The organism is Candidatus Zixiibacteriota bacterium (genome assembly GCA_019038695.1).
Classification (GTDB): domain Bacteria; phylum Zixibacteria; class MSB-5A5; order GN15; family FEB-12; genus B120-G9.
On sequence record JAHOYZ010000052.1, the window covers coordinates 1 to 57,671 of the forward strand.

Consider the following 57,671-nt stretch of genomic DNA (forward strand, 5'->3'; position numbering starts at 1 on the left):
CAAATAGGACATTTCTACTTTGCTAAAAATAGGACATTTCTACTTTGCCTTGACATTGCTGCTTGAGACACTTGAAAACCGGATGTAATTGTCTTACCTTTCTCCGCAATGAATACGAATATCATTGGTGAACACAAGAGTGCCGGTCTTCCGGAAAAGCTCTTGTGCTTGCAAGGAGAATTACATTATGCACTTCAAGTTACTAAGTGACCGAGACACCAGAGCCATCGACGCCCTGATCGATTCCTATGGCGGAGCAAAAGCGATCGGTGAGAAAATCACCGCCGCGCGGGATTACGAAACCAGAAAGAAAATCGCTGCCGAAAAGGGCTTCGGCGATATGCTCCAGAAGGCGGAGCAGCAAGCCGCTACTTTCCCAAAGATTGAGGACTTCATTGCAAAAGAGGGAATCAAGTTCGGCAAGCCAGGAATCTGTACTACCCAGGTATCCGGATTCCAGGGTGCCTATGTTACCGCCGACTGTATCCGACGCTTGGCCGAGAACGGCACGGTGCTTTTTCCCACTGAAATGATTTCGGTGGTGGCGCTTACCGATCACTACATCTATAGCGGCGATCTGATGACTACGCTGGCGATGGCGGAGAATATCCTCGGAGCCAGTAAGTTCTGCTCTACCAATCTTGTCTCCACCCCATTGCCAGAGGAACGCTTTGCCCGGCTGGAAAAAGTCACCGGTGAGAAATTTGACCGCCGTGATCTTGGTGATGGAATCAGTCAGTTGATCCTCAAGAATATGGGCACCCCGTTCGGCAACTTAGGCGGCGTCGAAATCGGGGATAACAACCATCTGGTCTACCTTGATGGTGTTGTCAGAGCAGCTACTGAGACGGGTAATGATTTTTTCCTCAATCCCAGTTGGTCGACAATTGTTGCGGCGTGCTATTTCGGTCGCGAGATACCGGAAATCAGCTTCAAGATATCGATGCTGCTGTCTACCCAGAACGCGATTCTCTTCCGAATGCTGATGAATATCTTCAAGGAATACTTACGTGATGATGGCACCACTCCGGTCTATGAGATCAACATCGGGAACGCTGCCAGTCCAGATACTTTTGTCCAGTGTTTCGAGGAACTCAAAGCCTCCTCTCTACCGGAGATTTCTCTGGCCGCTCACCTGCGTATCAATCCCGATCTTGGAATAGAAGGCTTCGACTGGACTGAAAACGCCCATAATGTGTTCGATGCTGGTGCCAATCTGACCATCAAGTACGAAAGTGACGGCACGGCGCGACCGTATGATACAATGGAGGCCTATTTCCTTTCCGATGAAGAACGAGATGAAAAAGCTAAACTGATCGGAGACGTCATTTATCATAAATGTATTCGTTGTGACCAGGATGCTAAGGAAATAATGCGCCGCGGCCACGAGACCAGATTTGCGGCCATCTCCACAAAATGATGGAATAGAATTATGCAAGAACTAATGAAGAAATGGGAAGGAACTGCCTTCCCGGAGATGATCCGTGATCTCCCGGAAGTTGAGCTTCCCTTTGAAGGTGTTCGCGGCTGGTTGCTTCAGGGAGGTAGGCAGCAGGTTGTTTTCTTTGACATTGAGCCATCCGGGGAAGTTCCTCCGCATTCGCACTGTGCCCAATGGGGCATAATGCTCGAAGGCGAGATGTCACTGACTATTGGCGATAAAACCCAGACCGTTCGCAAGGGTGACTGGTATTTCATTCCCGAAGGCGTGGTGCACTCGGCCAAATTCCATTCGCGGGTCAATGTTATTGACATGTTCGATACTCCGGATCGGTACAAGGTGAAGGGCTGACTTCGCGAGTATTGCCGGTGTGTACAAATAGAAAAAGAAACAAACAATGAACCTGGAGGTTTAGATTCATGCGATTACTGCTGATTGGTTTTGGAACGGTTGGCCAGGGACTAGCCGAACTACTTCTGGAAAAAGAGAAGAGCTTGTTTGACGATTACGGTCTGAAGACGCAGGTGGTCGGTATTTCCGATATGCTCAAAGGTAGTTTGTATAATACGGATGGCATCGACTTGACCGCTGCTCTGGAGAAGGCAAAATCCGGCGGCAAGATTTCTGACTTGTCGGATAAATACGACGGTGACGCGCTAAGCCTGATCGCTGCGGCTGATGCGGACATGATTGTCGAAGCGACCTACACCGACATCAAGACCGCGGAACCTGCTACTTCTCATATCAGGGCTGCTCTGGAAAAAGGCATGCACGTCACAACTACCAACAAAGGACCGACAGCTCTCTTTTTCCACGATATGGCTAAACTTGCCAAGGACAAAGGCGTGGAGTTTCTCTATGAAGGAACGGTGATAAGCGGCACGCCGTTACTGAACCTTATTCGTGAGACACTGGCCGGATGCGCTATTTCTGAAGTTAAAGGAATACTCAACGGCACCACCAACTATATCCTCTCAGAGATGGAAGCGGGGCTTGCTTACGAGGATGTTTTGAAAACTGCACAAGAACTCGGTTATGCCGAAGCGGTACCTGATGCCGATGTGTTGGGTTGGGATGCGCTGGCCAAGGTGACAATCATCGCCAACGCTGTCTTTGGCGCTTCGTGTAAACCGGACGATTTCTCCTGCAAAGGTATCACCGATATTACCAGCGATGCCATTGCCGATGCCAAGAAACGTGGCAAGCGATTCAAATTGATCGGCAAGGTCTGGCGCGATGGTGACCAGGTTAAGGGCAGTGTTGCTCCCGAAGAAGTGGACTTGAGCCATCCCCTCGCGGGTGTCATGGGGGCCACCAACGCGGTGACGATCACGACCGATGCCCTGGGCGATGTGACAATCGTCGGACCAGGTGCGGGCAGAGTTGAGACAGGGTACAGCGCTTTGGTGGACATCATTCATGTAGGAGGTAAGCTATGAAGATGCTGCTTGACGGCCAATGGATTGATCGCGATGACAAGATCGATGTGATTGACCCGTTTGACGGTTCGCTGATAGACACTGTACCAAGCGCCAATGCGGCTGATTGTGAAACCGCTCTCGCCAGTGCTGTCAAAGGATTTGAGATTACCAAGAAAATGACCGTTTACGACCGGGCGCAGATTCTGTTCAAGGCGGCCGACTTGATCTCGGATCGTCTGGAAGAGTTCGCGACGATTATCGCTCGCGAGGGTTCCAAGACGATCAAAGAAGCGCGGAAAGAAGCTTCACGTTGTGTCAATACGATTACCTGCTCGGCCGAAGAAGCCAAACGTATTCTCGGCGAAACAATTCCCTGGGATTCATTCCCCGGTGGCGAGAAACGACGAGGTTACTACTACCGTTTCCCTATTGGTGTTGTGCTGGCGATTACTCCGTTTAATGATCCACTCAATCTGGTGGCGCACAAATTGGGCCCGGCCATTGCCGCCGGTAATGCTGTAATTCTCAAACCAGCTACGGTTACGCCCCTCTCGGCCCTCAAACTCGTCGAAGTGTTACTGGAGGCAGGCCTCCCGCCGCAGGCGATTCAGGCTATCACCGGCGTTGGTTCGGTGATTGGCGATCCATTGGTCAGCGATGATCGTGTACGCATGATCTCGTTTACGGGTGGTGTCGAAGCCGGTAAACATATCGCCTCGAAAGCTGGAATCAAGAAAATCGGTATGGAGTTGGGTTCCAACTCGCCGGTGATTGTATGGAAAGATGCCGATCTTGATCTCGCGGTCGAGTCGTGTGTCTCAGGTGCATTCTGGGCTGCCGGCCAGAACTGTATCGGCGTGCAGCGACTGCTGGTCCATCGTGATATCTACGACACCTTCAAGACTCGTTTTGTCGAACTTACGAAGAAATACAAGATCGGCGATAAAATGAACGAAGAGACCGATATGGGACCAATGATCACCGAGTCCGAAGCGAAACGTGTAGAGACTTGGGTGAACGAAGCAGTTGACAAAGGAGCCAATTTGTTGATCGGTGGCAAACGCACCGGCGCTCTGTATGAGCCGACTGTGCTTGAGAATCTCGCCCCCGATACGACGATTCATTGCGAGGAAGTCTTCGGTCCAACAGTAAATTTGTATACGGTTGACGATATCGATAAAGCTATCAAAGAAGCCAACTCCCTGCCGTTTGGTTTACTGGCGGGAATCTTCACCAGCAATATCGAAATCGCTTTCAAGGCTGCTTACGAGTTGGATTGTGGTGGCGTAATGATTAACGATTCTACCGACTACCGTCTTGATTCGATGCCGTTCGGCGGCGTCAAGTACTCCGGACTCGGACGGGAAGGATTGAAATTTTCGTTGCAGGAGATGACCGAACCAAAGGTCGTCTGTTTCAACTTGCCGGGGATGTAGAGACTGTAACACATATCCAGAAGCGTTAATGGGCCGGGAATCGAAGGGTTTCCGGCCCCTTGTTTTGAGTGCCAATCCGTTTGACATTGACAACCCAGACCATAAACCTGCGACAGGTTCAGTTCACGATCTATGGACTGATGGGAGGTGTTTTCATGAGATTTTCCAGATGATTTATTATTGCTTATCTGGTGTTGATGCCCCTGACCGGCGCGGTCCACAGCTCAGACGAGCCAGGTAAGAGAGGCAACATCAGTCTGGATCGCATACCCGACAACGAGTGTAGTTCGTTCCTGTTGACCGAAGTCGCCTACCTAAAGAGGCTATCTCAGAATTACGGCGTGGAACTCTGGCCTGGTTATTATTCAAACAACCATCTGGATTACTATTTCTCTGCTGATGTGGGTTTGGATGATTACGGTATTATCTAGTCCGTAGGGGAATATCCGCTTGACAGCATGCGGCCCTGTAAACTATCATAATAACAGCAATAGAAATGATGAAATGGAGGGATTATGAAGATAGTATCGGCAATGATCCTGACCGTGTTCCTGTTGATGCCAATGGCTCAGGCTGGACAGGTCGGATTGGGTGCAGGAGTTTCCGGAGGGCTCGAGTTCCCGATTGCGCAGCAGGACCAGAAGCAAGGATCGGTCTTCTGTCTTAAGGCTCGGATCGGTGTTATGCCCATAGTGACGCTGGAGCCGGGGCTGAGTTTCACTCGTTATGGTGACCCTGAGTTTGATGATTTCACGTCAGACCTTGAGGGTGCCAAAGTGACGGGATACATTCTCGATGCCACCCTTGGCGGGTCATTCGGGGGTACGGGTGTCGAGCCATATGGTCTCTTTGGAATTGGTTATTACAACACATCTCTGGAGCACTTCGGGGACGACAAGAAGAACTTTGGTTGGTCGGCCGGTTTTGGTCTTGAGATTGGCGTGGCGCCGAGAGTCGGTCTCGATTTCAGAGGTCGTGTAGCAATGATCTCGACTGATGGTGGCGGCACCAAGAAATCGGGATCGGTTACTGGTGGCATTAACATATACTTCGGTAAGTGAGGGATGACTGCATGAAAAAGATTAGCAACAAGCTGGGTATGCTTGGTGGCGCCGCAGTCCTTCTGTTTCTGGCCTGTGGTATCATTAGCGGCACCTGGGTGGTAAAGTTCGAAATCGCCAAGAACAACCCCCTTTTCTGGACCGGCGAATTCTATTATAGCCAAGTGGATATGTCTGAAGCTGGCGACTGGGAAGATCACAAGGATCATCTCAAGGATATCGATCTGATCGGTTTTGAACTTTGGGCGGTGAACAATACCGACTCCGATAAAAAGTACCGAGTTTACGCCGCCTCTGATGGTTCGGGGTTGGATGCAACTTCCGCTCGATCGGAGATAGAGACTTCTGGAACATTGATCCTGGATGATGTACCTCTGCCACCTGGCATTAATACGCATATTACGTACGGACAGTCTTTTAAGTATCTCAAGAACTTTGAAAAACTCGTTAGTTACGCAGAGGATGGTTCGATACGGTTCTTTGCTATGGAAACTGACGGAGCTGTCCATGCCGATTTGCACGTGGATTCGATGTATGTGATCGTAACATTTACGGCTGGATTGTAGCTTCACACTACGAAAATCAGGCCGGCCGGTATCTCTATCGGCCGGCTTTCTTATGCCATCAAATGAAATTGCACTTCCGCCATTGACTGATTAAGGGACAACTACAATATATAACCAGTTGAGACTCATGAGTTGTTCTCGTTTATAGCCTACAAACGCAGAAGCTGCTCATCACGACCCAAACACTGCCATTTGAGCAATATCTCCGAACGCAACCTATGCGGACGTGTAACAATATACATTACAGGGTATTAGTCCGCTACACAGAGAATAAGCCCGACCGTCACGACGCAAATTATGCGTTTCTTAGTGGAGCGCCTTTTGGTGTCGCTCTTTTGATTTCCTTGTAACTGATTGTAATAACAACACATAACTGGTGAGGGTAGATATTCTTTGGTTGTGGCATGAAGGTTGTTTCTTTATTGGTTGTGAGATAAAGATCATTCATAGCAAGAATGGCGGTGAAGGGTTATTTCACTAGGTGGGGATTAGAGGAGCTATCAGGAAGATGGCTCCTTTTTCCTTTTTAGCCAATAACGGGCTTGAGCCGACTTGGAGATACGGGGGCGCACCTCTAAAGAATTTCATAGAGATCGGTAGTTCGAGGTTCAGAATGGTAAGCAAAGTTCTCAAGAACGGCCTGTGACCGTGAATATAGCCTTGACTAGAGCACAGTTTTTGTTACATTCTCTAACCTATGATGGCGGTGTAGCTCAGCTGGTTAGAGCAGCGGAATCATAATCCGCGTGTCCGGGGTTCAAGTCCCTGCACCGCTATATTTTTTCAACTTACCCATTGACAACTACTTACAACTTCCGTATCTTGGCACATGAGTCAATTGTGACGAGATTGTGACGTGGATTTCGGAGGGTTTGATATGGGTTCGATTTTCAAACGCGGAAGAATCTGGTATATCGATATCACAGTTGAAGGCAAACGCCTTCGCAAGCCAGTCGGTACATCAAAAAAGGTGGCATCCCTGGCTCTTGCCGATCTGGAGGTGAAGGTTGCTCGCCAGCAATTCGACCTTGACGTGCCAGATGGGCAGCTGGCTGATCTATTCGAAGCATATCTAGGTTATTCGGATACTAATAATGCTCCGAGCACCACCTTGCGATATCGCCAGGTCATTCAGAACTTCGTGCTGTTTCTGCGGCTTCACCATTCCCATATCTCCAAGGTGTCTGAACTGAGCTTACCAACCATCGAGGGATACAAACGCTTTCGGAAATCTATCAATCCACGCACAATAGAACTTCCTGATGACTTCGAGTACAAGGTGGCCAGGAACACAAAGCTGGCCAGTCCCAAAACAATTAACTATGAACTCAAGACTCTAAAATCAATATTCCGTTGGGGGAAAAAGCACGGCTTCTGTCATACCAATCCATGTGAGGATGTGACACTCTTTAAAATCCAGGATGCAAAAACACCAAGGTTTCTTTCAAGAAACGAATGCAGTCAGCTTCTTGACTACTCCAGCCCAAAGTACTACCCGGTTTTCTACACCTTTCTTAACACTGGCCTAAGGCTCGGTGAACTCATCAATCTGCAATGGGGCGATATCAACCTCAAGCGACGGATTCTCACCGTGCGAAAAAAGGAGGACTGGAAGCCCAAAACTGGAGAGCGTGAGATTCCCCTAAACGATGGGATGATTGGTCTCTTAAGGCGGATGAAGCCACCAAGGGCAACCTTGCGCGATTACATCTTCACACACGAGGATGGAAGGAAAATGGGGCCAAAGGTCCGGAAAGCTCTCATCAGTACCGCAGTTGAAGCGGATATTCCGGACTTAACCAAAGTCCACAGTCTGCGTCACACTTTCGCCAGTCAGCTGGTAATGAGCGGGATCGATTTGCCAACCGTACAGCGATTGCTGGGACACAGCGATATCCAGACCACGATGATCTACGCCCACTTGGCACCAGAACATCTGCTCGACGCGGTTCAGAAACTCGAAATCAGTTGAATCGTTGACGAGCTACGTTGCTGCCTTGCTCCTGCGACGTATGCCTGGGGGTAAGAATCTGTCAAGGTCCGCCGTCGGCATTGCCACCGTTTTCTTCGTTCGAGACTTCAACCATCTCTCAATATCCTCTTCTCTGAAACGAACCAGCCGACCCACCTTGATGTATGGTATAGTACCCAGGTGCGTCCACTTGTATACCGTCGCTGGTTTGACTCCCAGCGTCTCGGCAAGTTCGTTTAGTGTGAGGAGCTTCTTCATATCAGTCTACTCTCAAAATAGCTCTCGATTGGGCGATTCTTCGAAGAACCGCATGGCCTTCGGATGCCAACGACATTTATGTAGGAATGTCTCGCCTTCCTTGTTCTTCGCGATGACAATGTATGCGGCATGGTCATCACGGGACGGGTCCAGAGCGTTTTTATATTTCGGACTGGTCTCACCGTACCGCCGTTTGAGAAACTCTAAAGGAATCCACGGAAACAGTACGATGTTGGCCTCCTGCTCAATCTCACCAGAGTCCCGCAACATGGACGGCCGCGGGAGCTCATTGACCTTCAGTTTGTCGTAAGATCGATTCAACTGAGACAGAGCTATACACGGGACTTCTAGATCCTTTGCAAGTACCTTTAGGCCCCTGACTATTGATCCCACCTGAAGAGTACGGGATTCCTGATTGTCTATGGCGATCTGTCCCAGATAGTCGACTAGAATTCCGTCCAGCCCATAGCGACGCTTGACCCGACGGGCCAACGAAGCAATATCGCCTACGGAGAGACCGGATGAGTCAATCAGAAAGAGCCGGTCATCAGCGACAAACGGAGCAGCAGCCAAGCACAGCTTTTCCTTTTCCTTCTCGGTGACAACGGCATCACGCATCTTGATGGCCGATATGTTGGTACGGTTGGCAAGGAGCCGACGCACTACAGCCGCTTTGCTCTCATCCAGTGAGATGTACAGGAGTTTCTTGCCTTTGGAGAGGTTCTCTCGCACAATGCCAATCAAGAAGGATGTCTTGCCCATGGAGGGCGGCCCGCCGATAATCATAAGCTGCCCCGGCTCAAGGTAACTCAGCCGACGATGAAGGCCGGGGAACGGCATCTTGATGCCGTCCTGAACGCTCTTCACGCTGCCAGAACATACTTCGTCGACATAGGATTGCATGAAGGAGCCAATAGGCTCAGCAGTCAAATCCTGCTGGCCATCTGAATGGGTTAGTAGTGTCTCCACCCTGGCCGCGATATCAGAGTCATTCGCCCCGGGATCTTCGCATCGAACGGCTATCTGTCCGACCTTGCTCACAAGTTCGCGCCGCCACGCCAGGCTCCGTAGTGTCTCCAGGTGGTTGCCGGGATGTGAGACGCAGGATTGGTTTTCCTTGAGTTCAATCGCATACGCACCGGGACTGCCGCCCTTGAATGCTTCAGATTTCCGCAGGAGCGGTGTCAGGTCGAAAACGTCGAACTCACTATTAGTGGCTACCAGTTCCTGAACAGCTTCCCACACCGCACGGTTCTTGGGGTCAGAGAACACCAATGGGTCGACAGGTCCGCCTTCAAGATTCTGAAGCTCCGAGGGATTGTGTATCGCCGCACCCAGGAACTGACGCTCGATATCGATATCATAAAGTCCCGTGACATGCATCAGTAGCACTCCAGGACTGTATGTGATTCCGAGAGCGATTGAGCCAATTTGTTGACCGTACCCTTGAGCGTACCCATTGTCCTGCCAGCTTTGTCGTAGAAGGGGTCGTCACTCAAGAATAGGGCATCGACAAGTTGTCGGAACTTCTCCAGGTCGTAGGTTGCCAACAGATCCCGCACGATTGTCCCGTCCTTGCCCTTCACGAAGTGGTAAGGGGTGTCGGTGGAGTCCAGGTGCTTGTCACAGAAGTATGCAATTGCCTTCGCATGGTCCGACTTCGGTTTCGGCGATTTTGCCTTCTCGGATTCGCCTGCCCTTTCTATATCTTTCTTTCTTTCTATTATAGAGGGGGGTGAACTCTCGGACAGTAGTTGTGTACCTTCTGGTTCAGGGGTAACGGTACTGGAGTTCAGGGGTGAACTCTCGAACAGCTGTCGTGTAAGCCAGGTGTCGTAGTGTTTATTGAATAGGAACTCGTTCAGATGCTGACCCCGGACAAGTGCACCTGTGCGTTCATAGTGGATGATTCGTCTAGCCTTGAGTAAGCTAATGACCTTGCGTATCATTCTGGACGTGAAACCAGTAGCTGCCACCATTGCGGATACCGTGATGGAAGCGGACTTCTTGCTGTACCCCCAAGTCTGGTCGATTATATACAAAACGACCTTCAGTTCGGAAGCAGTCATATCGGAGAGCAATAGCTCCCGATAAACATCGTTAGCGATACGACGGTGACCATCTTCGCGCTGCGGGCTAACCGCCGACAACTTTTGGTATGGGTTTTCCATGGCCCTACAGGCGCGTCAGCGACTTCGCCTGACCTCATAGACTACTGGCTTCGGATTCGCGAAAGAGCAAGCCATTCTCGGGGCGTTATGGATATTAAAGGTTGTCATCTCGCAACTTCCTCACAGACCTCCCGAGTGTTCACGATGAACCCGGCATCTGTGGCTAAGAAGTCATCGGGACTGAAATTCTCTATCCCGTAATCACTTGGATCGCCTTCCACGCGACCACACATTCCCACTCGGTCGAAGCCAAAGCATGTCCTGCCTGAATCGGTTCCCCTTGACCACCAGACCAAGCGTCGAACCTGGTCTAACAGGAGTGGGTAGCCGAACCTATCCAGCCCCTGGTGCATGTTGCTGACGGTCAGGTCAAAAAGCTCACGCGACATTGTTTGAGTGCTGGGATCAAGAACGTAAAGGAGCTCTTCAGCCTTCTTAAGTCGTGTGTTTAGTGCCATCGTATCCTCCATGATCTTGAATTGCGTCCATAACATTTTGATATCCCGGCCGGTCACCACGTTTTGAGAGCCATTCCCGAAAGTCGTCGAACGATGAGATTGGTCGGCCGGCGAACTTCGAGACTGACTTGAAGCAATCGGCAACCACCGGTTCGACGTTGCCGAGTCGGTCCGCAGTAGGGTTCCAGGGTACAGCCGCTATCTCATCATGCGCGGCTCTCTCGGCCTCACGGATTCTGTTCGACGGTGCGTCGTCTGGAATCGGTCTATCCAGTTCATTCTGGACCCACATCGGTACATCGATACTCCCGAGCAGACAGAGGATGCCCACATCAAGCCCCTCTGTGCTCATAGTTCGTAAGTTGTAATTCTGACGGACCAATTGTTGGAATCGCACCTGATCCTCTCCGATGACGAGTGCGTCTTCGGCCTTTCCAACACGGCGGTTTAGCGATGCTATCATGAATCTCCTCCTTTTTGGATATGTTCTTCGATAGCGATCAATCGTTCATCAAGCTCACCCTGTTCCCGAGCCTTCAGAGCGATGTTACACAGGTATCCCACACAGTTGGCTACGCGCACTCCGATTTCGCCCCGTCTAACCTGGCTGATGGTCATCGCCAGAAGCTTTTTAACATCATCAGCCGAGTCGATGACAACGTCAGGAGCATTTTTCGAGAGAGTTGCAGCATCGATCGAGACTTTGGTGCTCGGTGCAACGCTGTTTGCATAGCCGCGCTTACGAGCTGCCCTTTGTTCGGCTTGTTTGGACGGATCATGGAAGAAACAGAACTCTGAATCCTTGCCAGGCCACGCCTTGCAGCGATTGCCATCCAGCTTCACATGGTTGCATTGCCGTTTACTTTTCACTTAGCTATTCCCCCTTCATGCCATTGTGGCGGTATAATGAAGTCGATAAGCCGCTTATGAATGGTGACCGACCAATCTCTTCACCGTCCACCGGAGAATCAAACAGTAGGCTGCTGGCTCTCCAAAGATAATCGGCGGTATATGTGGCACGACTTCTTATCACGTCGTCTCCAAGATAGATGTCTCGCCGCACTCCGGCGGTGAGCATCGGGTTGAGTCATCTCTCTACTTGGCTACGCGTGACAGTCGACGTCACATTGTGACATTTGACGTCACAACGACATCACAACTGTGTTTTTTTAGGGAACGGATATGAAAATCGCAGGCTACAGCCACCACTCGTATTCGGACTGTGGAGTGTAGGATACGTATTTGCCTGTTTTGATTGAGGTCATCAGATGCATTGCCAAGGCGTTTGATCCCTCTGAATCGTATTCGACTAAGTGTTTGATAACGCGATCTATGGCTCTTCTGACTGCAGTTCGCTTGCTATTGAGAACGTTTGTATCCTTTCGTGATCTCCCGAAAATGTCGGTGCTGGCGTTAAGGTACACCTTTACGGCCTGAAGTTCCTCTTTTGCTTCCATCTTCTCCTCAGGGTTGACCAGTGTATCCAACCCCAGCTTCAGATCGAGTTCGTCCCTTCTACTCAAAAGAAGCGAGATGGTCTTCTTGTCAACAAGGTCATACGGTGATTCAAAATGGACTCTTCTCAGACCCATGCTCTCAAGGTTGTGCTCGTTTAGCTGGCTGAGTAGCCTGCTCGCCTCTGCAAGGACCGGAGGGTCGACTAGGCCCACCAGCGACAAGACATGTATGCCCTGGCCTTCGGGGTCGGGATGTCCAAGAAGGTAATGGACGTATTTGCAGCCCAACATATCATCTAAAGCAAACGTTTTACCATCCTCGAAAGAGACAACCCACTTGTCGCCCGCCTTCTCGAACCGATAGATAGCTTCATCGCGTGCTTCTGATTTGGTCGAAGCTTCCGATTCGAATTCGGTGGAAGATTTGCCCTGGCCAGGCGCTTCCTTGGGTGCTTCGTCACCAATTCCCAGCACCTCGCAAGCTGATTTCCACTCATCATAGATTGTATCAGGCTCCGGAAAACTGAGGGCGCAGCAGCACCGTCTCATGAGATCGTCGTATTCGGCGGACGAGCTACACAGCCCATCGTTGAGGAGGGCATCAATCTCAGCCTGACGATCCCAACCATGCCAGAATGTGGGTATGTTTGCATCTCTTAGTGCAGCTTCCGCATCAGAGCTTCCCAAATCACACACAATTGGCTCGATGTGTTCGAAACATTGATCCCGACGAATCACGATGACCTTACTCACAACCGGTTCGGCCTCATGGGACAATAGAACGCTTCCCCCGGGACCACGGCGCAGCATATAGACGTTGTCCATCACCTGTCGCATAGCAGAAATGGGAAATCGATTGGCGATGGGATACCCTGGAAACTCGGGATACGAGTGAAGATAACGATGGGCGAATTGGATTTCAAAGTCCGCGTCCTCGTTTTCGCCCGGAAATCTTTTGTATCCAAGTTCAAGTTCTGTTCTGGCCTTCACTGACTCAGAATCTTCAGGGATCAACTGTCTTTTCTGCTCATCGTGATATTCCTTGTATTTCTTATCGGAAAGGGGTGTATACTCTCCGAACGACTCATAACTCAGGTCAAGTACGCGATCATAGTATATCGTATTCTCGCTCTTGTACCAGTCCGCCCTGATAGCCTCTCTGAGGAAGTTGAATAGATGATCGAAACCAGCCCAAGAACGGTAGCGCAGAAGGAAGTCGATAGTTCGTCCGCAAATGTACTTCGGTTCTCCAAGACGATTACCCCGCTCGTCAAGATGTTGGTTGATCATGGTGGATATTATTAGCGGCAAGTCATCAAGTCTTTCCTTGTACTCTGGAGCAGTGATTTTCTCTGCTGCATATTTCGAAGGAACCGTCTCATCCTCCTGAAACACACTTATTCCGTTAGCCGTAAGTAAGCTTGCCAAATGCCTTCGGAAGAACAAATCGCCTTTGAGGATCACAGTCTTATTCGACCTGTTTTCTTCAAGTAGACCGAACACACTCTGCACCAGTTTGTCACCTTTAGTGTCTTGAATAGGCTCGACCATCAAGTACGCGTAGAGTAGATTCTTTAGATCGATGCCTTGTTGCTTGAATTTAAATACAGCATCGTCTTGATCTACGGGCAGTTCGTACAAGGCTGCCGAATGAGTAGGTGGCACTGGTTCGGTGCAGCGTGGTTCTGCCTTCATCTTTCCGTCAGTAACTCCCAGGAACTCCTTTGCTTCCAGCCATTCGGCATAGGCGTCTGCGCTGTCGGATGGTGGCCAGTCGATGGATTCCTTCTCGGTCCACAGCACGTAATCCGCCATCTTATCGAATCCCAGCCGTTCACGAATGCGATCCTCGTCCACGTTCTTGAGTCGCATCCGAAGGCAGTCTACTACTTTTTGATTGAAGTGCGGAGTTGAACTCTGTCTATCAATGGCATGCCATGCCTTGAAACCGTGATAACTCACCTGAGCTCCCGTGAGTGACACTACATTCCTCTCGAAGCATCGGACTTGGGAAAGTGTAAGCACTTTGTTCTGAAGTATTCGCGGCGGAATACTCGCTTCAGCACCTGGCTGTACTATTGATGCAACGTAAGCAGAGAAAAGGTTTATCGGATGATATCGCACATCTTCATCAGGAGATAGGCCCTTGCAGGTTCCGTCACATGGATCAAATCCGGTGTACATCAGCGCGGGCGAGGAGTAATGCCATAATTCTCCAGACACGGACTTGGAGAGGTCATCATCTGACAAAAGCCTCTGGTCTGGAGTGAGAATGCCTAACTTGACGGCAGCGACTATATCTTCAAAAACCCGATCTTCCAAAGAATGGCCATATTGTCGAGTCAACACACTCAGGGAAACCGTGTAGAGAGCCGCTACTTTCAACTTGTGCAGCTCATTTCTGCCTTGGACTATCTCAGAAATAGCTCGCTGAATCGCATACGGAACAATTACTTCATAATCCACATATCGGGCTGAAGTGTCAGGGACCCAAATTCGTGGATGCTTAGGCTTTGCCTCCTTGAGCCAACTATCAATATGGATAGAATGAACCGATCTACGCTCGCGGTCCGGATGGACGCTGAAGTCAAGATCCAACAGCTCCAAGACGGCGATGAAGTCATCCATTAAGGACCCTGGCTTGCCTCTTATCTCAACAGGCCAGCCATATTGACGCGCGGTCACAATCCTATTAATCGCGTAGGCTGTCATGGATCTATCCGACGAGCGTAAGTACGCCCTGAGATGGCGGGTCAACTCAACAACATCGAAGTCTGGGGATTGGCTGCTGTGCTTATTGGCCATATTCTGCTCTGATCTCAGATTTGTTCCTTAGGACACGGTGCTAATTGTCTATTCCTATCCATCTGTGCTTCGCTGCGATGTGTTGCTCCTCTGACGTCTGGAATATAGCCAGTTGGAGTCGTTCAGGCAACAACGGCAATCCCTAGCCCCCCCCTTGCCAAACTGGACATCATGTTCTATGCTAAAGGAGGCAATCGAGGATTGGATATGTCAGCAGAGGATGTACATGAAGGGTAAGAAGGCGTTTACAGAAGCAGAAGCACGGGATATCCGGAATCTACTCAGTAAGAAGGAAAGGGCTCAGAAATCTGATCGAAAGAGAATTAGAGATGAGCTGAGAAGCATTGGATTCTATATCACCGATTGGGATCAGACACAGAGGGGGTTTGGACGGGCAGATTTCGATACCCTTGTACAGATCGGCCAAGTCCGCATCTTAGAAAGCGATTCCTGATCAAAACTAATCTTGTTCTGTGTGAGTCGCCATGGCTGATGTCCAGCCCTCGCGTCGTACATCACAGATCATCAATGATCGATGACCAAAAGGGCTTGGCATTCGACCGGTCATGGTGTAGTTTGTCGTCAACTTGAAGGGACAACATGAATCACGATTATTACCGGATCAGAGTGTGCAAGTGGGCGGCTGACAAACTTCGGAACGCTAACAATGAAGGAGGCAGGCATGTCAAACGGTAACCTCAGTTGGATTGCCGGATTCATCTGGGGTATTGCAGATGATGTGTTGCGTGACGTCTATACCCGAGGGAAGTACCGGGATGCTATTCTTCCGATGACAGTCATCCGACGACTCGACGCCGTACTCGAGCCGACCAAAGAGGCTGTTCTCAAACTGAGCAAGCAACTCGATGATGCGGGCGTTGCGAACAAACAGGCCGCCCTGTGCCAGGCTTCCGGGAACGCCTTCTATAACATATCTCCGTTTACGCTTCGCGACCTCCGTGCCCGGGCAAGGCAACAGCAACTCAAATCCGATTTTGAGGCTTATCTCGATGGCTTTTCGCCCAACGTCCAAGAAATACTCAGCAAGTTTAAATTCCGAAATCAGATTCCCACGCTGGTCGAGGCAGACATCCTCGGCAGTCTCGTTGAGAAATTCACCTCGAGCAAAATTAACCTCAGCCCGAATCCCGTCAACGATCAAGATGGCAAGGTGCGTTTGCCTGGCCTGGACAACCATGCCATGGGTACGATTTTCGAAGAATTGATCCGACGCTTCAATGAGGAGAACAACGAGGAGGCTGGCGAGCACTGGACTCCACGTGATGTTGTCAAGCTGATGGCTAATCTGATCTTTTTCCCAATTGCCGACGATATCCTCGACGCCACCTACCGTGTGTACGATGGTGCCTGTGGCACCGGAGGAATGCTTACCGTCGCAGAAGAGACCCTAAATTCGCTCGCCGGTGACCAAGGCAAGGAAGTGTCAATCCACCTGTTTGGTCAGGAAATCCAGCCCGAAACATACGCCATCAGCAAGGCTGATCTACTTCTCAAAGGGGAAGGGCAGGCGGCTGATAACATCAAGTATGGTTCGACACTTTCGTCTGACGCTTTTCCGGCGATGGAGTTCGATTTCATGCTCTCCAATCCACCCTACGGCAAGAGCTGGAAAACGGACCTCGAACGCATGGGTGGCAAGAAAGATCTTATCGACGCGCGTTACACCGTCCAGCACAAGGGCGAGGAACTTTCGCTCATCACCCGCTCAAGCGATGGCCAGCTTATGTTCCTAGTCAATAAGCTGTCAAAGATGGTCCCTGTGAGCGACCACACTCCACTGGGCAGCCGCATCGCCGAAGTGCACAATGGCTCGTCGCTCTTCACCGGTGATGCCGGCCAGGGGGAGTCCAACATCCGCCGGTGGATAATTGAGAACGATTGGTGCGAAGCCATCATCGCCCTACCCCTGAACATGTTCTACAACACCGGCATTGCAACCTACATCTGGGTGCTCTCCAATAGCAAACCCGAGCATCGTCATGGCAGGGTTCAGCTTATCGACGCCACTGGCATTTACCAACCCTTGCGTAAGAACCTCGGCAAGAAGAATTGCGAGTTGTCCAACGAACAGATCAATCAGATTACCGACATATTCCTCACCTTTGAAGAAACCGAGCAATCAAAGATATTTCCCAACGAGGCTTTCGGCTATTGGAAGATCACCGTCGAACGTCCCCTTCGGATTCCGGGCATAGATCCCGATCGCATCTACAAGGCAAAGGAGATCAAAGACCTCAAGGCCGAGCATGGCACCGACCCCGAGGCACCCCCTGTCATCAAGAAGAAAACCAGGGAAAATGTCGAATACGAACCCGACACCAATCTGCGCGACACCGAACAGGTGCCACTACTTGAAGATGGTGGCATCGAGGCTTTTGTTGAGCGTGAAGTATTGCCACATGTGCCGGATGCGTGGATTGACCAAGCCAAGACCAAGATCGGTTACGAAGTTTCTTTCACGCGACACTTCTACAAACCGACACCTTTGCGTTCGCTCGACGAGATCAAAGCAGACATCCTGGCGTTGGAGAAGGATAACGAGGGTCTGCTCGGCGAAATTATTGAAAGTGGGGAGGATTTGTATTGAAGGAGATTCGTGGCGACGCTAAAAACATCCGCACACTATTGGGCGGTTCAAAGTTTGCTATTGACTACTATCAACGGGAATACCGATGGGAAACAAAACAGGTTTCTGAGTTTCTTGATGACCTTGGCGGCAAGTTCTTGGAGAGTCATGAAGCAGGAAACGAACGTGGTGCTGTCGAGCACTATGGCCATTACTTCCTTGGCTCCATCATCATTAGCGACAAGAAAGGTCAGAAGTTCATCATCGACGGGCAGCAACGTCTGACCACACTGACTCTACTGTTGATCCACATCCATCGCCAACTCGAAGACGAAGAACAGAAGGGTCAGGTTACCGACCTCATCTTCTCCCGGAAGTTCGGCAAGCGCTCTTTCAACCTCGACGTCCCCGAGCGTGCCGTGTGTATGGAAGCGCTTTTCACTGGCGAGCCCTTTGATGAGAATGGGGAAGCAGAGTCGGTGACTAATATCCTCAACCGCTTCCAAGACATTGAGGAGCACTTCCCTCACGATCTCACGGGCGATGCTCTGCCGTACTTTGCCGACTGGCTGATTGAGAACGTTCACTTCGTTGAGATCACAGCATACTCGGACACCGACGCCTACTCCATTTTCGAAACCATGAATGATCGTGGGCTTTCACTGACGCCCACGGACATGCTCAAGGGATACCTGCTGGCTAATATCACCGACACCGACCACCGCAACTTAGCCAGCCAAACATGGCGCAGCCATCTCTCCGCTCTGAAGCAAATCGACAAGGATGAGGACGCCGATGCCATTAAGGCATGGCTGCGCAGCCAGCATGCCATGACAATTCGTGAACGCAAACGCGGTGCGAAAGCTCGTGACTTTGACCTCATTGGCACCGAGTTCCATCGTTGGGTGCGCGACCACGAGGAAGCCCTTGGTCTCACCGCCAGCGCCGACTTTGGACGCTTCATCCAGGAAGATCTTGCCTTCTACAGTCACTGGTACGAACGTATCCGCATGGCTACCGAATCGCTGACCAACGGACTGAAGGCGATTCACTACAACGCCCAGAATAACTTTACACTACAATACCCAGTCCTTCTTGCACCCCTGATTCGCTCTGACAGCGAGAACGAGATACTGCGTAAGCTGCGCATAACCTCATCGTTCATAGACATCCTGGTCGCCCGACGAATCTGGAACTGGAAATCTACCAGCTATTCGACTATGCAATACAATATGTTTCAGCTGGTGGTTCTAAAAGTCCGTGGGAAGTCAGCGGGAGAGGTGGCAGAGTTTCTCACGGAGCGACTAGACGCCGAGGAAGAGACTTTTTCTGCCAACGAACGTTTCCGTCTACACGGCATGAATGGCCGTCCAATCCACCGCTTGCTGGCACGCATGACCGACTATGTTGAGACCAGTTCCGGGCGAGCATCGCGCTACAATGAGTATATCAAACGTCACGGCAAGAACGGCTATGAGGTCGAACATATCTGGGCCAATCATCCCGAGCGCCACGAAGACGAATTCGATCATCCCGCGGATTTTGCCGAGTACCGCAACCGCATTGGCGGCTTGCTTCTCTTACCCAAGAGCTTCAACGCCAGCTATGGCGACAAACCCTATGCGGACAAACGCGAACATTATTATGGCCATAACCTTCTAGCTCAGAGCCTTCACGAGAGGGCCTATGACCATAACCCAGGCTTCCGACGTTTCCTGGATGATAGCGGCTTGGCTTTCAAGGCACACTCTGAGTTCAGGAAAGCCGACCTGGATGCCAGACAGGAACTCTACTGCAAGCTCGCCGAGCAGATTTGGAATCCAGAGAATCTGCTGCGTGAGGTAGACGCATGACGGCTAGCTTACAGGCCTATCCTGAATACAAAGACTCTGCCCTGCCGTGGTTGGGGCAGGTGCCAAAGCATTGGGATATCGAACCAGCCTTCGCCTGTTTTGCTCCGAGGCTAGTCCGAAACAAGGGTATGCAGGAGACAACTGTACTATCGCTAAGTTATGGCCGAATAGTGGTGAAACCCCCTGACAAACTCCACGGCCTTGTTCCTGAGTCATTCGAGACATACCAGATCGTGGAGCCAGGTGATATCATCATCAGAACAACAGACCTGCAGAACGATCACAAGAGTCTTCGGGTGGGCCTTGTGGAAGAGCGAGGGATCATTACGTCGGCTTACCTTTGTCTCCGAAGTAAAAACTCAGTCAGTAGTGTCTTCGCATACCAATATCTAAACACCTGGGATCTGACGAAAGCTATCTACGGATACGGATCAGGACTCAGACAGAATCTTGACTTCTCTCATTTCAAGCGCATGCAGGTAGCGTTGCCTTCCCCGAAAGAACAAATGGCAATAGATCGCTATCTTACGGCTACCGACCGTCGCATTGACCGCCTCATTCGCAATCGGCAGCGGTTAATAGAGCTATTGAACGAGCAGAAACAAGCCATCATCAATCGGGCGGTTACTCGTGGACTCAATCCCGATATTCCCCTCAAACCCTCCGGCATCGACTGGCTTGGGGATGTGCCCGAGCATTGGGAAGTGCTGAAGATCAAACGAATTGCTCGGATCAATCCCTCTCGCGCCGAAGCATTTCATATGCGAGAGTCGAGTAAGAAAGTTGTGTTCCTACCGATGGAACGAGTTTCCACTGAGGGGGGGATTGACGATTTCGAGCGACGGCCGATCAAAGAGGTCTGGCAAGGCTTTACGTACTTTAGACGGGGTGATGTAGTTCTGGCTAAAATTACTCCCTGCTTTGAAAATGGTAAAGGCGCAGACCTCAGTACCCTTGATACCGATGTCGGTTTCGGCACTACGGAATTCATTGTCTTGCGACCCTCTCAGAGAATATCTGCAGAGTTCCTTTATCAGTTGACACAGCTAACTTATTTTCGGTCTCTTGGTGTTGAATCTATGACCGGTGCTGCGGGACAGCAACGTGTTCCACCCAACTTTGTGATGGATTTTGGTGTTCCGATACCTCCTCCTGAGGAACAATCTCAGATCGTCTCATACGCTAATTCGGTAACGACCCAATTACTGTGCGTAGTGGATCGTGCCCGACGCGAAATCGACTTAATCCGCGAATACCGCACCCGCCTTATTGCCGATGTCGTCACGGGCAAGCTGGACGTCCGCGAGGCAGCGGTGGATTTGCCGGAAGAACTGGAAAAGGAGAGGGACACTGAGGGCGCAACCGAGGAGACCGAGGAATGACAAGACAAACTGATGACTCTCGTGGGGAGATTATCCTCTACCAGGCCCCGGAGGGTGAGGTCTCTCTGGATGTCCGTCTGGAAAAGGAAAGCGTTTGGCTTAGCCAGAGGCAGATGTCATTGCTCTTCGATAAGGATACCGACACAATAGGACTCCATCTTCGTAACGTATACAAAGAAGGGGAGTTAGAGGAGCCGGCAACTACCGAGGAATCCTCGGTAGTTCAAAAAGAGGGTAATCGACAAGTCCGCCGCAAGGTTCGTTTTTACAACCTCGATGCCATTATTTCTGTCGGCTATCGTGTTAATTCCAAGCGCGGTACCCAGTTTCGGATTTGGGCGACCGGTATTCTGCGGGATCATATTCTCAAAGGCTACTCGATCAACCAGAACCGCCTGCGGGACTTGAACCAAGCCGTGCGGCTGATTTCGGATGTAGTGGAGCGCAGAGACCTCTCCGGCGATGAGGCCAAAGCACTGCTAAGGGTAGTCGGTGAATACAGCGTTGCTCTGGATCTGCTCGGTGATTATGACCATCAGCGGGTGGACCCACCGGAGACTACGAGCAAGGCTGTCCACATAATGGGCTATGAGGAAGCCTTGCGTATCGTCGATCAGTTGCGTGAACGTTTCAACGAATCTGCTATTTTTGGATTGGAAAAGGACAAGGGACTCGCAAGTGCTCTGGGCGCAGTGGTTCAGACTGCTAACGGTGTGGACGTATATCCGAGTCTCGAAGAGAAGGCTGCCCACCTGCTCTATTTCCTGGTCAAGAACCACGCCTTCATCGATGGCAACAAGCGTATCGCTGCCGCGCTTTTTCTATGGTTTCTGGAGTGCAACGACATTCTCGTTGATGTTACCGGTTCGCCCCTAATCTCTGATGCCGCACTCGTGGCAATGACCCTTATGATTGCCGAAAGTCGCCCCGAAGAAAGGATCGTGTTAGTGCGTATCGTGACACATCTACTCTGTGAAAGGACCCGGACATGATTTCGGATACAAGTGAAGCAGGTCTCGAAAAACTGATCGTCGAGTCTCTTGTGAGCAAGGCGGGCTACTCTCAGGGCCAGAGCACTGACTACGACCGCGACCATGCTGTGGACCTGGCCCAACTGCTGGCTTTCGTTAGTGCTACTCAGCCGACAGCTGCCGAAGCATTGGATCTGGAACATGAGGGACCAACGCGGATGCAGTTTCTTCATCGGCTTCAGGGGGAGATTGCCAAACGTGGTGTGATCGACGTCCTCCGACATGGTGTCAAGCACGGACCGGTGAACCTTGATCTATTCTACGGCGCTCCCACTCCCGGCAACACGATAGCCGGGGAACGGTTCGCCGCCAACGTCTTCAGCGTCACCCGGCAGTTGCGTTATAGCAAAGATGAAACGAGGCTCTCCCTGGACCTGGGCATCTTCATCAATGGCCTGCCAGTTGCAACGTTCGAGTTGAAGAACTCACTGACGAAGCAAACCGTTGAGGATGCGGTGCAGCAATACAAGCGCGACCGCAGCCCGAAGGAACTCCTGTTTCAATTCGGCCGATGTATGGTGCACTTTGCCATCGACGATCAGGAAGTACGAATGTGTACACACTTGCAGGGCAGAGATTCGTGGTTTCTTCCTTTCAACAAGGGTTTCCATGACGGTGCAGGCAACCCACCTAACCCGCACGGCCTGAAGACCGCGTACTTGTGGGAGCAAGTACTGACCAAGACAGAACTAACGGACATCATAGAGAACTATGCACAGGTGGTACAGGAGAAAGATGAGAAGGGCCGGAAACAACCACCGAAACAGATATTCCCACGTTACCATCAGCTCGACGTTGTGCGGAAGCTACTGGCGGATGCCAAGGCCAGCGGTGCCGGGAAGAAATATCTAATCCAGCACTCGGCCGGCAGCGGCAAGAGCAACTCCATTGCCTGGCTAGCACATCAGCTTGTCGGACTGGATGACACAGCTTCCGGTGGTACTGGCGCACCACTGTTCGACTCGGTGATTGTCGTGACTGATCGGCGGATATTGGACAAACAAATCCGAGATACAATCAAGCAATTTTCCCAGGTTTCGTCAATCGTCGGTGCGGTCACAGGTGATTCTACCAGCAAGACCAAGCAACTCAGTGAATTCCTACGATCAGGCAAGAAGATCATCATTTCAACGGTGCAGACATTCCCGTACATCCTTGATCAGATTGGCGAAGAGCATCGTGGAAGAGCGTTTGCTATCATCATTGATGAAGCCCATTCAAGCCAAGGCGGCCACACGACTGCAAAGATGAACATTGCATTAGCGGAGCATGGCGGGGAGCAGGAAGAGGAGACCTACGAGGACACGATCAATCGGATCATGGAAGCTCGGAAGATGTTGGCTAATGCCAGTTATTTTGCGTTCACGGCAACACCTAAGAACAAGACGCTGGAACTTTTCGGTGAACCGTTGCCTGAAGGGGCAAAGGTAAGACATTTACCCTACCACAGCTACACAATGAAGCAGGCGATTCAGGAAGGTTTCATTCTGGATGTGCTGGCCTATTACACGCCGGTAGACAGCTATTACCACTTACTGAAGACTGTGGAGGATGATCCCGAGTTTGACACCAAGAAAGCAGCGAAGAAGCTTCGTCGATACGTCGAATCGCATGACCATGCTATCCAGCAGAAGGCTGAGATCATGGTCGATCACTTTCATGAAAAGGTGATTGGCCGGAGGAAAATCGGTGGTCAGGCAAGGGCCATGGTGGTTTGTAGCGGTATCGTAAGAGCCATTCAATATTACCACGCAATCACGGCGTATCTGAGGGAACGGAAGAGTACGTATGAAGCCATTGTGGCATTCTCAGGCGAGCATGAGTATGGCGGAAAACAGGTGACCGAGTCGACTCTGAATGAGTTCCCGAGTTCACAGATCGAAAAGAAGTTCCAGCAAGACCCATATAGGTTCCTGGTTGTGGCTGACAAGTTCCAAACCGGGTACGACGAGCCGTTACTGCACACCATGTACGTTGATAAGCAGTTATCAGGAATAAGAGCGGTGCAAACTCTCTCACGGTTGAATCGAGCACGCCCACCAAAGTCCGACACATTTGTGCTCGACTTCATGAACGACACTGACACAATCACGATGGCCTTTGCGGACTATTATCGAACGACTGTCCTTAGTGAGGAGACTGACCCGAACAAGTTGCACGACCTGATGGGCACGATGGATGGATATCAAGTGTACGCTTGGTCCCAGGTTGAGCAGCTGGTCGATCTATTTCTCGGCGGTGCTGATCGCGACAAGCTGGACCCCATCCTCGACGCGTGCGTTGCGGTCTATATCAGAGACCTGGATGAAGACGGGCAAGTAGGCTTCAAGGGCAAAGCTAAGGCGTTCGTGAGGACATATCAGTTTCTTGCGTCGATTCTTCCGTATAGTAACGCCGAGTGGGAGAAGCTGTCCATCTTCCTGAATTTCCTGATTCCCAAGTTACCCGCTCCAATAGAGGAAGACCTATCTAAGGGCATCCTTGAGGCTATCGACATGGACAGTTACCGCAACGAAGTAAAAGAAACACTCAAGCTGGCGTTGGCCGATGAGGACGGTGAAATCGGCCCCGTTCCTACCAGCGGTGGAGGTGTGAAGCCTGAGGCTGAGCTTGACAGGTTGAGTATTATCATAAAGGCATTCAACGATCAGTTTGGCAACATCGACTGGAAAGATGCCGATCGCATCCGCCAGGTGATCGCGGAGGAAATTCCGGGCAAGGTCGCTGCCGACAAGGCATATCGTAACGCTATGAAGAACAGTGACAGAGCAGCGGCCCGTCTCGAGCACGACCGGGCACTGCAGAGTGTGGTCAATGAAATGCTGAATGACCACCTTGAGCTCTTCAAGCAATTCAGCGACAATCCCAGTTTCAAGAAATGGCTGGCGGACACGATCTTTGGAGTGACTTATGAGGAGACTAGGCCTTAGCTATACGATCTTGTTTCGCCCAGCGCGTTACTTTCCGGTACGAGATTGACTCGAATCGGCTGTCAATCCTCATTAGTCGTCACAATACTGTCACAAATCGAGACCGGACGGCTGGCAAATATAGGAGCAATGGTGACTTAGCATCTGAGGGACTTGAATACTTCGTTCGGGGACAAGAATCCTCTGGACAATTGGTACGAGGGCACAGCGAATCCACAACTTTCACGATTTCGGTAAGGATTCCGGAGAAGAGGTTAGGCCGATTCTTCCCGCATGAGTTCGTCCAATAGGCGAACATCCCTGTCAAGACGCGACTCCCCACCGAATTTCTTCTCTATACTCCTCAAGATCTGTTTTCCCTCTTTGTTACTGCTAGGCAGCATAGTCTTGATGAGCGCGAGAACGTCTTTGAACTTTTGCTTCGACTGTTTATAGGCATCAACCAGAGACCACGGGCTGCGATCATCTTTGCTATCAGAACTGTCCATGGTAGATTGCAGTCGTGATATCTGGCGCTTGAGAACCCGTTCGACCACTTCTGGGTCAAGACGCCTACCCAAGGCGATATTGTAACATCGCCGGGCCTCCGCGGCTGCGTTTTGCCTGGCCACCGGTTCATCAGACAATACTGCCAGCACGTAGTAAGTGAAGGCCTTGTTGTGCATGCAAATGGCTGTAAATCTGTCCTCTTTCATAAAACCGGGAACTATCTCTTCATGAATTCTGATAGCATCTAGAACAAGCTGTGTATTCTCTCTCTCCAACGCCTCAATCGCTCTATAGTAAGCCAAGCTGGTCCATATGGTTGCCTTGAGGTGAATTAATCCACCGGATCGCCCAGGATCGGTCCAGTCGGCCTCCAGCGGTTCCTTCTCTACTTCATCCCTCGCCTTCTTGCAGAAGTCAAGAGCCATTTGCCTGAATTTAGAATTTGCCCGAGCCAGCTGTCCGGCCGCGTAAGCCGCCAAGTAATGGGCCCTGTAATCCACGGTTTCCTCGCCCGAGTTAAGCTTCTGACAAATCCCAATAATCCGCCCAATCGCTTCTATCTTTTCGGCTGGCGTATCGAATTTGGCTTTGTTCTCAGTGTATTCTCTCAATCGGGCTTGGGCCGCCACTATCCTGAATTCTCCTCTAAAATGGTGGACCGAATCCATTTCGGCCAATTGCTCGGCGCTACGATAGGCTCCTTGAAAACTGCCGAGTGACAACAGCAATACCATCACCGCCAAGTGTCTCTCCAAGGAATCCTTGTCCAGAGACGTCAATTCCAACTTCTGACCCCAGTAACTCTTGGCTGGGTCGCTGGCGGCCATGCTGCCGGCGGCTATTCTCTCGAGTATCTCATAGAAGTCATTCAACTCCTCATCCGTTGGTGACTGTTTGGGATAATAGTGAAGGCTTCGTAACTGTTTTACTTCCTCCAGTAATCCCTCGTTTTCAAACCGCACGCGATAAGGAAACATCGTAAAGTGAACAAAGAGCATCCTGATCTCATCCGAAGTTGGGCCCACCGATTTCAAGCGCGACATAGCTACCCACAGGCGAAATTCAGCTGACATCAGTGTCTTGAGCTTCAGTACGTGCGCTGTAATATCAGAGTCGTGCGACTCTGATACGTTCTGCAGATCTTGGAGTAGAGCCACAGCTCTATCAAAATCGTCTGATGGGTGTTGTCCATTTGGGGGTAGCTCTAGATTTCCCCGTTCGAAGTACCTGACAAAGAGGTGACTGGAGTACATTAGGTGTACGTCAAACAGTTTCTTCCGAATCGTATTGACATTCTGTACCAGTTGGCAAATTTCGGGCGTTACGTTCAAACTTCCTTCGCAGTACTTGCTGACTTCAAGCGGATTCTTGGCGCACTCTTCGCGCCTGTCCTTTCGGTCTGAGATAAACTGTTGGATAGCCACCGCATTTTGGGGTTCGACTACCTCCCTTAGTAATTTGCGATCGCTCCTGGCCTGATCGATCACTGATTTCGGGTTAACGTTATTCCTCTGCCCCCTGGAGAAGCGGTCATAGAACCTGAAGACGTCGAGGCCACGGAAGAAGGTGGTATGGGGGATCGGTTTACCATCGGAGTCATGCCACCGCGTCCACTCCGGATTGGCTCGCAGGACGCGATTTACCATGTGGGCTGAGGAGACAAACACAACCCGGTAATCATACTTCGCGAGGACCTTGTTCAGGTAGTCGGTCATGGCGACAGCTTCAATATCTCTCTGCCAGGAGATTCTGTAGGTTAGACCCTGGCGTTTGCATTCTTCCTTAAGCCTCTTAATCCATCGTCCAAGGTCGGCTTCTCCGAGCCCGGTTATCTTCCCGTCCTGGCTTATAGTATCACGGATCGAGTCTGGCAAGCCCCAGTCCCGGATGTCCAGAGTAACCCTATTGTCCTCGAATAGCCGTTTGGTGAGTTCGATGCCCCGTTCAAAGGAACCGCACAGGATTGAGAACAGTTCGGGGCATAGTTCAATTATGAACTCCAAGAGCCTACTATCGGGCGCTCCCTGTTTTAGGTCTCCCAGAAGCTCGGCCAAACTCTTCTTGTACTTCTCCTGAGCTTTGGACTCTAGGTTACGGAGCTCCCTGCTCAGTCGTTTCTGATCTGAGGCACCAATTTCAGGATGCCATAGGCATTTGTAGAATTCACTTACATACGGAGAGGGTATCCACAACGGGTAATAGACGCTGTCTTCCGGGAGTCCGAAAAGTAGGCTGACACGACCGGCCAACTCGCGGAGAATCTCATCCTTGATCGGTCCTGTGACGGTCTCGTAACCATACCTCTTTATGGGATTGGCCTGTGGAAAGGCTACTTCGAATATGTCGAAGAAGTCAACCGTGATGAGCAGTTTATTCTTAGGATCGCCGATAAACTCATGATCTGCAATTAGAGCATCAAGATCGGCAATGCGATCCGTCACCCACGCTTGGAACTCGTCGGCTTGGTCGCAAAACTCCTTGCAGACCGGTTGCGTCTTATCGACAGATTGGCACATCTTACCGGATGTTCCTCAACAGTTGCCAGTCATCAAAACTGCTAATGACAGATTCCTTGGTCGCCCCCACTTCAATCGGTATGCCCCATGGTTCCCGAAGTAGTTTCTCGGAGACCTTTCTGGAAGTGTACCAGCATGCGTTAAGCAGCACTTGATTGGCAGAAGGTAAGGAGAACTGAAAACTGGACCATATCGTATTGAAAAACGTTCGTTCATATCCGCCATGTTCAAGAAACTCGCCCAGAACAACACTCAACTCAGGATCTTCCGGATTTATTGCAGCCAGGCGCACTCCTGCCGCCTTGAACGCATGAACCACAATCATGGCCTTTTCTTCGACGTCCAATCCAGGGAAAGAATCTAGAAAATCGTTGACCAGAAATTCCGGACGCCGATGTCTTGCCACATTGCGACGCATAGCCTTAGCGCGATCAGGTTCCTTCGTTTCTGCAATACAGGCATCGAGAACCTTGCCCGACCACTCGCGATTAATGAGGCGGTGTGCGGTGACCCGGGCAGGAAAACCTTCAGGGTCGAGATGAAACAGACTGATATCCGATGTTCTTTCTCGAAAGCCCTTGCTAACTATATAGTCGATATCGGATCGGTACGAGTCGACGGCGCTTCCCAGAGGATTGCCAACTTGACTCAGCGCCCGAATCATCACCTGGTAGGTCAGAATCAGGTCCTGTACTGCGGTCAACTTCTCGGAAACCGGCTTTGATCGATCCGCGATTATTTCCAGCAGACAGAGTAATTCGGCATAGAACGTATCCTCTCGGATAAGCTCATCCGATAAGAGGGTATCGGAATTATCCGGGGCGAGGCTTGGTGCGTATGCCCACTGCCCTTGGCTGAGCGGCTTGGTGTTAGTGTCGGGGCCGAATATGGTCATTGACCTAGGTGCTCCTTCCAGAAGCCGGGAATGTCTTTATGTTTCTTATACGGTAACTTCGTGATCGCAGTGGCAAAGTTTTTGGGCAAGTCGTCAGGGTTTGGCGGACCCAAACTGTCTTTGACGGCACGACATGTCTGTTGTACTACTATGTCGGCCAGATTATTCAATTCCTTGCTGATGTCAAAGTCTGAAAATGCCATCTGTATAGCGAGCAAGAGGTTCCCATACGTTGTTTTTGTCACTAACTCGTGGCCCTTTTCCTGCCAGCTTGTGTCCGTCTGATCCAGTTCTCTTAAGAGGTTGTGAAGCTCGTACAAGTGGCGCCTCAGACCGAATAACTGCCTTGCCCGCTCCTTTGCGAATGCACCCCTCAGGAGCCTTCTTGAGGCGAAACGACTCAATCTGCGGGTTGGCTTGTCCTTCCAGTCGTCATCGTAGCCATGCCTCTTTAGGTCACGCACATAAGTAGTAAGATTGTCTAGTGTCCTCTTTAGCTGTACCATAGCTAAACCAATGGCAGCCTCGTCGTTGGGTTTTTCCCTATTGATCTCCAGAAATATGTCCACTTGACGAGATACGGTGAGGCAGTGTCTTGCGAAGTCTCGTATTTCAGCCGTAGATTCAATTGTTCGGGTCAGCTCGGCGATAAGGCAGATCGACTGAGATCCCATTTTGCATGGGTGATCTCCTTGATTCTGGCAGGCGCCAATTTGGGTGGCATCGACATCACAGCCGCAGATAGACTCCAGAACTTGCGATTCGTCCTGTTCGCTGTCATATGGACTTGGGCTACCTCCCCCCTTCTCTATCATATATTCCGAAGGCTCGATACCGACTTTTCTGAAGCTTTCTTTCAGAAAGTAGATAGTATCACTTACCACTTTGTCCTCGCGAGTCTGTGGCTTGCAGACGGCAATATGGTCGCCAGGCCTTTCCCAACAGAAATATTCACCCAATTCTGCATTCGCGCTGACATGGTCGACTATCTTAAAAGGGAACTCGAAAGAAAACCATTTATTCCATTCCAGCTTATCTCGTTCAGAGATGCTCTGGATGAATAGCCTGTCACCACCGCGTTTTTTAAAGAAGGCGCGAAATCCCTCATGTAAGTCTTCGAGCCCAGAGGAGTCCCACTTCAGTTCCTTGACCAATTCGTTTTCTTTCAGCCACTCTGTGAAGAATGAGACCCATTTGGCGGATTTGGCTCCGCGATGCGGGACGGCAATAAACTCAATGCCCACCGTATTCTCTGCCAATCCGACAAACTGCCCATTTGGGAATTCCATCGCCTTCGTTAGGGACTTCTTGGTTACGATTCCACCAAGGCTGTGGGTGACAAATGCCAGCGGGAGCTTCCCTACGTCACCTTTGGCCAAATCAAGAAGGAAGGACCTTGCCAGCCCAACCGTATCGGACTCTTTACCAGACCAGTCCAGCACGCTGGACCTGAAATCGTAGGTCCACACCCCCAGTTTGGGACATTGCTCGGCAATCCAGGTCGGCCAGAATGTCTCGGCGTCGTCTTCATCGGCCATCCAAGTAGTGAAGCATCCTCCCCGAAATCCATGGATGAATACTACGTCTGCTATTCGATCGGTTGGCAGGTTACCAACTGAATGAAGGCCTTCGGCATCCACTAACGTAGGCTTATCGGCCATGAGCACTCACTTGCTCTTGACCAACGGGCGAGTTCGCCACCACATCAAATCGCTGTCGTCTCGGAGCACTCTCACAAAGATATATCGGTACGGTTTCCCGATTTGCTGCTGCATTACACCCATCGAATCTGCTATCAAGCGTCTCACCTTTGATCTCGGGTGTTGGCTCTTGAGACAGCCCCCCCTTTGCATCACTCCCATGATACAAATCACTTGTCACATTGGGTAACGGGTTAACACCCCTCTCGCTGTTTGAAAGCATCTAAAACAATAATAGACTTTTAAGTAGTTGTCAATAGAGAATGATACCAGTATTGATGCGGGTAGCACGTCGGGCCAGCAGTTTCGCATACCCCTGCTAGTGAGAGCCGTTTCTCGAAGGTTACACCTCAAAACCTCTAAACATCAGGATACATGACGTGTTGGATTGCTATGTAGGCGCCGTATCGGGTCTACCTAGACGGACCCAAGTCCAGTACACTGACATCTGCAAGAGTGTCTACCCAGAATTTGTAGTAGATTGTTCTCTTCCAGACTCTGACACTTTCCCAAGCCACTTCTTCACCTGCACAAGAGATGAACTGAAAGATGCGTTCAACCGCACGATCCTGCATGAGGACACATCAAGTAGTGACTTTTGGAATCTGTTGTCTGAAGATCCGTCTCGAACCGCAGACGTGATCGAACCTGTTAATGGAGGAGAAACCAGCAGCTTGACTATTGAGGAAGTTACCATCTTAATTCGAGAGCTCCGATAGCTAAAATCGACTCATTTGAAAGGGACAATTCCTGTGGGATTATGATGGGGTCTGGCGCCCCATCGCGATGGATCAGAGTCTCCCGAAGGTCCACATCCGCATTCGGGCAATAGATGGCGAAATAACAAGCGCCCTCCAATGATTCCACGCAACTGAACTAAAGGTAGGCACACGTCACTATCTCGTCACAAGTCGATCGATCTCGTGTTGTAAGTGGTTGATTGGAGAACGCTTTCTTGTTAGGGGACTTGAATACCTTGATCTGCCGCCGAGTGTGATTGCATCGTGATCTTCCACATTCAGCAGAGGGCTGCAATCTATAGAAATCGGTGATCAGAGATAGTTACTCGTTTAGATCAGGCTATAGTTTCACGTATAACACCAGCTGGTCCAACAACGGAGGGATTGCCAACAAGTCTGCCCCATTGTCAACGGCTACAGTTGCTTCATCTTGACAACGGATGAGAATACTGATATGTTCGTCAGTAGCAGTGCATCTTGACGTTACGGAGCCATAGCAAATCTTGGGACAGACAATAACGAAGCCAAACGGCAACATTGTTAGAGATTTTCTCATCAAGCCTCTTGATAGAAGGTGCTTCGACGATTTCTATCGTATGTGCTTTGTCCACACTGTGGGATTCCTCCGGTATCTCAAGATCAAGGGTTTTCAGATGCCTACAGAGCGGCAATCTGATAGCCATGCTCTTGCCGATCTGGCTATGGACATGCTGGGGACATTTCTTCAGAGTTCCAATGAACAGCCCTATTGGGTCGTGTTTGACTACTTCAATAGGATCGAAATAGACGACATTGTCAACACTGACGATGACGAGTTGTACCACCAATTCAGAATCCTGCTACAAGGCTATGTGCGCAAAGAACTCAGTCGCCTTCGAGGGGGAACCGATCCACAGATTCATAATCTTAAGCGACGTTTCAAAGATGTGTTGAAGGAGCCTGAGTATATAGTCAGTCGCATTGACGGTAACTGTATTGACCTTGTATATCTACGAAAACACCAGCACAATCTCCGTGATACTCTGCCGCCGTTATCATACGAGAGCCTGACTACCATTGTGGAGAAAGCATATCTGAATAGCACCAACCGTAAGCAGTGGTGTCAGGGCGTATTTGAGCTTGTCGATAGCCACGAGGTTTGCCAGAATCTTGTTAAGAAACACGAACTTCTCAGCGCCGCAGTTGCCGTTAACCTGAGATACTGCGATCTTGATGGTATCCGGCCTACAAAATTGACCTCACCAGATCACGGTTTGATTGTAAGGGCTATTAACGAAGCCCGTAGCGAAACACTTGACTGGATGCGGGAGTCTGTACTCAATAAGTATGTTAGGAAAAGCCAGATCACGCAAGACGAGGCTAATCGTTTCAGGGTAGCGTTTGAGCAGTTTTCAACAGACCTGGCTCATGTTGGCGAGGTTGATCTGCTGCCGGTCTATTTCCGGGAGGTTATGCCTGATGACAAGCATGACCAGTATCTTGAGGATTACAAATATGTGTTCGAAACAGCTATGGACAGCGCTAAAGAAGATTTCTTGTCCCGGCTAAAGAAAAAATCGACATTGCAAAAGTATCGGGACTATTTGTAGAGTGAAGAATAAAAGGATGGAGAGATATGCATCCATCGCGTAAAGAGTTGGCTCAGTTTGTTGACAAAAAGCTGAATCCGCAAAGTATTTCCAGCATTGAGAAACATCTGGAAATCTGCGAGTTCTGTCGTGACTTCGCAAACGACTACCGACTCCAAAACAAATTGCTAACCGAGGCTGCAGCAGAGACATTGCCCCCTGGAGCCATGACTCTTGCGGACAGTCTGTACAATCAGGCTATAGCTGGAAGAACGATTCACATATCTACGCTGCTTGAGCGTGGATCGCAGGCTTCTATGGCATTAGCCGCCGATGGCGACAAGCAATTTGTGCCGTCTGTTCAGAACCTCGTTACTCTGTGTTCTGAATCTCCTGAAATCATCCTACGCGTGATGCGCGACCAACGCAAGCATCAGGATTATTTACAATTGATAAGCGATGATCCGTTGATGACGGCAAACGTTCTCGTGCAAATTCCAGAGTTGAACCTCCAGTATGTCACTGATTCGAATGGTAAAGCCGAGTTGGATAAGGCTCTTGATGATTCTATTGAAAAACTCAAGTGGCAGATCAAGCTACCGGATGTTGTTTATGACCTCGAGCCACTCGTTTATGATCCTGACAAAACGGAATATACTGAGGATGTCGAACTCAAGACCGATAGAGATGATCGGATCAGAGTCACATTCGAGGGCAAAACTGAGGGCAAGCAGATTGGCATTGAAATCCTTGCCATAGACGGCAGGGAAGATTTCGGCGAAGTGTTAGTATCGGTGACCCAAAGAAGTAAACCTCAGTCTATAGAGACGCAATCCAAAAAAACGATAACGTTCGATCTGACCGATGATGATTCTACTATCAACATCCGTCTCTTTCAAGCACGGGATGAACAGACCGAATGACCACCTCCCCTATACAATTCGCTAAGCAGTTTGCTCGACTGCGGGAAATTATCCAGGCTTCGGCAGCGTCTGATTTGAAGTTACTCCAAATGTTTGATTTCTGGCCCGAGCTAAAAGACCATCGCGACGAACCAGCCTACGCATCGTACTATGATGAGTTCACTCCCCTTGTTGAGAACTTCCTCACTGACACCAACCTGCACGACCTGTCGCTTGATGAACTGACAGGCTTGCGTGAGATGGCTTCCGACCTATCCCTGAAAAAACCAGCTTCGCTGGTAGTGCGCAGGATGGCGAAGGTCTATTGCTATGTTGGAGAAGTTGACAAGGCACTACAATTGTTCGCTGAGATTGCTGGTGAACAGTGCAACATACCGGACTCAGAAATCTACCTGGAAACACTCTCTGAGTTCGAGCGCCTGCAAGCTATCTGCTCAAAGATTCCTGAGACTTACTCGATGACAAAAGAGATGCTATGCACCATTGCTGATGAATGGGAGTCCGAGCGTGGACATCTTTGGTTTGATCGGGCGCGATGTCTGTTTGTTGAGAAAAACACCAATGGTAAAGCTTCGCGCGGTCGGATGCGAACCTTGATAGGCTCTGCAAAGATGGCCGAGAAGAATAAAAACGGTGATGCCGTCGGAGCTGCTACTATCGAAGTTACGTTTGAGAACCAGATCACGACCCCGGATGATCCCTTTATCGGCGTAGTCTATGACGGTCTTACAGCAGTGCGGGCGATGGTAACTCAGCCACATAGTGGCATTTTGCGTGGATCGGACAAGAGCCGTATTCAGGCACGGTTTCAAATTGAAGATGCCGACCATGCCTTCACCGGCGATTCCATTGGACTGGCCGCGGCGTTGGTCGCGTATGCGCAACTTCTGAAACCGGACATTGCTCGCTATGAACGGTTCATCTCGTCGGAAGTCGCTTTCACTGGTGGCATAGACCGGCAAGGTCGGCTTCTCCCGGTGAACAAAGACACACTTAGTGTGAAGGTAGAGCGGGCATTTTTCTCGTCAGTGAAATACTTGGTTTTACCAGAGAGCAACATTGTTGTCGCCAGGGAATGTGTGACGATATTGCAAGAAAAGTATCCTCATCGCGATTTACAGCTCATACCCTCTACGCACATAGGAAAAGTCGCTTGCGACCATAATATTGTGCGCGCCGAGCGGGTTTGTATGGGACAGTTTGTGGCCCAAAAAGCAGGCCAATACGGCCGCATGGTCAAAATCCAGGTGCCCTTGTTGCTGGCGTTGTTGTGGGTCCTGCTAGCCTTCTTTTATCCCAGGTTCTTCAATCCGTGGTTTGACCGTAACCCGAAGTATGTGAAGGTGACCACCCGCGGCTTTGAAGCCCTGAACAAGGACTCGATCTTCCTGTGGGATGTGGAGTATGAGTGTGAGGGAATTGAAGCCATTCCTAAATGGCAGACAGGCGACCTGGATGGGGATGGGATGAATGAGATTGCGCTTGCTCCCAAGTCACTTGGACCGTGCGATAGGAACGCTGTTCTGCATGTGTATGATTCTGAGGGTGAGCTTCTCTTCGAGCGAACAATGGTACAACGTATGCCGAATGACGACGTGGGAGATCAATTCGTGCCTTCAGTTATTTCGTTCCAGCCATTGAATGACAGGCATGTTATTATCACTGTAGCCTGCCGTTCAGGTCCAGCTCGCGGACATGTGAGAATATGGAGTCGAACGGGCGATTCCCTGGTTACCTATATAAATAAGGGCTTCCCGGGACCGAGTCTATTGGTTGATGTCGATTCGAATGGTGAGAACGAGATACTCTTTTGCGGCATCAACAATCCTATGGCGAGTGTATGCCTCTTTACACTCGGCGATGGTCCGTGCAATGGGGAGTCGCCACCACGTGCGCCAGGTCCGGGACCCGAGGAGGTCTATTTGATCGTGCCACCAACTGGGGTTTCACAGCAACTCGTGGAGCAGTACAACTGTGTTTTGGGAGTAAGTGAGGAAGCTCCGGGCCGTGTGAGACTCATTGTTTGCGAAAACATCTCGCGGATACCTCGGTGCGACCTCTATTACTATTTCGATGAAAGAATGCGAGTAACCAGTGTTCTGGCGAGTGATAGCTACATCGCACAATGGGAAGCGTTTGTAGAGCAGGGCCTTCTTCCCGATGAAAGCCTCGTTTCCGTTCAAGCGCGAGCGCGGGACAACGTCACCTACTGGACAGACAGCGGCTGGGTTACAGAGGGAGAACTCCGTGCTCTCGAAGAACGGTAGGTAAGTCAATCGGCCTGCCGCTTGACAGCCAGCGGCAGGTCCCACCTCAGAGTTAATTCAATTCCTTTTCTACAAACTGAGTTTTCGGTGCCTATTCTATAGTTGAAGATAATGATGAGCGAAACAAGCAATCATTGTAACCATTTAACTTGAGGTTGGTACTATGAAGCAATTTTCATCAATCTGTCTCGTGGCGGTAGTTATCGTGCTACTGCTAACAGGCTCGAGCAGGGCTGACAATGTGATACTCAATGGAGGGTTCGAGGATGATCTCACCTATTGGGATGCATATCAATACCCTAGCGGTTGGACTACTTCGACAACAAACCCCCACAGTGGACAAAAGTGCGCGGTCTTCACTTTTCCAGGAGGGGCGGGGTATTATGACGCCGCAATGCGCACATCAAGCTTTGAAATGTATGTCGTACCGGACGTGCTATATCGGTTCACCTTGTGGACGCGTGAGATAGACACTCATGATACATGGACTGACACTGAGAGTATTCTTGATGCCACAGTCTCATTGAATGGATCGTATGCTTTCCATCCCTTACATCCTTCACCTTCTGAATCTTGGCAACAATGGGAATTGATCGGTCAATTCGAGGATAGCGGTTATGTAACTGTATACTTAGAGCTTCACGGATATGCCACGTCGGGGGCAGCAGAATTTGCCGTTGATGACGTTATATTGGAACGCATTCCTGCCGTCCTCAGCTTCCCTTCAATCGCCGTCTCACCCTGTGATGATGCACAGCCTGTGATGCTTGACCTCTCGCAGCCGATCAATGGAGCTATTATCCCGATTCGTATTCCAGATGGGGCTGAGTTCTGCGGCCTCACTACCGATGGCCTGTTCACCGAGGATTGGGAGATGGCTGTGTACTACAATGGGGATAGCACCGAAATCTCGGTTGGGCTCTGGAATCTGGTTGGAGACCGTATCCCAAGTGATACCACTACGGTGGTTAATGTGTTGTTCCATGCCACCCCAGAATGTGAAACGAGCTATTATCTACACTGGGATACGGCCTTCATGGGTGATCCCCAGCATGAATTGCTTTTCTCCGATACCAATGATTTCGATCTGGCCGGATATTTCGATCCTGACGTAGATTCGACCGAGATAGAAGGCTACATCCCTGGAGATGTTAACGGTGATGGGGAAGTTAATATCGCTGATCTCACTTACCTGGTTGCTTACCTATTCACTGGCGGACCGCCGCCATGCGTGATGAATGCAGGTGATGTTAACGGTTCCTGCACAGGACCGAATATCGCCGACTTGACCTACCTTGTGTCATATCTATTTACTGGTGGTCCCGCTCCGGTGTGTGGCTGCCTCGGCGAAGGTGCTGCTATGAAAGTGAGCAGCGATATCTCGTTGATCACCGAGTATCACGACGGCACTACCACTATTACCCTTAACTCCAACCGGGACCTTCGCGGATTACAGTTGACTTTCGCCGGTGATGGCGTCCCGCAACCGTTGAGTCTGCTTGATAGCCGTATCGAATTGATGTCAGGCACCAACATTATTGGTCTGGCAGATCTCGAAGGCGAGGCAGTCATTCAGTCTGGAACACAGAGTGTCATCCGATTGGAAGGAGAGTACGAAATCGTCGAGGCGATAGCATCCGACATGAACCACAACGAGGTTGTGCTTGCAATTGGCGCTCCAAAGGAAGAAAGCCTGCCATGTAGGTTCGTCCTTGATCAGAACTACCCCAATCCATTCAACCCGACGACGGCGATTAGTTTCAGCCTGCCCAACGCCGGGGAAGTTCGTCTGGAAGTGTTTAATGTCATGGGGCAGCAAGTTGCTACTCTGGTCAATCATCACATGGAAGCGGGGAGTCATACCGTGACCTGGGACAGCAGAGATAACAGCGGACACAATGTGGCGAGCGGTGTCTATTTCTATCGTCTTGAGGCAGGAAGCATCAATAAGACGAAGAAGATGGTGTTACTCAAGTAGCTCATCTCTTACTCTCGAGCAATCTACACGGCCACTTCTCACACAGAGGAGTGGCCGTTTTCTTTCCGGGGGGCATATCATAGTTACACAAAGCACGTGACTCCTTAATAATAAAGGACGGAGTACCCCCCTTGGCGATCTGGCCAGATAACACGATAACGTCTCGCGAACATTGACATTCGTATCGCTATTTGCTATACTACGCCGTAGCAGGATGGCGATACAGTCTTACGTGTCACCGATCTGGAATGACAACTTTAGTTTGGAGTGTCTTCGATGAAACCTCACCGCATCCTTGACTCGGAACCTCACTTCAATACCTCTATGCTTTGGGGGTGAATCATGAAACGGATCGCTGCTGCATTCGTTGCGCTCGGCGTCAGCTGTATTGATCAAGGCTACAGATTAAACCAAGATAATGACAAAATTGTATTAAGGGGAGTAAGATGAAAAAGTCTCTTGTGCTTCTAATGGTGTGTGCGTCGGTTGCTATTCTATGGTCACCAGCCCAAGCCGATTCGACTACAGTAACATTCGGGGAACCTTCGCCCGCTGCGTTCATTTTCGATGAGGAGATGTCTGGATTGTCCAGTGAATCCGACGGTATAATGGCGCAATCCGAGGGAACGGCGGACTTCTATTATGACCTCCAGGCGAGAACCGCCAGTGGGATGGTCATAATCGGGGATGATACTTGGGACGGTTTCGGACAAAGCTTAGCCACCGGAGACTTGAATGGCGATGGCTATGATGACTTGATTGTGAGTGCAGATTATGCCGATGGTATTTCCAATGGATCGCCAAGATCGGGTGAGGTCTATGTATTCTATGGGAACGGGAGTTATGCTGGTGACACGTTGTTGGCATCAGAAGCGGACGCAATTATCTACGGAGTGGATGCAAACGATGTCTTCGGAACAGCTCTTGCCTGTGGTGATGTTAACAATGATGGATTAGCCGATATTGTCATTGGCGCATGTTGGGGCGATGGGCTCAATAACAGTACTTCAGGCACTGGAGAAGCATATATTGTCTTTGGTAAAACTACTCTACTGACTACTATGAGTGCCTCAACGGCCGACGTCATCATATATGGTTCAACATCCAGTTACGGAGTTTCAAGTAACCAACTAGGGAACGCTGTCAGTATTGGCGATATAAATGGTGATAATATTGGTGACGTCATCATGAATGCTCCGGGGGAAGATAACCTCGCTTTGGGCATCATTGATTGCGGGGCATACTACGTAATCTACGGCTCATCGACCTGGCCGGACGCCATAAATCTGTCTTCACATTATGATGTGAGGGCTTTGGGTGAAGCTACCGACGATTGTTTTGGCTGGTTATCTGGAACCAAATATCGCTACTTGAATTGCCTGAGTTCGGGAGACATAAACTGCGATGGATCTGATGATCTATTGCTTGGATTTTCAGGTGGAGACGGACCGCTTGACAATATTGCAGAAGCTGGAGAAATAAGAATTGTATATGGTTCTCCATCGCTTCCCTCGGATATAGATTTATCAACCAGCACTGATGTTATAATCTATGGTGATGACGCTGAAGACAAACTATGTGTTTCCAGGGCCGTCGACGTAAACAACAATGGGTGCAGCGATATTTTAGTGGGCGTTCCATATGCTGATGGCAGGTACGATGATTCATTTAACGCGGGTGAATTCTGGGTAATTCACAACTCAGGGAGCCTGCCCGACACGATTTTGGAATCGCTGGTGGATATGGCTATCTATGGGCGGGACACCCGGGATCACTTGGGGTGGTCGTTCTTTGCCGGTGACCATGAAAACAACGGAACGAACTCGTTGATGATCGGAGTGCCGGGGGGTGATGGACCAGCCAACTCAAGAGATCGTTGCGGCGAGATTGCTCTTTTCAAGCGCTCCGACATGTTACCGGCCATCGTTGATCTTGCCACCGAAAAGAGTGATGCCATAATCTTTGGATCAGTGATTCAGGATTTTTTGGGGGTGCATGAGATTGTTCTCTCGAATTTTGACGGTGACGGTCTTCCTGAAATAATCGGAGCAGCCACTTGGGCTAACTTCGACGGTAAGGAGGAGGTTGGAAAGGTCTTTGTCATGCAGGGCAGTTCTTTCTTCCTTAACCCACCTACTGTTGAATTCACCGAACCTGGATCTGACGACCTTTGGTCGATTGGTGATTCAAGACCAATCAGTTGGGAATTGTCAGGTGGTCTTCCTGATAAGATCGAGATCTTTGTATCAAGAGATGGAGGGTCCAGTTGGCCATCAGAACCAATCGCTAGCTTCAGCCATGTTTTCCCTCTCTCCTGGAATTGGACAGTCACCGGACCTGAGACAGACAATTGCCAATTCAAAGTGGTTGCATCAAATTCGTCGGGATCAGGAACAGCGTGGTCAGAATGGGTCCGAATAAAACCAGTGATTAGTTACGGTACAACAGTTATAACTCATGGATACATACTTGATTTCATAAACAGTAATGACTTGGATGAAGGTGCTGGTTGGACAATATCTATGGCCAATGCGATCATAGAAAGGCTCGGCCATGGAATAATCTATAGAGTGGTAGACGGCAGAATCATGCCGGTCGAGTTAGGTGAGAACCGATTGGATGCTGAGGGGAATGGGGAGAAAGTTATCGTCTTTGACTGGATGGAGGAGTCCGATCGTCCTTTTTTTGGTCTAGCGGAGGCAGCGGCCGATGTTTTGTTTGCCTGTTTGATAGATGGAGTCGATAATTTCTTAACTGAGCCTTATTGGTCTTTAGAGCAACTCCATTTTATCGGGCATAGCCGTGGGGCAGTTATTAATAGTGAAGTAATTCAAAGGCTAGGTTACTATCAAAATAAAGGTGAATTGCCTGTATTTGTAGATGAAGATATTCATATGACAACATTAGACCCACACCCTGCTGATGATGATGATTTTGATTGTATCGGAGACCCGATAAATCCACAAGACAATGATGTGAATTTAGGTATTGATGAGTTAACTCCTGAAACTGTTGTTGGTAGGGGAGTTGTCGCATGGAAGAATGTTATATATGCTGATAATTACAGACAAGGAATGTGTCCAGATATTGATATCTATTTAAATGGGCTGTCAGAGTATCCTGGTATAGGTTATAAGGCAGATTTAACAGGGGGATTAACATTAAATTATCCAGCTACTTATAGTGGAGCTGGCATAGTAGGTCATCATTCAGCGGTACATGCTTGGTATCATGGAACAATAGATACTCATACTGACATCGAAATAGATGGTGCTATTACAATTCTTGAACCTAATATTTGGTATCCTGGTGATTTGCGGTCATCTATTGGCTTTAATATAAATCAATCTTATCCTGGAAGTAATTTGGACTGGTATAAAGTCACAAATGGAATTGAGATTGCAGAAGACAACAATCTAAGAGTAGATAAAATATTCAATGGTGATTTCTCAATGACGGAAGGTAGCGATTCAAAATTACCAGGATGGAGTTTTCAAGGTGGTGGTGGAGATGGAAACATTCATGAAGAAGATAAGAAGTATTACTTAGAATTAGAGCGTGGCGATACTTATAAGAGACATAATACTTTATATATACCTAATAATGCAATTTCAATTGAATTTTGGGCTAGAGTACAAAATAGTGGTGGTGGTGACCTACTAGAAGTTACTTTGACCGGGGATCTGAGTAACCATGTCTATATCTTTTCCTTAGAAGACAAAACCTCTTGCGCTGGGGAATATTGGCGAGTAGACATCCCAGTTCTATTAAGAGGAACTTCACAAACAATTGAATTTAAAGTAGATGATCCAGACTGGGGATGGGTTGACTCAAGAATCTGGATTGATAATATTGAATTCGACTTTGATAATGAAAGTTCGTTAATATTTACTAAGTGTTCTCCAGTCGATTTAATAATTACAGATCCTAATGGTAATATTCTAAGTAACTCAATTATCGAAATTGAAAATTCAATTTATGAATCTTATGAGATTTCACCTGGGGATTCAATCGCAGTGCTTAAAATAAAAAATCCGATTGATCAAGGATTGTATAAAATAGAAGTGGTACCATGGGCAAATGCAAACCCAGACGACCATTATTCTATAACTGCCTACTTTGGAGAAGATACAATAGTATATGCTGATAATGAACCAATCTCAAGTATCCCACCTAATGGTTATTTATATTCAACACTTGATACTGGTTCGGTAAATGGAACTATCGGAGCAGGCGGTACCGGATTATTGGGTGTAACAGTTGGACTGTATGATTCAACTGGTGAGTTTGTGTCATCAATGACATCAAATGATTCAGGTTATTATCAATTTGCTGGGTTAAATAATGGAATTTATACGGTTTCAATTGTTACTCCATTGGGTTATCAAGCTGTATCTGAATCGCAGGAAATTAAAGTTCGAGGATTACCTCATGAAGTTAATTTTGAGCTAACTCAACTTGAAATCCCTCTTGCTCAGCGTGGCCGAGGATATTGGATGCACCAGGTGAATGCATTGCTTTCTGGGAAGGGGAATCCACAAGAAGCAATGGGTGATATGTGTGATTACATGGAACTGATCCGCACACATTTCAACGAACATGGGCTTAACCAAATCAATGTCTTCCAAGTGGTTTTCACTGATGAATGCGATCAGCGTTTGGAAGCTCTTAGAACGACTATTTCACCAAAAGCGAAAGCAACCATGAACGAGAAGGCAAGAGCTCACCTGACAGCTCTTTTGCTTAATATGGTCTCGGGCAAAATAGCTCAGTGGCATCCTGTTAGTGAGGATTCCCTCACACTCTCCCAGGCGATCACATATTGCAACAGCTTAATCACAGACAGCTATCCGGAAAATGATGAGATGGCCAAGGATATCGCTGAAATGATCAATGAGGGGCAAACAATACCTGCAAGTTGGATTGATCCACTTACTCCCGACATTACCTATAAGCAGGGATTAGAATCAAGCCTACCGACAGTCTATACACTTTCTCAGAACTACCCCAACCCGTTCAACCCTGTAACTGAGATTACATTTACTCTTCCTCAGGCGTCGAGGGTTAGACTCGAAGTTTTCAATATGCTCGGGCAGGAGGTATCTACTATCTATGACGGTGGCCTTAAGGCGGGAGTCCATTCATTTACATGGGACGGCTCATCGGTGGCGAGCGGTGTCTACTTCTATAGGCTTACCGCGGGCAACTTTGTCGAGACGAAGAAGATGGTGCTGATCAAATAAGCGACAGTAACAGTTCCGTAAAATAGACAACGGCCATTTCTTACACAGAGGAGTGGCCGTTCTCTTGGCTCCTGTATGACTATCTTGTCAGAGTCAATGGGCACAGACGATTTCTAATACCTGTTCTATAACCGCCAGATCAGAACACCTGGGTCGGGGTAAACCGGGTATGCACGACATTCCATCCTCTGTCGCTGATAATGGTAACTTGAACATTTGTCTCAAGTCCGTGTATATAACTGTCCACGTTTTGTTGAATTGTGACGAAATTGTGACACAACCCACTCAAAACCCGTCAAAAGTTATCAAAACAGAGCAAGATACAGCAATGACGTATGTTTGTGCTACTCAGCGTATTACGGCGTAAATGGCTGCACTACAAAACATTGACAAATGGACCCCTATTGATTCCGGGGTTCAAGTCCCTGCACCGCTATTATTTCTTCAAACTTTTCATTGACAACCACTTACAAACATCATGCCTTAGTGCATGCGGTATCCCACCCTTAGTGACTTGAGACGACATAGGTTCGAGCAAGTGAGGAAGCACTCTTTACAAACTTACCTCAAGAACGGATGAAGGTCATCTCCGACCGATCAATCCCAGATGTACGAGCCGCGAGCGAACAGCGCCCGGCTGGCGTTTCAAGGCTTTTGACATGTCCTCAAAGGGAAGCCTGCTCTTGAACAACGAGGCTAACTCATTGTCCTCGTTTGGCTCCCATTTCTCGTAAGCCCGAGGGTATTCCTTACGAATTTCCGCCAGGTTCACAATTCGGCTATTGTTCGCCCGGAGTATAATGGCCCCGTTAATCTCAATAATGTCCTCTGCCTTCACATGCTGGGCGATCAGGTCAGCGGCGAATTTCGCCGAAGCCATAATGTCACTGATCGTTAACTTGGGATGACGTTCCACAATCTGATGAAATGCGAAGCCCTGGGCAATATCCTCCAACACTCGGGTAACTGTGATTCCGGTATCTCTAATGGCAATACTGTGTTCCACTTCAACCTCCATGTAGGTTCGTTAGCCTTCACACAGCATATTCAAGGCGACTGACAGGGTCTGTCAGTAAAAGTGGACCGTTGTCGGAGTAAATCGAATAATGAAAAAAATGGCAGGAGCGATAACTCCTGCCATTACAATGTTGATCTGGTTCTAGGTAAATCGATCTATGATTCCAGGACCATGAATCCGATTGGGTAATTATCCCTCAGTTTTCTTCTCTGCCACACCCTTCAGCTTGTCGTTGGCAAAGATCGCGATCTCGACCCGGCGGTTTGCCTGTCTTCCCTCCTGAGTATCGTTAGACATGATTGGTTGATCCTCACCATAACCCATCATACGGAAGCGGCCCGACATTACTCCCAGCCCGGCCATATAGTTGGCTACCGACTGCGCACGGCGAAGTGAAAGGTCCAGGTTATGATCCTCACTACCGGTGGCATCGGTGTGGCCCTCCACCAATACTTCAGTATCCTCGTACTTGTTGAGAATTGTCGCCAGATTGGCTAGATTATTTCTGGCCACCTGTCTCAGGCCGGAAGCATCGATATCAAATAGAATCCCAGAATCAAAAGTAATCTTGATGCCTTCGCCAACACGCTCGACAGTTGCTCCTTCCAGGTCGCGTTCGATTTCCTCAGCCTGCTTATCCATGTAATTACCGATATATGCGCCAGCCGCACCACCGATAACTGCTCCAAGGATAGCCCCAACTGCTGTATTACCGGCCTTGTCGCCGATTACGCCCCCGATTACCGCCCCAGTACCTGCTCCAATTGCAGCACCCTGGTTCTTCTTGCTCCAGCCACAGCCCAAGATGCTGACTAACAATAGAGCCACAAGTGCGAAAACTGTTACTCTCTTCATTTTTCAAATCTCCCGTATTTGTATGTTATTTCGTTCACCAAACTTATTTATATCTTACTATTGTCGACTTCGTTCTGTTTAAGAATACAGAATTACGAACAAAAATCATCAACAAAACGCTGTTGCTCCGTCATCTTTCCCGGGATCTAGTCCAACTTTTCTCAGCACACTGACCGGCGATTAACTATATTATCAGGTTATGAGTACACGCGCACACAAGACAGTCCGGCTTAAAACGGTCGGTTGCCGATTGAACCAATATGAGACAGAAAAAATTGGTGCCAGTTTGTTTGCCTGCGGATTCCACCGAGCTGCCCCGTATGAACCGGTCGACCTGACACTAATCAACACTTGTACAGTCACGCATCGGGCCGATTCCGACTGCCGCTACCTCATTCGCCGCGCCCACCGTGATAATCCAGCGGGCTACATTGTAGTGGTTGGCTGTTACGTCGAACATGAACGGGAGCGATTGGCCGCTATGGACGGAGTGAATGCTCTCATTGATAACAGTGAAAAAGACAACATTATATCTATTCTTCAAAAGAGGCTTCCAGACCTGTTTGCCGGAATCTCGGAGAAAGGGGATGATGCGGCTGCTCCTGAGACTCACCACCGCAATCGCGCCTGGATAAAGATTTCAGATGGTTGCAACCAAAAATGTACTTTCTGTCTGGTGACAAAAGTGCGAGGACCACTGGTCAATCGGCAAGCCGATGAGATTGTTGATGAAATCGGGGGGGTTGCTGGGCAGGGTTTCCGAGAAATCGTGCTTACCGGAGTCAATATCGGATACTACCGGGATAGAAACCGAAAACCAATGGTAGGCGATCTCGCTTCGCTCTGCCGACTTATTATTGACCACTCTGATTCTGTCCGCCTGCGATTGTCATCAATCGAACCCCAAGCTGTGACAGACGATCTCTTGACGCTGCTGGCCAACTCTGACGGGAGAATGTGCCGTCATCTGCATTTGCCGCTTCAGTCGGGATCTGATAGGATTCTCAAACTGATGCGGCGTCCATATAATGAGGCAAAATTCATTGATCGCGTCTCAGCCATCCGACAGGCATCGCCTAGCACTCTGATCGGAGCCGATGTCATCGTTGGTTTTCCCGGCGAAACCGAAGAGGATTTTGATCGCACCCGCAACCTGTGCGAGTCCGGCATGATCGACTATCTACATGTCTTCAGCTATAGTGACCGTCCGGGCACAGTCGCCGTTGAACTGCCCGACAAAGTGAAGCCAGAGACGATTCGCAACCGTAGCCTTGTTCTGAGCGAAATATCTGACCGGAATCTGGCCAGGGCAAGACAACGCCATACGGGCCGGATATTGGAAGTTATCTCCGAGCACAAAGCAGGTGGCGACGGCAATCATTTCGCTGTATCTGACAACTACCTGCGAGTCAAACTTCCGCCCGGAGTCGAAACGGGGCGGGAACTAGTGCGGGTGAAGATACGCGATGTGCGAGAAGACTATTTGGAATGTGACTTGATCTGATAGAAGCACGCCAGTCACTCTACTGCTCCAGCCGGCATTAGCGACCCCGTTTTTCCATCTCCACTCGGAAAAGATTTCAATATATCGCGCTTCAGCGATATACATCAGCCCTACCCTCACTACACAAACATCACTGTACCATCACGTTACGACGATCTCAGAGAATGCGGCACGGACCTTGCTCAAGGGGACTGTGGAATAATAGCTCTACACGGAGTAAACAAGTGTCGGAATCTGAAGAGAAAAAAGACCAAGCCCAGCCGTCGGACGTTACGGAAGAAACCGCCGCACCGAAGAAGAGTGGACTGATCAAGTACCTTATCATTGGTGTAGGGGCTGTGGTGCTGGTGGCAGGTAGCGTTATTGTAGCCATGATGTTTCTTGGTGGCGAGCAGGCTCAGGACCCGGAAAACGCCGAGCCGGATTCACGCGCTGAAGCCCAGGCCAATTCGAATGCAAAGCCAGGGGAAGACGATGAAGAGGCGATGTTTGATAGTCTCTTTGATGGTGAGTTCGACCCAGATGTGCTGGCCCAAATCACAGAGAACCTGGCTGCACTTGACTGGGAACCCGATGCTGGCGAAATGGATGAAGAGAAAATCGTCATGTCAGTCGAGGACTCGATTGAGGCTGTCAACTGGCTGGAACAGGAAAAGAGTAAACTTAAAAAACTCCAGGCCGATCTGGATTCCCGTCAAAAGGAACTCAGTCGCCTTGATCGCGAAGTAACCAGCAAGATAGTTCGTATAGAACAAGCGGAATCAATGCGGGTTAATTCCCTGGCTAAACTCTATGATGGAATGGACGCCCGTGCGGTGGCGCGACTGATGGCCAATCTTGACGACGAGACCGTCGTGTCGCTCCTCCCACGCATGAAAGCAAAAAACGCATCGGCGGTACTGCAACTGTTGCCCTCCAAACGCGCAGCCAAATTGTCCAAACAGATGATCACAATCGCCGGAAAATAGTGAAATGAATACGACCGACGTCAACATCTTAAACATCCTCCTCGGTGGCAATCAGCTGCTCGGTGGCAACCAACTGCTCGGTGGCAACCAGTTGCTCGGCGGCAACCAGTTGCTCGGCGGCAATCAGCTACTCGGTGACAATCAGCTGCTCGACAACGCGACCGGAACCGGATCGCCTCTGTTGGGCTTGCTTGGTGAAGATGCACCGCTGGCGGCTACACTGCTCGCAACAACACCGCTTGATGTTACGCCACTTGTGGGTAGATTTGACGTCGTATTGGATCAACTCCTATCTCCGCAAACAGAGACAAAGAAGACATTCGATCTCGCTGGCCTCACTTCTGAGAGTCCTGACGGTGAGATCAAGGCGGCTTCTGTCGCATCAATTAAGAACCTTTCTCCTGCGTTGTCACCAGACTTAGCCAACGAACTGGACATAGCTCGGCCCGCTGAGGTTCCGAGCAGTCAGATTGATATTCGTCCCCAGGAAAATGTTTCGATTGACTTGCTCGTCCCTACTGAAGAATCGACTGGTAGCAAAGATACCATCCCCAACTTGGTGGATATCGTCTCCAATCCCCGGAATATGATCCAACATCCCGGGAACATGATCCCGAACTCGGGCGATATCATCTCCAATTCCGAGGATATGATCCAACATTCCGGGAATATGATCCCGAACTCGGGCAATATCGTCTCCAATTCCGAGGATATGATCCAACATTCCGGGAATATGATCCCGAACTCGGACGATATCATTTCCAATTCAGGCGATATCATCCAGACTCTTCCCGGTGTTGGGGCCGAAAGTGCTGGCGTCGCCATTGAACAAAATGAACCATTCAGGGTTCTTCCAAAATCAGCCGTGACTCTACCCGAACTGACCAAGCTGAACCTCGGCGGTGATGAATCACAACTCCCGTCCGGAAAATATCAGGTACGGAGTTGGTTCACTGAAGGCCAGACGTTGCATCTTGATGTGGCACAACCCAAGCAACCCGACTCGACGGTACGCATCTCGATCCCGCTTGAAAAATTAACAGGTCTGAATACCGTTGCGTCGTCAGTCTCCAATGAAAATCAACCTCGCGTAGTCCTTAAGGGATCAGGCCAACCTAGCTTAACTAATCTACTGTCCCAGTATGATATCAAGGAAGTACACCTTGCACCCACCCATGAGTCATCCGAAAAACCGGTTATCCCTACGGGTGAACGAGAGATAAATATCAAGATTATTGCGCAGAATACGGGGCAGGAACTGGTCATTAAAGCCAACCTGCCCCGATATGCGCTCCGTAAAATTGATACGACTGGTAAGGATGACAACCGGCTGATGTCTGCCAAAGCGGAACAGTCTGAAACGAATGCCATCATTCCGAATCGAGTTGGATTGGTTGCAAGACCGGTCGAGATGACCACCCGTCCAGTATTGCCAGGTAATCATGGTCTCCCCCACGAACTATTGAAGTCTGACAAGTTTCTGACGGGCGACACAGCCAACACACTGTCATCGACAATCGGCGGACAGGCTGATGAGTCTTCGGATATTCTGCCGTTATTCACGCGCACGTCTACTGAACTGACTCTGCCCCGCGAGAAGGTTGATCTTCAGCCGGTCAGGTTTGTTCTCCCTGAGAACTTGCAGTCGAAAATGAAACCAAACGGTCAGTCAATACGACTGCTCATTGAGCCACACAACCTCGGGCCGGCCAAACTGAGCCTGCACCTTCACAACAATCGGCTGCGAGCCGTCGTGGTCGTTGACACTACCCAGGCTAAGATGGCGGTTGAGGGATCGCTTGATCGCCTCCTCACCGCTTTGGATAAAGCTGACGTTCAGGTCGACCGTATTGATGTCAATGTCGATAGCCGGGACACCCGTGAGCAGCTGTTCAGACAGCAACATCGGGCGGCACCGGGGTCGCGCTCCGGACGACCGTTCTCGATTGAAGATGAACTGGAAAACGTAGCAGAGCAGAATTCGATAATGCCTCCACCCGAACCTTCATACGTCGGCTCAGGCGGAGTTAACCTGCTGGCTTAGGAGAATGATATGACACAAGTTACACCAACCACAGCAGGTATATTCCCGGGAGCAACCAGTTCTCAGACTGCCACTAGCGTCGACCAGCTTGGTAAGGATGATTTCCTTAAGCTGATGATCGCCCAGATGCAAAACCAGGACCCGCTCAATCCAATGGAAGACGCAGACTTCATCGCCCAATTGGCGCAGTTCTCATCATTGGAGCAGATGTCCAATATCGCCACCGGAATCGCCGAATCGAACCAGTGGGATTTCCTCCAGATGCAGTCGATCAATAACGTCATGGCGGCTGGAATAATCGGCAAGGAAGTCCAGGCCAACTACGACGGCGTGTATTTCGACGGCTCAAGCTCACCGAAGATATCCTTCACCAGCGATCAATATGCGGACGAGTTGCAGATTGTCATTACAGGCGCCAACGGTGAAGTGGTGGCAACCCTCAGCGAATCCGGGGTAAGTCCCGGTAAACACACGTACGAATGGGATGGTCGCGATGAAGCCGGTAACCGCGTTGCGTCCGGCCAATATAACGTCCAGGTAGTCGGCACCTCGGCCACTGGGGATACTTTCCGGCCGTCCATGAAACTGACCGGCTTGGTGGAAGCGGTAACTTATCGTGACGGAACGGCCTATTTCCGAGTTGATGGTGTGGACATACCGTTCGGGGACGTGGCCACAATTGGCCAGGAAGGGTCCTTCGGAGAAGGTGGACAATAAACTGACCGACATGGATGTGTCGTTGGAGAAGTAACTATGGAAACCAGTCAGCCAATTCAGATTTCGCATTACCAGCGCCCGGTTGATCTAATTGAGATTGCCAAGCGCGGTAAGTCACCAGCCGCCCCCGAATCCGGAGAAACCTCATTTAAGGAGATGTTCTCCAGTGAACTTGCCGACTCCCGGCAGTTGTCATTTTCGAAGCATGCCCGGCAGCGACTGTTCTCGCGAGGAATCGAACTTTCGGAAGATAGCCTGGCTCGTGTTGGCGATGCTGTTGATCGAGCCAGTTCAAAAGGTTCCAAAGAGACGCTGGTGTTAATCGATGACGCTGCTCTGGTCATTTCAGTCGAGAACCGAACTGTGATTACTGCTTTTGACCGCGAAAACCTTCGAGACGGTATTGTCACCTCGATTGACTCAGCCGTTGTGTTATGAAAATGAGAGAAGAATGAAAACGATAGTAAACAATCAACCCAACAGGGAGCTGGACTCCATCTTGATGGAGAGGCTCTGCTGTCTATGCATGGAGGTAAATGCATCATGATGGCATCTCTTTTTGCCGGTGTATCCGGACTGAAAAACCACCAGGTGAAGATGAACGTGATTGGTAACAACATTGCCAACATCAACACCATTGGCTTCAAAGGAAGTCGCGTCACATTCCAGGAGGCTCTCGTGCAGACTTCGCGCGGAGCCGGCCGACCCTCAAACTTAAATGGTGGTACCAACCCGATCCAGCTCGGACTCGGGATGGAAGTTGGCGCTATTGACACCCTGTTCACTCAGGGCGGTCTCGAAACAACGGGGCAGATTACCGACCTGGCAATCCAGGGTTCGGGTTTCTTTGTCCTGGGCGACGCCAACGATAACAAGTATTACACTCGCGCCGGAGCGTTCGGCTTTGACGCCAACGCCACATTCGTAGATCCGGCTACCGGCCTCTTCGTACAAGGTAAGATGGCTGACGCCTCTGGAGAAATTCCTTCTCTAGCAACCACAGGCAGGATAGTTTTGCCATTCGGTCAGCAGGACCCAGCCAAAGAGACTGAATTGATCATGTTTTCGAGTAATCTGGATAACTCCGCCACGACCTCGATAGCCTCTCTGGATAATACCGATGGCTCATCTGTCACGCTCGTGACTGGAACAGCAACTGACGGTGTCGGTGGAATACACAGTGTTGTAATCACCGGCGCACAGGCCACCCAGGATACATTCACGAGCGCATCTGCCGGCGCTCTGGTGGCGAATCAGACTCTGGGGTCATACGGCGTTACCAACTTTGATAACTTCGAGATTTCAGTGGATGGTGGCGACCCAGAGATCATCTCCGGTCTAATCACTGACACTACCATCAGTGAACTAGTGACCAGAATCAACCAGGTTAATGGCATTTCGGCCACTTTAACGGGTGGTAATATAGTCATCAACCGCGACTATGCTGGTGACCACGGGTCATACTCCTTTGAAACCTCGGCCTCTCTCGTGGACGATGACGTTCTGGACATCATTATGCTTGGCGATCCAGCTCTTCATGATCCGACCGCCACTGTGGCTTCCTCCGGAGGTTTAGCCACAACTATGATCGCCATTGACACCTTCACCCCGAGCAAAGGTTCTGGAGAGGCGAGCATTGATGTGGTCACCAATCTGGGATTGGAATTTGATCAGACCGATGGCATGGTAACTGGCCTGACCGGACTGGGTGGCGGCGGCGTGGCCATATCCAGTGGAACTGGCACCATTACAGCCACTGCACCAGGCGAGTCACTGCTTATCAACACGGCTCCGACAATACACACTACGTCGATCAGCGTTTTCGATTCCCAGGGTGGCAAACACACTTTGTCGATGGAGTTCTTCAAGTCAACGGTAACCAACCGTTGGGAATGGACTGCGTCGGTGTTGGGAGATGCTACTGTCCAGACCGGTGGCACCGGATTCGTCCAATTCAACTCGGATGGTTCACTCAACTCATTTGATTACAATGCTGGTGCCGATGGCCTGACTATTAATCCGAATAATGGAGCCGAATCAATAAACCTGAACTTCAATGCTGGCACTGTCTACGGTTTCGATGGTCTTACCGGTTTCTCTACCGGTCAGCACACCGCCGCCATGACCCAGCAGGATGGCTACGGTGTCGGAATGCTCGACAAGATCTCTATCGATCAGGCGGGTACTATCTCGGGTATTTTCTCCAACGGTGTCACCCGTGTACTGGCTCAGATCATTATGGCTGATTTCTTCAACCAGGCTGGCCTTCGCAAGGCAGGCAAATCGATGTACCAGGAGTCAGCCAACTCTGGTGCCGCGGTTGAGGGCATTGCCGGAGAGACCATCGCCGCCGACATCTCGTCGGGAGCGCTCGAGTCGTCCTCGGTGGATATCGCGGAAGAATTTACAGGAATGATTACAGCCCAGCGTGGTTTCCAGGCCAACGCCCGTATCATTACTACTTCCGATACCCTGTTGGATGAACTGGTGAACATTAAGAGGTAATAATCATGACGGAAACAGCCCGGTTGACATGCACAGCGTCTCCAAGACCAACGATTCCAGACGGGACCGTTGAATCAACCTCCCGCATAGTGTCCTCGCTGACACTCGGGAGAGGGAATGTCGCACGGGGACGGACAGATTGTGTATGCAATCGGGCTGCGTCTGTCGACAAAGGAACCCTGCTCGGATCGATTGGCCCGGCCAGGTTTGTAAAAGCACTGGGAGCAGAAAATGGCCGATGAAGACAAAACAATTGTGGAAGCCGGCGACGGTGACACTCAGATACCTGAGGAAGGGCAGCCTAAGAAGAGCGGCGGCAACAAGCTGATTCTGTTCGGTGGAATCGGCGTGGGAGCCATTGTGATTGGAATAGTTCTGGCTCTATTTGTCATCAAGCCGATGATGGCCTCAGACCCGGATGCTGAAGGCAACGATGAAGCCACTGAGGAAGTAGCCAAGGCCGATGATGGGCACGGTGAGAAAAAGAGTGACGGTCACAAGAAGCCGAAGAAGTCTTCACACGGCGATGGAGCAGATTCAGAAGTCAGCGAAATGTACTCGATAAGTGACATAGTAGTCAACCCGGCCGGTACTGGCGGATCACGATACCTTTCGGTTTCATTCAGTTTTGACCTGGAATCACCTGAGGTTCACGCCGCCTTTGATGCCCGGGAACCAGCTATACGCGATGCCTTGATCACGATTCTCTCCTCAAAAACGGTGGCGCAATTGACAGATGCCAAGCAGAAGGAAATCGTTCGTTATCAAATCAAGAAGCGCATTTCCAAACTGCTGAGGACCGATGAATTGGCCGCAGTGTATTATACGGATTTCGTCTTACAGTAAAGGCTTGAATTGTGGCAAAGATTCTTTCACAGGATGAGATTGATGCTCTATTGACGACAGTGTCGTCAGGCGAACAGGAAATCGAAGAGCAATCCAATGACGATGAACGATTACGGTCGGTTGTCGCCTATGACTTCAAGCATCCCAACCGTGTTTCCAAGGATCAGATCCGGACTTTGGAGAACATGCATGACAACTTTGCCGGCCACTATGGGTCTTCCCTGTCGACCATCATGCGCACCATCGTGGACGTAGACCTGCTGTCAGTGGACCAGATAACTTACGCCGAGTTTATAATGTCGTTGGTCTCTCCGTCGTGCACCTATACTTTTGCGGCTCCCCCTTTGGATGCTGTCGCTCTAGTCGATTTCAATCCAACGCTTACGTTTGCCTTCGTTGATCGTATGTTTGGTGGCAACGGCAAGATACTGGAGACGGAACGAGAACTGACCCCGATCGAACGCACCGTAATCGGTCGACTGGCCAACAAACTCTATGGCGACCTGGAGCGATCCTGGGAGAATATTGTCAAAATCAAGTGTGAACAGAAGAACTTTGAAACCAACCCACAGTTTATTCAGATCGTTCCTCCAGGTGAGACAGTTGTGGTCGTGTCTTTTCAGATTAAGTTGTTCCAGTCTACGGGATTATTGACAGTCTGCTATCCCTACGTCGCGATTGAACCGATAATCACCAAATTGTCAGCCCAAAACTGGATCGACGCCACCAAAAAGCGGAACCTTGAGACTGACCAGGAAGTCAACTGTGAAAATCTTGGTTTGGTGGATGCGGATGTGTCGGCCATCCTGCTGGAGACGTCGTTGAAGATGCGCCATTTCCTGCAGTTGAAAGTTGGCGATATCATTCCCACCGAGAAGTTAATCACAGAACCTATGGACGTTACGGTGAACAAACAGAAGAAGTATCTGGCCCACCCGGGACTGTCCGGTAAGAAACGAGCCTTACAAATAACGGATGTGTGCGATATCCCTCTGGAGAAGGAAATAGAAAATGTCGGATGAGGAAAAGGCAGAATCTCAGGAAGAGCTTGAAGCCTCCGAAAACGTAGAAGAGCAGGATCAGTCCGCCGAAGACTCTCCCCCGCCAGAAGTGGGCTCGGAAGAGCCGGTAGCTGATCTCGACAAACCCGAACCTGTACCGGACCCTCTGGGTGAGGCCGAAGAAGCAGCGGCGGACGATGCCAAGATCGTTAACGAAGACGACGCCTCGGAGGATGATGCCGAGGCGGCCATGATGGCCATGCTGGAGGACCTGCCGTCCGAGAACGAAGGTGCGGCACCAGAGGATATTGACTTTGGTGCGGCCGATGTCTCCAAGGCGGAGTTCCAGCATTTGTCCGAACCGGCCGCCAAGCCAGAACCGAGGAATATCGATCTCCTAATGGACGTCAACCTACCGGTATCGATTGAACTGGGACACACCAAGATGTCGATTTCCGATATTCTTTCACTTGGTCCCGGATCGATCGTGGAACTCAACAAACTCGCTGGAGAGCCGGTTGATGTTCTGGTCAATTACAAGATCGTGGCCAAGGGTGAGGTTGTCGTAATCGATGAGAACTTCGGTGTCCGCATTACTCAGCTAATGACACCGGAAGAAAGGCTGAAACTGCTCAGTGACGAACAGTAAGCCAAATAAACGTTCGATAATTGCGATTATCGTAATCCTGGTGGTTGCCATCGGTGTCCTGCTGACTGTTAACACTGATCCGGTCACGGCCGATCAAAATGCTGCGACCGGTAACGACCAGGCGAACACTACCGAGACCATGACCTCGACCCTGACTAATTCGGCGTTACCCTCGCTGTTACGCATGGTCAGTGCATTGGTGATTGTCATTGCCTGCATCTATGGCGGCATCTTTCTGTTACGACGTCTCATGGGCCAACGCCACGGCAGGCAGGGCCAATCAAACATTCTGGAAGTGCTGGAAACAACTTCAGTAGCCCCCAAGAAGACGGTGTCACTGATTCGCGTGGCAGGTAAATCGGTTTTGGTGGGCATCACCGAAACCGGGATGTCAGTCCTGACCGAACTAAGCCCAGAGGAGACGGCAGCAATTCTGGACCCGGTGGAGGATCTTTCCTCTCCCCAACCGGACTTCGCAAACACTCTGGGTAATGCCTGGAATCGGCTTCGTCGGACGACGCCCGCCCAGGAAACGAAGGCGGCTCTTGAGGGTTAGCAGTCGCTTTAACCGGTGTGCCAGGATGGTACGCCAACCGTGTGCGATATGGATATCGCGTACGAAAACTTGATATAGGATGTTATGACCAAAACGGCGACGATTATCGTCATTAGTCTGCTCGCGCTGATGATCCTTTCGGCCGATGTTTCGGCCCAGACCATCCCCAAGGTCTCGATTGAGGTCGGTGAGGTGGAAAACGGATCCGATCTTTCCGCTACGTTGCAGATAATCATTCTGCTGACGGTCCTGGCGCTCGCGCCATCGATCCTCATCATGGTGACATCGTTTATTCGTTTCATCATCGTGATGTCGTTTCTACGTAATGCGATGGGGATTCACCAGATGCCACCCAATCAACTGCTGGTCGGGCTGGCTCTCATCCTGACATTTTTTGTCATGTCGCCGGTTGTTAACAAATCGTACGATGAAGGCATCAAGCCTTACCTCGATGAGCAAATCGACTCCGACGAAGCCTTTGATAAGGCAGTCAAACCATTCCGCGAATTCATGTTGTCTCAGACACGCGAAAAGGATTTGGCCCTGTTCGTCGATATCGCCAAACTCGACCAACCCGAAAATGCCGATGACATCCCTCTCCAGGTTCTGGTGCCGGGGTTTGTTATTTCAGAATTGCGGACAGCCTTTCAGATTGCCTTTGTGTTGTTCATGCCCTTCCTGGTGATCGATATGGTCGTGGCATCCATACTCATGTCGATGGGCATGATGATGCTACCCCCGATCATTGTCTCATTGCCATTCAAGATTCTGCTGTTTGTGCTGGTTGACGGCTGGTATCTGCTGGTCAAATCTCTGGTACAATCGTTCAAGATGTGAAAGGTGATTCCGGTATGACTCCAGAATTGGTTGTTGCCATAGGACGTGAAGCTCTCACCGTAACGCTACTGATCGCAGGCCCCATGCTGGCGGCGGCTCTGGTCGTAGGACTACTTATTTCACTTTTTCAAGCAGTAACACAGATCAACGAAATGACCCTCACGTTCGTTCCCAAGATCATTGCCATCGGAGTAGCCATGTTGATTTCTCTGCCCTGGATGATCAATCTGGCGATCGATTTCACTAATCACATGTTCGACATGATCCCCGGCCTGGCCGGATGAAATTTAGACCCTTTTTCAAGCTCTCCTGAACTTTTTTCCACCACCGGTGGCAACAATTTCCACAGCACCGATGCTCAGACTACCCCCCTCATTTAACCCCCATCTTAACTACCTACATTACAACAAGATACAGTCACTTCTATACGCGTTTCAGTCTGGCACAGGTTTTGATTAGTAAATAGTTGATTAACCTGAATTGCGGACACGAAAACCTTGTTTGACTTCGTCAATTACGGATCTGAGACTCTACTGACTTTCCTGCTGGTGTTGCTGAGAGCATCCGGTTTGATAATCATGGCACCAGTATTCAGTCACAATTCAGTTCCCAAGATGGTCCGGGTAGGATTACTAATAATCCTGGCCGGTATCATTGTTTCGGCGATCAAACATCCGGTTATACCTGAGATCTTCTCGCTGTGGCAACTGGCCGGATTGGTTGCCAAGGAGATTTTGGTCGGATTCGTAATCGGCTTAACCTTCAGATTTCTCTTCATGGGACTTAAGACCGGCGGTGCCATACTCGGTTATCAGCTCGGTCTGGCGATGGTAAGTCTTCCCGATGTCGATGCTTCCGGACAAGTTTCGATCATCGCCCGTTATTGGGTACTACTGGCCACGCTGATCTTCCTGGCCATAGACGGTCATCACGCGGTCATTTCCTCACTGGTAGACAGCTATCGAGCTATACCGGTAGGTCAAGTGTCCTTGGATATTTCTGTGGGCGAGATGATTCTACGCT

The 57,671-nt window shown here is 49.9% G+C and carries 44 protein-coding genes and 1 tRNA gene (1 of these 45 running past the window's edge); 33 read left to right on the top strand and 12 right to left on the bottom strand.

The window, feature by feature from the left end:
• The first annotated feature begins 187 nt into the window (after positions 1-187).
• From KOO62_12905 to KOO62_12945, 9 genes are all read left to right on the top strand, one after another.
• Positions 188-1,420, top strand: a complete 1,233-nt coding sequence (locus KOO62_12905; protein MBU8934879.1) for a hypothetical protein — start codon at positions 188-190, stop codon at positions 1,418-1,420.
• Positions 1,421-1,432: 12 nt separating this feature from the next.
• Positions 1,433-1,792: a cupin domain-containing protein gene (locus KOO62_12910; GenBank protein MBU8934880.1), complete on the top strand. Its 360-nt coding sequence runs from the start codon at positions 1,433-1,435 to the stop codon at positions 1,790-1,792.
• 68 nt (positions 1,793-1,860) lie between these two features.
• Positions 1,861-2,880: a homoserine dehydrogenase gene (locus KOO62_12915; protein ID MBU8934881.1), complete on the top strand. Its 1,020-nt coding sequence runs from the start codon at positions 1,861-1,863 to the stop codon at positions 2,878-2,880.
• Positions 2,877-4,298, top strand: coding sequence for an aldehyde dehydrogenase family protein (locus KOO62_12920; GenBank protein ID MBU8934882.1), 1,422 nt, complete (start codon positions 2,877-2,879; stop codon positions 4,296-4,298). The genes KOO62_12915 and KOO62_12920 overlap by 4 nt, the downstream gene beginning before the upstream one ends.
• A gap of 191 nt (positions 4,299-4,489) precedes the next feature.
• Complete coding sequence (locus tag KOO62_12925; GenBank protein MBU8934883.1) at positions 4,490-4,729, top strand: hypothetical protein; 240 nt, start codon at positions 4,490-4,492, stop codon at positions 4,727-4,729.
• A gap of 84 nt (positions 4,730-4,813) precedes the next feature.
• Positions 4,814-5,359, top strand: a complete 546-nt coding sequence (locus KOO62_12930) for a porin family protein (protein ID MBU8934884.1) — start codon at positions 4,814-4,816, stop codon at positions 5,357-5,359.
• A gap of 11 nt (positions 5,360-5,370) precedes the next feature.
• Positions 5,371-5,925, top strand: a complete 555-nt coding sequence (locus KOO62_12935; GenBank protein MBU8934885.1) for a hypothetical protein — start codon at positions 5,371-5,373, stop codon at positions 5,923-5,925.
• A 702-nt stretch (positions 5,926-6,627) separates the two neighbouring features.
• A tRNA-Met gene (locus KOO62_12940) sits at positions 6,628-6,701 on the top strand.
• Between the two features lie 101 nt (positions 6,702-6,802).
• A complete protein-coding gene (locus KOO62_12945) occupies positions 6,803-7,897 on the top strand; it encodes a tyrosine-type recombinase/integrase (GenBank protein ID MBU8934886.1) in 1,095 nt (364 codons plus the stop codon).
• A gap of 12 nt (positions 7,898-7,909) precedes the next feature.
• Here KOO62_12945 and KOO62_12950 read toward each other — a convergent pair whose 3' ends face one another.
• From KOO62_12950 to KOO62_12980, 7 genes are all read right to left on the bottom strand, one after another.
• The gene (locus tag KOO62_12950) at positions 7,910-8,155 is read right to left on the bottom strand and encodes a helix-turn-helix domain-containing protein (protein MBU8934887.1); all 246 of its coding nucleotides are present in this window, start codon (positions 8,153-8,155) and stop codon (positions 7,910-7,912) included.
• A gap of 12 nt (positions 8,156-8,167) precedes the next feature.
• The gene (locus KOO62_12955) at positions 8,168-9,538 is read right to left on the bottom strand and encodes an AAA family ATPase (GenBank protein MBU8934888.1); all 1,371 of its coding nucleotides are present in this window, start codon (positions 9,536-9,538) and stop codon (positions 8,168-8,170) included.
• The gene (locus KOO62_12960) at positions 9,538-10,326 is read right to left on the bottom strand and encodes a replication protein (protein ID MBU8934889.1); all 789 of its coding nucleotides are present in this window, start codon (positions 10,324-10,326) and stop codon (positions 9,538-9,540) included. The genes KOO62_12955 and KOO62_12960 overlap by 1 nt, the downstream gene beginning before the upstream one ends.
• Before the next feature lie 104 nt (positions 10,327-10,430).
• Positions 10,431-10,784: a hypothetical protein gene (locus tag KOO62_12965; GenBank protein MBU8934890.1), complete on the bottom strand. Its 354-nt coding sequence runs from the start codon at positions 10,782-10,784 to the stop codon at positions 10,431-10,433.
• The gene (locus KOO62_12970; protein MBU8934891.1) at positions 10,762-11,247 is read right to left on the bottom strand and encodes a hypothetical protein; all 486 of its coding nucleotides are present in this window, start codon (positions 11,245-11,247) and stop codon (positions 10,762-10,764) included. Before KOO62_12970 ends, KOO62_12965 begins: the two co-directional genes overlap by 23 nt.
• Positions 11,244-11,654 carry a hypothetical protein gene (locus tag KOO62_12975; GenBank protein MBU8934892.1) on the bottom strand — a complete coding sequence of 137 codons (411 nt, stop codon included), beginning with the start codon at positions 11,652-11,654 and terminating at the stop codon, positions 11,244-11,246. The genes KOO62_12970 and KOO62_12975 overlap by 4 nt, the downstream gene beginning before the upstream one ends.
• 326 nt (positions 11,655-11,980) lie before the next feature.
• Positions 11,981-14,869 (bottom strand): hypothetical protein, encoded by a 2,889-nt coding sequence (locus KOO62_12980; protein ID MBU8934893.1) that lies wholly within the window; start codon positions 14,867-14,869, stop codon positions 11,981-11,983.
• Positions 14,870-15,224: 355 nt separating this feature from the next.
• Here KOO62_12980 and KOO62_12985 point away from each other — a divergent pair, with 355 nt between their 5' ends.
• The 6 genes from KOO62_12985 to KOO62_13010 all read left to right on the top strand — a co-directional run bounded on the left by KOO62_12985 (position 15,225) and on the right by KOO62_13010 (position 24,829).
• Entirely contained in the window at positions 15,225-15,500 is a 276-nt protein-coding gene (locus tag KOO62_12985; GenBank protein MBU8934894.1) for a hypothetical protein, read from the top strand.
• Positions 15,501-15,728: 228 nt separating this feature from the next.
• The gene (locus tag KOO62_12990) at positions 15,729-17,654 is read left to right on the top strand and encodes a type I restriction-modification system subunit M (GenBank protein ID MBU8934895.1); all 1,926 of its coding nucleotides are present in this window, start codon (positions 15,729-15,731) and stop codon (positions 17,652-17,654) included.
• Positions 17,651-19,486 carry a DUF262 domain-containing HNH endonuclease family protein gene (locus KOO62_12995; GenBank protein MBU8934896.1) on the top strand — a complete coding sequence of 612 codons (1,836 nt, stop codon included), beginning with the start codon at positions 17,651-17,653 and terminating at the stop codon, positions 19,484-19,486. The genes KOO62_12990 and KOO62_12995 overlap by 4 nt, the downstream gene beginning before the upstream one ends.
• Entirely contained in the window at positions 19,483-20,868 is a 1,386-nt protein-coding gene (locus KOO62_13000; GenBank protein ID MBU8934897.1) for a restriction endonuclease subunit S, read from the top strand. The genes KOO62_12995 and KOO62_13000 overlap by 4 nt, the downstream gene beginning before the upstream one ends.
• Positions 20,865-21,860, top strand: coding sequence for a virulence RhuM family protein (locus KOO62_13005; protein ID MBU8934898.1), 996 nt, complete (start codon positions 20,865-20,867; stop codon positions 21,858-21,860). The genes KOO62_13000 and KOO62_13005 overlap by 4 nt, the downstream gene beginning before the upstream one ends.
• Entirely contained in the window at positions 21,857-24,829 is a 2,973-nt protein-coding gene (locus KOO62_13010; GenBank protein ID MBU8934899.1) for a type I restriction endonuclease subunit R, read from the top strand. Before KOO62_13005 ends, KOO62_13010 begins: the two co-directional genes overlap by 4 nt.
• 254 nt (positions 24,830-25,083) lie before the next feature.
• Here KOO62_13010 and KOO62_13015 read toward each other — a convergent pair whose 3' ends face one another.
• From KOO62_13015 to KOO62_13025, 3 genes are read right to left on the bottom strand one after another with little or no spacing between them, the layout of a single operon-like run.
• Entirely contained in the window at positions 25,084-27,834 is a 2,751-nt protein-coding gene (locus tag KOO62_13015; GenBank protein MBU8934900.1) for a hypothetical protein, read from the bottom strand.
• Position 27,835: 1 nt separating this feature from the next.
• A complete protein-coding gene (locus tag KOO62_13020) occupies positions 27,836-28,729 on the bottom strand; it encodes a hypothetical protein (protein ID MBU8934901.1) in 894 nt (297 codons plus the stop codon).
• Entirely contained in the window at positions 28,726-30,390 is a 1,665-nt protein-coding gene (locus KOO62_13025; GenBank protein MBU8934902.1) for a hypothetical protein, read from the bottom strand. The genes KOO62_13020 and KOO62_13025 overlap by 4 nt, the downstream gene beginning before the upstream one ends.
• A gap of 1,393 nt (positions 30,391-31,783) precedes the next feature.
• Between KOO62_13025 and KOO62_13030 the strand changes: the two genes are divergently transcribed.
• The 5 genes from KOO62_13030 to KOO62_13050 all read left to right on the top strand — a co-directional run bounded on the left by KOO62_13030 (position 31,784) and on the right by KOO62_13050 (position 43,148).
• Positions 31,784-32,758, top strand: coding sequence for a hypothetical protein (locus KOO62_13030; protein MBU8934903.1), 975 nt, complete (start codon positions 31,784-31,786; stop codon positions 32,756-32,758).
• 26 nt (positions 32,759-32,784) lie between these two features.
• A complete protein-coding gene (locus KOO62_13035) occupies positions 32,785-33,660 on the top strand; it encodes a hypothetical protein (GenBank protein MBU8934904.1) in 876 nt (291 codons plus the stop codon).
• The gene (locus KOO62_13040; GenBank protein MBU8934905.1) at positions 33,657-35,927 is read left to right on the top strand and encodes a hypothetical protein; all 2,271 of its coding nucleotides are present in this window, start codon (positions 33,657-33,659) and stop codon (positions 35,925-35,927) included. The genes KOO62_13035 and KOO62_13040 overlap by 4 nt, the downstream gene beginning before the upstream one ends.
• Positions 35,928-36,090: 163 nt before the next feature.
• Positions 36,091-37,905 (top strand): T9SS type A sorting domain-containing protein, encoded by a 1,815-nt coding sequence (locus KOO62_13045; protein MBU8934906.1) that lies wholly within the window; start codon positions 36,091-36,093, stop codon positions 37,903-37,905.
• 446 nt (positions 37,906-38,351) lie between these two features.
• Positions 38,352-43,148: an FG-GAP repeat protein gene (locus tag KOO62_13050; protein MBU8934907.1), complete on the top strand. Its 4,797-nt coding sequence runs from the start codon at positions 38,352-38,354 to the stop codon at positions 43,146-43,148.
• Between the two features lie 583 nt (positions 43,149-43,731).
• Here the strand turns inward: KOO62_13050 and KOO62_13055 are convergent.
• Entirely contained in the window at positions 43,732-44,154 is a 423-nt protein-coding gene (locus tag KOO62_13055; GenBank protein MBU8934908.1) for a DUF433 domain-containing protein, read from the bottom strand.
• A 201-nt stretch (positions 44,155-44,355) separates the two neighbouring features.
• Positions 44,356-45,021, bottom strand: a complete 666-nt coding sequence (locus KOO62_13060) for an OmpA family protein (GenBank protein MBU8934909.1) — start codon at positions 45,019-45,021, stop codon at positions 44,356-44,358.
• Positions 45,022-45,220: 199 nt separating this feature from the next.
• Between KOO62_13060 and mtaB the strand changes: the two genes are divergently transcribed.
• The 13 genes from mtaB to fliR all read left to right on the top strand — a co-directional run.
• Complete coding sequence (gene mtaB, locus KOO62_13065; GenBank protein ID MBU8934910.1) at positions 45,221-46,525, top strand: tRNA (N(6)-L-threonylcarbamoyladenosine(37)-C(2))-methylthiotransferase MtaB; 1,305 nt, start codon at positions 45,221-45,223, stop codon at positions 46,523-46,525.
• Positions 46,526-46,749: 224 nt separating this feature from the next.
• Positions 46,750-47,493: a hypothetical protein gene (locus tag KOO62_13070; GenBank protein ID MBU8934911.1), complete on the top strand. Its 744-nt coding sequence runs from the start codon at positions 46,750-46,752 to the stop codon at positions 47,491-47,493.
• A 4-nt stretch (positions 47,494-47,497) separates the two neighbouring features.
• Positions 47,498-49,537, top strand: coding sequence for a flagellar hook-length control protein FliK (locus tag KOO62_13075; GenBank protein ID MBU8934912.1), 2,040 nt, complete (start codon positions 47,498-47,500; stop codon positions 49,535-49,537).
• Between the two features lie 9 nt (positions 49,538-49,546).
• Entirely contained in the window at positions 49,547-50,254 is a 708-nt protein-coding gene (locus KOO62_13080; protein ID MBU8934913.1) for a flagellar hook assembly protein FlgD, read from the top strand.
• A gap of 36 nt (positions 50,255-50,290) precedes the next feature.
• Entirely contained in the window at positions 50,291-50,692 is a 402-nt protein-coding gene (locus KOO62_13085; GenBank protein MBU8934914.1) for a hypothetical protein, read from the top strand.
• A 105-nt stretch (positions 50,693-50,797) separates the two neighbouring features.
• Positions 50,798-52,759, top strand: a complete 1,962-nt coding sequence (locus tag KOO62_13090) for a flagellar hook-basal body complex protein (protein MBU8934915.1) — start codon at positions 50,798-50,800, stop codon at positions 52,757-52,759.
• Positions 52,760-52,990: 231 nt separating this feature from the next.
• Entirely contained in the window at positions 52,991-53,605 is a 615-nt protein-coding gene (locus KOO62_13095) for a flagellar basal body-associated FliL family protein (protein MBU8934916.1), read from the top strand.
• Between the two features lie 11 nt (positions 53,606-53,616).
• The gene (gene fliM / locus KOO62_13100; GenBank protein MBU8934917.1) at positions 53,617-54,627 is read left to right on the top strand and encodes a flagellar motor switch protein FliM; all 1,011 of its coding nucleotides are present in this window, start codon (positions 53,617-53,619) and stop codon (positions 54,625-54,627) included.
• The gene (fliN, locus tag KOO62_13105) at positions 54,617-55,255 is read left to right on the top strand and encodes a flagellar motor switch protein FliN (GenBank protein ID MBU8934918.1); all 639 of its coding nucleotides are present in this window, start codon (positions 54,617-54,619) and stop codon (positions 55,253-55,255) included. Before fliM ends, fliN begins: the two co-directional genes overlap by 11 nt.
• A complete protein-coding gene (locus KOO62_13110; protein MBU8934919.1) occupies positions 55,242-55,811 on the top strand; it encodes a flagellar biosynthetic protein FliO in 570 nt (189 codons plus the stop codon). The genes fliN and KOO62_13110 overlap by 14 nt, the downstream gene beginning before the upstream one ends.
• Before the next feature lie 84 nt (positions 55,812-55,895).
• On the top strand, positions 55,896-56,648 hold the full coding sequence (gene fliP / locus KOO62_13115; protein ID MBU8934920.1) for a flagellar type III secretion system pore protein FliP: 753 nt from the start codon (positions 55,896-55,898) through the stop codon (positions 56,646-56,648).
• Between the two features lie 14 nt (positions 56,649-56,662).
• On the top strand, positions 56,663-56,932 hold the full coding sequence (gene fliQ, locus KOO62_13120; protein MBU8934921.1) for a flagellar biosynthesis protein FliQ: 270 nt from the start codon (positions 56,663-56,665) through the stop codon (positions 56,930-56,932).
• A 213-nt stretch (positions 56,933-57,145) separates the two neighbouring features.
• Positions 57,146-57,671 carry the 5' portion of a flagellar biosynthetic protein FliR gene (fliR, locus tag KOO62_13125; protein MBU8934922.1) on the top strand. It continues 263 nt past the right edge of the window, so the window shows 526 of its 789 coding nt (coding positions 1-526); the start codon lies at positions 57,146-57,148; its stop codon lies beyond the right edge, outside the window.

Bases quoted from the DNA above. Each gene is read 5' to 3' on its own strand.
- KOO62_12955 (MBU8934888.1), bottom strand. From the start codon at position 9,538: ATGCATGTCACGGGACTTTATGATATCGATATCGAGCGTCAGTTCCTG.
- fliP (MBU8934920.1), top strand. From the start codon at position 55,896: ATGACCAAAACGGCGACGATTATCGTCATTAGTCTGCTCGCGCTGATG.
- KOO62_12985 (MBU8934894.1), top strand. From the start codon at position 15,225: ATGCTAAAGGAGGCAATCGAGGATTGGATATGTCAGCAGAGGATGTAC.
- KOO62_13040 (MBU8934905.1), top strand. From the start codon at position 33,657: ATGACCACCTCCCCTATACAATTCGCTAAGCAGTTTGCTCGACTGCGG.
- KOO62_12905 (MBU8934879.1), top strand. From the start codon at position 188: ATGCACTTCAAGTTACTAAGTGACCGAGACACCAGAGCCATCGACGCC.
- KOO62_13090 (MBU8934915.1), top strand. From the start codon at position 50,798: ATGATGGCATCTCTTTTTGCCGGTGTATCCGGACTGAAAAACCACCAG.
- KOO62_13005 (MBU8934898.1), top strand. From the start codon at position 20,865: ATGACAAGACAAACTGATGACTCTCGTGGGGAGATTATCCTCTACCAG.
- KOO62_12935 (MBU8934885.1), top strand. From the start codon at position 5,371: ATGAAAAAGATTAGCAACAAGCTGGGTATGCTTGGTGGCGCCGCAGTC.
- KOO62_13075 (MBU8934912.1), top strand. From the start codon at position 47,498: ATGAATACGACCGACGTCAACATCTTAAACATCCTCCTCGGTGGCAAT.
- KOO62_13050 (MBU8934907.1), top strand. From the start codon at position 38,352: ATGAAAAAGTCTCTTGTGCTTCTAATGGTGTGTGCGTCGGTTGCTATT.
- KOO62_13015 (MBU8934900.1), bottom strand. From the start codon at position 27,834: ATGTGCCAATCTGTCGATAAGACGCAACCGGTCTGCAAGGAGTTTTGC.
- KOO62_13060 (MBU8934909.1), bottom strand. From the start codon at position 45,021: ATGAAGAGAGTAACAGTTTTCGCACTTGTGGCTCTATTGTTAGTCAGC.
- KOO62_13020 (MBU8934901.1), bottom strand. From the start codon at position 28,729: ATGACCATATTCGGCCCCGACACTAACACCAAGCCGCTCAGCCAAGGG.
- KOO62_12980 (MBU8934893.1), bottom strand. From the start codon at position 14,869: ATGGATGACTTCATCGCCGTCTTGGAGCTGTTGGATCTTGACTTCAGC.
- KOO62_13045 (MBU8934906.1), top strand. From the start codon at position 36,091: ATGAAGCAATTTTCATCAATCTGTCTCGTGGCGGTAGTTATCGTGCTA.
- KOO62_12950 (MBU8934887.1), bottom strand. From the start codon at position 8,155: ATGAAGAAGCTCCTCACACTAAACGAACTTGCCGAGACGCTGGGAGTC.
- KOO62_12970 (MBU8934891.1), bottom strand. From the start codon at position 11,247: ATGATAGCATCGCTAAACCGCCGTGTTGGAAAGGCCGAAGACGCACTC.
- KOO62_12960 (MBU8934889.1), bottom strand. From the start codon at position 10,326: ATGGAAAACCCATACCAAAAGTTGTCGGCGGTTAGCCCGCAGCGCGAA.
- fliN (MBU8934918.1), top strand. From the start codon at position 54,617: ATGTCGGATGAGGAAAAGGCAGAATCTCAGGAAGAGCTTGAAGCCTCC.
- KOO62_12915 (MBU8934881.1), top strand. From the start codon at position 1,861: ATGCGATTACTGCTGATTGGTTTTGGAACGGTTGGCCAGGGACTAGCC.
- KOO62_13010 (MBU8934899.1), top strand. From the start codon at position 21,857: ATGATTTCGGATACAAGTGAAGCAGGTCTCGAAAAACTGATCGTCGAG.
- KOO62_13080 (MBU8934913.1), top strand. From the start codon at position 49,547: ATGACACAAGTTACACCAACCACAGCAGGTATATTCCCGGGAGCAACC.
- KOO62_12930 (MBU8934884.1), top strand. From the start codon at position 4,814: ATGAAGATAGTATCGGCAATGATCCTGACCGTGTTCCTGTTGATGCCA.
- KOO62_12920 (MBU8934882.1), top strand. From the start codon at position 2,877: ATGAAGATGCTGCTTGACGGCCAATGGATTGATCGCGATGACAAGATC.
- KOO62_12990 (MBU8934895.1), top strand. From the start codon at position 15,729: ATGTCAAACGGTAACCTCAGTTGGATTGCCGGATTCATCTGGGGTATT.
- fliQ (MBU8934921.1), top strand. From the start codon at position 56,663: ATGACTCCAGAATTGGTTGTTGCCATAGGACGTGAAGCTCTCACCGTA.
- KOO62_13025 (MBU8934902.1), bottom strand. From the start codon at position 30,390: ATGGCCGATAAGCCTACGTTAGTGGATGCCGAAGGCCTTCATTCAGTT.
- mtaB (MBU8934910.1), top strand. From the start codon at position 45,221: ATGAGTACACGCGCACACAAGACAGTCCGGCTTAAAACGGTCGGTTGC.
- KOO62_12965 (MBU8934890.1), bottom strand. From the start codon at position 10,784: ATGGCACTAAACACACGACTTAAGAAGGCTGAAGAGCTCCTTTACGTT.
- KOO62_13000 (MBU8934897.1), top strand. From the start codon at position 19,483: ATGACGGCTAGCTTACAGGCCTATCCTGAATACAAAGACTCTGCCCTG.
- KOO62_13035 (MBU8934904.1), top strand. From the start codon at position 32,785: ATGCATCCATCGCGTAAAGAGTTGGCTCAGTTTGTTGACAAAAAGCTG.
- KOO62_12910 (MBU8934880.1), top strand. From the start codon at position 1,433: ATGCAAGAACTAATGAAGAAATGGGAAGGAACTGCCTTCCCGGAGATG.
- KOO62_12945 (MBU8934886.1), top strand. From the start codon at position 6,803: ATGGGTTCGATTTTCAAACGCGGAAGAATCTGGTATATCGATATCACA.
- KOO62_13095 (MBU8934916.1), top strand. From the start codon at position 52,991: ATGGCCGATGAAGACAAAACAATTGTGGAAGCCGGCGACGGTGACACT.
- KOO62_13085 (MBU8934914.1), top strand. From the start codon at position 50,291: ATGGAAACCAGTCAGCCAATTCAGATTTCGCATTACCAGCGCCCGGTT.